Annotated in this window: 53 protein-coding genes and 1 riboswitch (1 of these 54 running past the window's edge); of the genes, 35 read left to right on the top strand and 18 right to left on the bottom strand. The window is 75.3% G+C overall.

The genetic code is table 11. The annotated features are described in order from the left end of the window. Together ACRYR8_RS01555 and ACRYR8_RS01550 are read right to left on the bottom strand one after the other, a co-directional pair. Positions 1 to 477, bottom strand: the 5' portion of a protein-coding gene (locus tag ACRYR8_RS01555; RefSeq protein ID WP_432482316.1) for a TolB-like translocation protein. 360 nt of this gene lie to the left of the window's left edge; the window shows 477 of its 837 coding nt (coding positions 1-477); its start codon is at positions 475 to 477; the stop codon falls past the left edge of the window. Positions 478 to 627: 150 nt separating this feature from the next. After that, positions 628 to 3213, bottom strand: a complete 2586-nt coding sequence (locus tag ACRYR8_RS01550; RefSeq protein ID WP_432482315.1) for an AMP-binding protein — start codon at positions 3211 to 3213, stop codon at positions 628 to 630. Positions 3214 to 3423: 210 nt separating this feature from the next. Here ACRYR8_RS01550 and holA point away from each other — a divergent pair, with 210 nt between their 5' ends. Beyond that, complete coding sequence (gene holA / locus ACRYR8_RS01545; protein WP_432482314.1) at positions 3424 to 4455, top strand: DNA polymerase III subunit delta; 1032 nt, start codon at positions 3424 to 3426, stop codon at positions 4453 to 4455. 99 nt (positions 4456 to 4554) lie between these two features. On the opposite strand, the gene rpsT is transcribed toward holA, so the two are convergent. Next, a complete protein-coding gene (gene rpsT / locus ACRYR8_RS01540; protein ID WP_432482313.1) occupies positions 4555 to 4815 on the bottom strand; it encodes a 30S ribosomal protein S20 in 261 nt (86 codons plus the stop codon). A 369-nt stretch (positions 4816 to 5184) separates the two neighbouring features. Here rpsT and ACRYR8_RS01535 point away from each other — a divergent pair, with 369 nt between their 5' ends. Beyond that, positions 5185 to 6390 carry a cation:proton antiporter domain-containing protein gene (locus ACRYR8_RS01535; protein WP_432482312.1) on the top strand — a complete coding sequence of 402 codons (1206 nt, stop codon included), beginning with the start codon at positions 5185 to 5187 and terminating at the stop codon, positions 6388 to 6390. A 32-nt stretch (positions 6391 to 6422) separates the two neighbouring features. Here the strand turns inward: ACRYR8_RS01535 and ACRYR8_RS01530 are convergent, their stop codons facing one another. Continuing rightward, entirely contained in the window at positions 6423 to 7379 is a 957-nt protein-coding gene (locus ACRYR8_RS01530; protein WP_432482311.1) for a DUF4349 domain-containing protein, read from the bottom strand. 173 nt (positions 7380 to 7552) lie between these two features. On the opposite strand from ACRYR8_RS01530, the gene lepA reads away from it, so the two are divergent. From lepA to ACRYR8_RS01515, 3 genes are read left to right on the top strand one after another with little or no spacing between them, the layout of a single operon-like run. Beyond that, positions 7553 to 9415 (top strand): translation elongation factor 4, encoded by a 1863-nt coding sequence (gene lepA / locus ACRYR8_RS01525; protein WP_432482355.1) that lies wholly within the window; start codon positions 7553 to 7555, stop codon positions 9413 to 9415. 3 nt (positions 9416 to 9418) lie between these two features. Further along, on the top strand, positions 9419 to 10087 hold the full coding sequence (locus tag ACRYR8_RS01520) for a DUF5701 family protein (protein WP_432482310.1): 669 nt from the start codon (positions 9419 to 9421) through the stop codon (positions 10085 to 10087). A gap of 24 nt (positions 10088 to 10111) precedes the next feature. Further along, a complete protein-coding gene (locus ACRYR8_RS01515; protein ID WP_432482309.1) occupies positions 10112 to 11164 on the top strand; it encodes an ATP-binding protein in 1053 nt (350 codons plus the stop codon). Here ACRYR8_RS01515 and ACRYR8_RS01510 read toward each other — a convergent pair. Next, positions 11161 to 12012, bottom strand: a complete 852-nt coding sequence (locus tag ACRYR8_RS01510) for an alpha/beta fold hydrolase (protein WP_432482308.1) — start codon at positions 12010 to 12012, stop codon at positions 11161 to 11163. The genes ACRYR8_RS01515 and ACRYR8_RS01510 overlap by 4 nt on opposite strands. Positions 12013 to 12253: 241 nt before the next feature. Here ACRYR8_RS01510 and ACRYR8_RS01505 point away from each other — a divergent pair, with 241 nt between their 5' ends. Continuing rightward, positions 12254 to 12457 carry a cold-shock protein gene (locus tag ACRYR8_RS01505; RefSeq protein ID WP_432482307.1) on the top strand — a complete coding sequence of 68 codons (204 nt, stop codon included), beginning with the start codon at positions 12254 to 12256 and terminating at the stop codon, positions 12455 to 12457. A gap of 86 nt (positions 12458 to 12543) precedes the next feature. On the opposite strand, the gene ACRYR8_RS01500 is transcribed toward ACRYR8_RS01505, so the two are convergent. Further along, positions 12544 to 13227, bottom strand: a complete 684-nt coding sequence (locus ACRYR8_RS01500) for a hypothetical protein (RefSeq protein ID WP_432482306.1) — start codon at positions 13225 to 13227, stop codon at positions 12544 to 12546. A 42-nt stretch (positions 13228 to 13269) separates the two neighbouring features. Next, complete coding sequence (locus ACRYR8_RS01495) at positions 13270 to 14067, bottom strand: DUF1206 domain-containing protein (RefSeq protein ID WP_432482305.1); 798 nt, start codon at positions 14065 to 14067, stop codon at positions 13270 to 13272. 82 nt (positions 14068 to 14149) lie between these two features. Here ACRYR8_RS01495 and hemW point away from each other — a divergent pair, with 82 nt between their 5' ends. Together hemW and ACRYR8_RS01485 are read left to right on the top strand one after the other, a co-directional pair. Beyond that, entirely contained in the window at positions 14150 to 15361 is a 1212-nt protein-coding gene (gene hemW / locus ACRYR8_RS01490; RefSeq protein WP_432482304.1) for a radical SAM family heme chaperone HemW, read from the top strand. A 41-nt stretch (positions 15362 to 15402) separates the two neighbouring features. Beyond that, a complete protein-coding gene (locus ACRYR8_RS01485) occupies positions 15403 to 16452 on the top strand; it encodes an LLM class F420-dependent oxidoreductase (RefSeq protein ID WP_432482303.1) in 1050 nt (349 codons plus the stop codon). A 4-nt stretch (positions 16453 to 16456) separates the two neighbouring features. Here ACRYR8_RS01485 and ACRYR8_RS01480 read toward each other — a convergent pair whose 3' ends face one another. Together ACRYR8_RS01480 and ACRYR8_RS01475 are read right to left on the bottom strand one after the other, a co-directional pair. Next, entirely contained in the window at positions 16457 to 17050 is a 594-nt protein-coding gene (locus ACRYR8_RS01480; RefSeq protein ID WP_432482302.1) for a DUF4870 domain-containing protein, read from the bottom strand. An 82-nt stretch (positions 17051 to 17132) separates the two neighbouring features. Further along, positions 17133 to 18014 carry a DUF3097 family protein gene (locus ACRYR8_RS01475; protein WP_432482301.1) on the bottom strand — a complete coding sequence of 294 codons (882 nt, stop codon included), beginning with the start codon at positions 18012 to 18014 and terminating at the stop codon, positions 17133 to 17135. Positions 18015 to 18146: 132 nt separating this feature from the next. Between ACRYR8_RS01475 and hrcA the strand changes: the two genes are divergently transcribed. The 3 genes from hrcA to ACRYR8_RS01460 are packed head-to-tail and all read left to right on the top strand — an operon-like array spanning position 18147 to position 20883. Then, entirely contained in the window at positions 18147 to 19190 is a 1044-nt protein-coding gene (hrcA, locus tag ACRYR8_RS01470) for a heat-inducible transcriptional repressor HrcA (protein ID WP_432482300.1), read from the top strand. Between the two features lie 39 nt (positions 19191 to 19229). Then, on the top strand, positions 19230 to 20348 hold the full coding sequence (dnaJ, locus tag ACRYR8_RS01465) for a molecular chaperone DnaJ (protein ID WP_432482299.1): 1119 nt from the start codon (positions 19230 to 19232) through the stop codon (positions 20346 to 20348). A 34-nt stretch (positions 20349 to 20382) separates the two neighbouring features. Then, positions 20383 to 20883, top strand: a complete 501-nt coding sequence (locus ACRYR8_RS01460) for a hypothetical protein (protein WP_432482298.1) — start codon at positions 20383 to 20385, stop codon at positions 20881 to 20883. A 78-nt stretch (positions 20884 to 20961) separates the two neighbouring features. Here ACRYR8_RS01460 and ACRYR8_RS01455 read toward each other — a convergent pair whose 3' ends face one another. Continuing rightward, entirely contained in the window at positions 20962 to 22140 is a 1179-nt protein-coding gene (locus ACRYR8_RS01455; RefSeq protein WP_432482297.1) for a Gmad2 immunoglobulin-like domain-containing protein, read from the bottom strand. Then, positions 22137 to 22736, bottom strand: coding sequence for an RNA polymerase sigma factor (locus tag ACRYR8_RS01450; protein ID WP_432482296.1), 600 nt, complete (start codon positions 22734 to 22736; stop codon positions 22137 to 22139). The genes ACRYR8_RS01455 and ACRYR8_RS01450 overlap by 4 nt, the downstream gene beginning before the upstream one ends. Before the next feature lie 132 nt (positions 22737 to 22868). Here ACRYR8_RS01450 and ACRYR8_RS01445 point away from each other — a divergent pair, with 132 nt between their 5' ends. Genes ACRYR8_RS01445 through ngg form a run of 3 tightly spaced genes read left to right on the top strand, consistent with a single transcriptional unit; the run spans position 22869 to position 26852 of the window. Further along, positions 22869 to 23231 (top strand): HIT domain-containing protein, encoded by a 363-nt coding sequence (locus ACRYR8_RS01445; RefSeq protein WP_432482295.1) that lies wholly within the window; start codon positions 22869 to 22871, stop codon positions 23229 to 23231. A 22-nt stretch (positions 23232 to 23253) separates the two neighbouring features. Continuing rightward, entirely contained in the window at positions 23254 to 25038 is a 1785-nt protein-coding gene (locus tag ACRYR8_RS01440; protein WP_432482294.1) for an N-acetylglutaminylglutamine amidotransferase, read from the top strand. A gap of 17 nt (positions 25039 to 25055) precedes the next feature. Further along, entirely contained in the window at positions 25056 to 26852 is a 1797-nt protein-coding gene (gene ngg, locus ACRYR8_RS01435) for an N-acetylglutaminylglutamine synthetase (protein WP_432482293.1), read from the top strand. Positions 26853 to 26893: 41 nt separating this feature from the next. Here the strand turns inward: ngg and ACRYR8_RS01430 are convergent, their stop codons facing one another. Beyond that, positions 26894 to 28129, bottom strand: a complete 1236-nt coding sequence (locus ACRYR8_RS01430; RefSeq protein WP_432482292.1) for a saccharopine dehydrogenase family protein — start codon at positions 28127 to 28129, stop codon at positions 26894 to 26896. Between the two features lie 83 nt (positions 28130 to 28212). Between ACRYR8_RS01430 and ACRYR8_RS01425 the strand changes: the two genes are divergently transcribed. From ACRYR8_RS01425 to ACRYR8_RS01410, 4 genes are all read left to right on the top strand, one after another. Then, a complete protein-coding gene (locus tag ACRYR8_RS01425) occupies positions 28213 to 28944 on the top strand; it encodes a glutamine amidotransferase (RefSeq protein ID WP_432482291.1) in 732 nt (243 codons plus the stop codon). A 199-nt stretch (positions 28945 to 29143) separates the two neighbouring features. Further along, complete coding sequence (locus tag ACRYR8_RS01420; RefSeq protein ID WP_432482354.1) at positions 29144 to 30310, top strand: osmoprotectant NAGGN system M42 family peptidase; 1167 nt, start codon at positions 29144 to 29146, stop codon at positions 30308 to 30310. A 140-nt stretch (positions 30311 to 30450) separates the two neighbouring features. Continuing rightward, complete coding sequence (gene pabB, locus ACRYR8_RS01415) at positions 30451 to 32652, top strand: aminodeoxychorismate synthase component I (protein ID WP_432482290.1); 2202 nt, start codon at positions 30451 to 30453, stop codon at positions 32650 to 32652. Beyond that, positions 32649 to 33839 (top strand): 4-hydroxybenzoate 3-monooxygenase, encoded by a 1191-nt coding sequence (locus ACRYR8_RS01410; protein ID WP_432482289.1) that lies wholly within the window; start codon positions 32649 to 32651, stop codon positions 33837 to 33839. The genes pabB and ACRYR8_RS01410 overlap by 4 nt, the downstream gene beginning before the upstream one ends. A gap of 19 nt (positions 33840 to 33858) precedes the next feature. Here the strand turns inward: ACRYR8_RS01410 and ACRYR8_RS01405 are convergent, their stop codons facing one another. Then, a complete protein-coding gene (locus ACRYR8_RS01405) occupies positions 33859 to 34743 on the bottom strand; it encodes an aminotransferase class IV (protein ID WP_432482288.1) in 885 nt (294 codons plus the stop codon). 132 nt (positions 34744 to 34875) lie between these two features. On the opposite strand from ACRYR8_RS01405, the gene ACRYR8_RS01400 reads away from it, so the two are divergent. From ACRYR8_RS01400 to ACRYR8_RS01380, 5 genes are read left to right on the top strand one after another with little or no spacing between them, the layout of a single operon-like run. Further along, positions 34876 to 35937: a PhoH family protein gene (locus tag ACRYR8_RS01400; RefSeq protein WP_432482287.1), complete on the top strand. Its 1062-nt coding sequence runs from the start codon at positions 34876 to 34878 to the stop codon at positions 35935 to 35937. A 7-nt stretch (positions 35938 to 35944) separates the two neighbouring features. After that, positions 35945 to 36475, top strand: coding sequence for an rRNA maturation RNase YbeY (gene ybeY / locus ACRYR8_RS01395; RefSeq protein WP_432482286.1), 531 nt, complete (start codon positions 35945 to 35947; stop codon positions 36473 to 36475). Between the two features lie 8 nt (positions 36476 to 36483). Further along, positions 36484 to 37815, top strand: coding sequence for a hemolysin family protein (locus ACRYR8_RS01390; RefSeq protein ID WP_432482285.1), 1332 nt, complete (start codon positions 36484 to 36486; stop codon positions 37813 to 37815). Then, on the top strand, positions 37808 to 38761 hold the full coding sequence (gene era / locus ACRYR8_RS01385; RefSeq protein WP_432482284.1) for a GTPase Era: 954 nt from the start codon (positions 37808 to 37810) through the stop codon (positions 38759 to 38761). The genes ACRYR8_RS01390 and era overlap by 8 nt, the downstream gene beginning before the upstream one ends. Positions 38762 to 38797: 36 nt before the next feature. Continuing rightward, the gene (locus tag ACRYR8_RS01380) at positions 38798 to 39673 is read left to right on the top strand and encodes an MBL fold metallo-hydrolase (RefSeq protein WP_432482283.1); all 876 of its coding nucleotides are present in this window, start codon (positions 38798 to 38800) and stop codon (positions 39671 to 39673) included. Positions 39674 to 39707: 34 nt separating this feature from the next. Here ACRYR8_RS01380 and ACRYR8_RS01375 read toward each other — a convergent pair whose 3' ends face one another. Together ACRYR8_RS01375 and ACRYR8_RS01370 are read right to left on the bottom strand one after the other, a co-directional pair. Continuing rightward, the gene (locus ACRYR8_RS01375; RefSeq protein ID WP_432482282.1) at positions 39708 to 40277 is read right to left on the bottom strand and encodes a hypothetical protein; all 570 of its coding nucleotides are present in this window, start codon (positions 40275 to 40277) and stop codon (positions 39708 to 39710) included. Between the two features lie 7 nt (positions 40278 to 40284). After that, on the bottom strand, positions 40285 to 40893 hold the full coding sequence (locus ACRYR8_RS01370) for a CDP-alcohol phosphatidyltransferase family protein (protein ID WP_432482281.1): 609 nt from the start codon (positions 40891 to 40893) through the stop codon (positions 40285 to 40287). 107 nt (positions 40894 to 41000) lie between these two features. Beyond that, positions 41001 to 41108, top strand: a riboswitch (SAM riboswitch). A gap of 28 nt (positions 41109 to 41136) precedes the next feature. Here ACRYR8_RS01370 and ACRYR8_RS01365 point away from each other — a divergent pair. The 4 genes from ACRYR8_RS01365 to ACRYR8_RS01350 all read left to right on the top strand — a co-directional run bounded on the left by ACRYR8_RS01365 (position 41137) and on the right by ACRYR8_RS01350 (position 44509). Then, a complete protein-coding gene (locus ACRYR8_RS01365; protein WP_432482280.1) occupies positions 41137 to 41949 on the top strand; it encodes an ABC transporter ATP-binding protein in 813 nt (270 codons plus the stop codon). Between the two features lie 116 nt (positions 41950 to 42065). Next, positions 42066 to 43094 (top strand): aliphatic sulfonate ABC transporter substrate-binding protein, encoded by a 1029-nt coding sequence (locus ACRYR8_RS01360; protein ID WP_432482279.1) that lies wholly within the window; start codon positions 42066 to 42068, stop codon positions 43092 to 43094. Beyond that, a complete protein-coding gene (locus tag ACRYR8_RS01355) occupies positions 43091 to 43894 on the top strand; it encodes an ABC transporter permease (RefSeq protein ID WP_432482278.1) in 804 nt (267 codons plus the stop codon). The genes ACRYR8_RS01360 and ACRYR8_RS01355 overlap by 4 nt, the downstream gene beginning before the upstream one ends. A gap of 63 nt (positions 43895 to 43957) precedes the next feature. Further along, positions 43958 to 44509, top strand: a complete 552-nt coding sequence (locus ACRYR8_RS01350; protein ID WP_432482277.1) for a GNAT family N-acetyltransferase — start codon at positions 43958 to 43960, stop codon at positions 44507 to 44509. 83 nt (positions 44510 to 44592) lie between these two features. On the opposite strand, the gene ACRYR8_RS01345 is transcribed toward ACRYR8_RS01350, so the two are convergent. Together ACRYR8_RS01345 and ACRYR8_RS01340 are read right to left on the bottom strand one after the other, a co-directional pair. Further along, positions 44593 to 45531: an aldo/keto reductase gene (locus ACRYR8_RS01345; RefSeq protein WP_432482276.1), complete on the bottom strand. Its 939-nt coding sequence runs from the start codon at positions 45529 to 45531 to the stop codon at positions 44593 to 44595. Beyond that, positions 45528 to 46388: an aldo/keto reductase gene (locus ACRYR8_RS01340; protein WP_432482275.1), complete on the bottom strand. Its 861-nt coding sequence runs from the start codon at positions 46386 to 46388 to the stop codon at positions 45528 to 45530. The genes ACRYR8_RS01345 and ACRYR8_RS01340 overlap by 4 nt, the downstream gene beginning before the upstream one ends. 75 nt (positions 46389 to 46463) lie before the next feature. On the opposite strand from ACRYR8_RS01340, the gene ACRYR8_RS01335 reads away from it, so the two are divergent. Continuing rightward, positions 46464 to 47369: a LysR family transcriptional regulator gene (locus ACRYR8_RS01335; protein ID WP_432482274.1), complete on the top strand. Its 906-nt coding sequence runs from the start codon at positions 46464 to 46466 to the stop codon at positions 47367 to 47369. 169 nt (positions 47370 to 47538) lie between these two features. Beyond that, positions 47539 to 48315, top strand: a complete 777-nt coding sequence (locus tag ACRYR8_RS01330; RefSeq protein WP_432482273.1) for a carbonic anhydrase — start codon at positions 47539 to 47541, stop codon at positions 48313 to 48315. A gap of 229 nt (positions 48316 to 48544) precedes the next feature. On the opposite strand, the gene ACRYR8_RS01325 is transcribed toward ACRYR8_RS01330, so the two are convergent. After that, positions 48545 to 49762 (bottom strand): ROK family protein, encoded by a 1218-nt coding sequence (locus ACRYR8_RS01325; RefSeq protein WP_432482353.1) that lies wholly within the window; start codon positions 49760 to 49762, stop codon positions 48545 to 48547. Between the two features lie 81 nt (positions 49763 to 49843). On the opposite strand from ACRYR8_RS01325, the gene ACRYR8_RS01320 reads away from it, so the two are divergent. The 6 genes from ACRYR8_RS01320 (at position 49844) to leuA (ending at position 56996) form a co-directional block, all read left to right on the top strand. Beyond that, complete coding sequence (locus ACRYR8_RS01320) at positions 49844 to 51529, top strand: glycoside hydrolase family 13 protein (RefSeq protein WP_432482271.1); 1686 nt, start codon at positions 49844 to 49846, stop codon at positions 51527 to 51529. Positions 51530 to 51627: 98 nt separating this feature from the next. Continuing rightward, positions 51628 to 52917 carry an ABC transporter substrate-binding protein gene (locus ACRYR8_RS01315; RefSeq protein ID WP_432482270.1) on the top strand — a complete coding sequence of 430 codons (1290 nt, stop codon included), beginning with the start codon at positions 51628 to 51630 and terminating at the stop codon, positions 52915 to 52917. A gap of 27 nt (positions 52918 to 52944) precedes the next feature. Beyond that, positions 52945 to 53889, top strand: a complete 945-nt coding sequence (locus ACRYR8_RS01310; RefSeq protein WP_432482269.1) for a carbohydrate ABC transporter permease — start codon at positions 52945 to 52947, stop codon at positions 53887 to 53889. Beyond that, positions 53889 to 54788, top strand: coding sequence for a carbohydrate ABC transporter permease (locus tag ACRYR8_RS01305; protein WP_432482268.1), 900 nt, complete (start codon positions 53889 to 53891; stop codon positions 54786 to 54788). The genes ACRYR8_RS01310 and ACRYR8_RS01305 overlap by 1 nt, the downstream gene beginning before the upstream one ends. Positions 54789 to 54851: 63 nt before the next feature. Next, positions 54852 to 55019 (top strand): hypothetical protein, encoded by a 168-nt coding sequence (locus tag ACRYR8_RS01300; protein ID WP_432482267.1) that lies wholly within the window; start codon positions 54852 to 54854, stop codon positions 55017 to 55019. Positions 55020 to 55259: 240 nt separating this feature from the next. Then, complete coding sequence (gene leuA, locus ACRYR8_RS01295; RefSeq protein ID WP_432482266.1) at positions 55260 to 56996, top strand: 2-isopropylmalate synthase; 1737 nt, start codon at positions 55260 to 55262, stop codon at positions 56994 to 56996. The last annotated feature ends 5 nt before the right edge of the window (positions 56997 to 57001 follow it).

Here is a 57001-nt window from a genome sequence, read left to right as displayed (position 1 = left end):
CGGGTTCCAGGACGGGTTGGCCTCGACCGTGCCGGGGGTGCCGGGGGTGAGGTTGCGCAGCACCGCACCGGTGCTGGGGCTGATGACCACGACGTCCCCGTCGCGCTCGACGGCGAGCTGCTTGCCGTCCGGGGACCAGGACGCCCCCTCCGCCCGAGGGCCGATCAGCCGCGGCGGGTAGCAGTTGACGGTGTCCACGACGTACAGGCCCTCGCTCTCGCCGCTCGCGCCGGAGATCGCCAGGTAGCGCCCGGAAGCCGAGAACGCCATCGCCGAGCGCGCGGTCCCGTCCGGGACGATGTTGTAGGGCGTCCACTCGTCCATGGGCACACCCGACAGGCACGGAGCGGCGAGACCGGTGCCGTCCCAGCCGTAGGCCTTCTCCCCGTTGGCGCCCGGGTGCTGGGCGGAGGCCGGACCGGCGCCGGCGATCAGCGCGATCAGTGCGCAGGCAGCAGTGGTCAAACGTCGCTTCATGGTTCCCCCCAGGTGAACGGTTGCCAGCGCCCCCCGCCGCAACCCGTGTACTCACCGTAACGAGCGAGAATGGTGTGCGGCAACCGGTTTGGGCCGAACGGGTGACACGAGCACTCCCCGTGCACCGGTCGGGGCGCCTGGCGGCTCCGTTCAGGCGGTCGCGCCCGGTTCCGCGCGCCGTCCGCCGTCGAGGGCGCCCAGCTCCTGGGCGAGCAGGGACGCGATCCGCCCCACCAGCGGCTCGGTGAGGATCGTGATGTGCTCACCGGGCAGCTCGTGCCGGACCCACTCGCCGGTCAGGTGCCGGTCCCACTGCCGGCGGGCCCCGGCGTCCTCGTCGTCCTGCGCGACGACGACCACGGCCCGCCCCGCGTACGGGGTCGTGCGGTAGCGGCGCTGCAGCACGGCGCCCTGCCGGTGGAAGCGCCCGTAGTGGCCCCCGCCGCGGGAGGGCACGACGCCGGTGGCCAGCAGGCCCGCCACCGACTTGACCCGCTGCACCAGCCCCTCGTCCGGGGTGAAGACCCGCGGCACGAGGTCGGGGTCCGGGGGGAAGGAGTCCAGGATCGCCAGCAGCTCGACCTCCTCGCCCGCGCGGGTCAGCTGCTGGGCGATCTCCAGGGCCACCAGCCCGCCCATGGAGTGGCCGGCCAGCCGGTAGGGGCCGTGCGGCTGCACCCCTCGCAGGGTGCGGACGTGCCGGGCGGCCAGGCGCGGGATCGACCAGTCGGGAAGGCCCGGGTTCTCCATCCCGTTGGCCTGCAGGCCGTACACGGTCGTGCCGGGCAGGCGCACCGCCAGCGGCCGCAGCCCCATCGCCACGCCCCCGGCCCCGGCGACCACGAACAGCGGGGTGCCGCTGCCGTCGGTCCGCAGCGGGACGAGGGTGGGCGAGGAGCGCCGGCGGTCGCCGCGCAGCGCCGTCGAGAGCTGGGCCGGGGTCGGGTTGGCGGCGATGAGCGCGGTCGACAGCTGCGAGGCGGGCGTCCCCAGTTCCTCCTCGATCGCGGCCATGAGGGCCTGGGCCGCGAGCGAGTCGCCGCCCGCGGCGAAGAAGTCGGTGTCGATGCCCAGCGACGACATCTCCAGCACGCGCTCGAACAGGCCCACTACCACGGCGTCGAAGTCGTTGCGCGGGCCCTTCGTCCCGACGACGTCGGGCACCTCCGGCAGCGCGGAGCGGTCGAGCTTGCCGCGCTCGGTGCGGGGGAGCGCGTCCAGGAACACCACCTGCTCGGGCACCATGTGCGAGGGCAGGTTCGCCCCCACGAGCGCCCGGATCCCGGCCGCGTGCAGCGTCGCGCCGGGTTCCGGGACGACGTGCGCGACGAGCGACATCCGCCCGGTGCGGGCGGAGGCGCGCCCGACCACCACGGCCTCGCGGATGTCCGGCTGGGCGAACAGCAGGGCGTCGACCTCGCCGGGTTCCACGAGCAGCCCGCGCACCTTGACGCTGTGGTCGGTGCGGCCCAGCAGGCGCAGGGTCCCGTCGTCGCTGAGCGTGCCGACGTCGCTGGTGCGGAAGGTGCGACTGCCGTCCGGGTTGTCGCGGAAGGCCTCGGCCGTGCGCTCGGGCGCTCCCCAGTAGCTGTTGCCGAGCCAGCGGCCGGTCACGACGACGCGTCCGGTGCCCCGGTCGTGCAGCCGGCCGTGCTCGTCCTCGATGCTGAAGCGGAGCCCGGGCACCGCCCGGCCGACCGGCGTCGCACCGGTCGGCAGCGGGTCGTCGGCCTCGATGCGGTGCTCGGCCATCAGCCACGTCTCCGTGGAGCCGTAGCGGTTGCGCAGCGAGCACCCCGGGCCGACGGCGCGCCGGATCGCGGCGAGCTCAGCGCCGTGCACCGTCTCGCCCGCCAGCGTCAGCGACCGCAGCCCCTCGATGGTCTCGCCGGGGCGCACGGCGGCCAGCAGCCCCCGCAGGATGGCCGGCGAGGCGAGCAGCACGGTGGCGCCGACCTCCCGCATCCAGCCGTGCAGTTCCGCGACCGAGCGGCTGCGCGGGTCGAACAGCTCCTGCCGCGCACCGGTGAGCAGGCACGAGAGCGTCACGCCGATGCCCGCGCTGAACGCCATCGGCAGCAGGTGCACGACCACGTCGCCGGCGCCGTAGCAGTCGGAGGCGACCGTGTTGACCCAGGCGTCGTGCAGGATCGAGCGGTGGTCGCAGGCGACGCCCTTGGGGGCGCCGGTCGAGCCGGAGGTGTAGACGATGACGGCGGTGTCGCCGGGGCCGGCGGGCGAGTCCAGCAGCGACTCGGCGGCCCGGGACGGGTCGGGCAGCGGCGTGCCGGTCCCCTCGGGGTCGAGCACCGTGTCCGCCAGGAGCCGGGCGGTCTCGGCGTGCGCGGCGTCCGTCACGCAGATCGTGGCCCCGGCCGCCTCGACGTAGTGCCGCAGGCGTGCCGCGGGCGTCGTCGGGTCGAGCACCACGAGCGGTGCTCCCGAGGCGACGACCCCCACCACGCCCGCCAGCGCGCCCACGTCGTGGCCGCGCAGCAGCGCCACCGGCCGTCCGTGCGCTCCGGCGGCCAGCACGGCCTCGCGGACCAGCGCGGCCCGCTGCAGCAGTTCCCGCCCGGTGAGGCGCTCCCGGCCGTCACCGGCCACGACCTCGTCCTCCAGCGCCAGCGCGACCTCGACGATCCGCGGCACGATCCACCGGGCCTGTGGTTCCTCGCTCAGCGCCCGCAGTCCCGACGCCACCCCCCCGGTGACGTTCGACGTTGCTGTTCTCACGATGTGAGCCCCTCCCCCTGGTGCTGGGAGCCAACGTAGCGGCTGGGCACCGCGCGAGGGCCCGGGGAGCGGTCCCTGCCGGGGGTACGCGGCCCGTACGGTGGCGCCCCCTCACGCAGGGTCGTGCCGTTCTGACGCGACGCGGTCGGGTCGTCGGCGCACCGGACCGCCCCGCCCCGTCGCGTCGGCGGCGGGTGGCAGGCTGTCGCCGTGCCCAGCAGGACCCCACCCGCCCGCGCCGCGAAGAGCTCGAGGAAGCCGCCGTCCGCGGCGCTGCAGCCGCACGACCTGGAGCCCGCACCGGTGGTGCTGCTGACCGGCTCCGAGGACCACCTGGCCGACCGGGCCCTGACGGCGCTGCTGACGCGGCTGCGCGAGCGCGACCCGTCCTTCGAGCGCACGGACGTCGCCGCCGCCGGCTACCAGAAGGGCCAGCTGACCACCTGGACCTCCCCGTCGCTGTTCGGCGAGCAGTCCCTCGTGCTCGCCGAGGGTGTGGACGCGGCGACCGAGGCGTTCGTCGAGGACGTGCTGGAGTACCTGTCCGCGCCCGCCGAGCACGTCGTGCTGGTGCTCCGCCACCGCGGCGGCAACCGCGCGCGCAAGGTGCTGGAGGTCGCCCGCACCGCCCCCGGTGCGGTGGAGGTGCCGTGCCAGCCGCTCAAGCGCGACCAGGACAAGGTGGACCTGGTGCTGGCCGACGCCCGCCGCGCGCGCCGGCGCATCGAGGTGGAGGCCGCCCGCGCCCTGGTCGCCGCCCTCGGCGGGGACCTCGGTGAGCTGGTCGCCGGCCTGGACCAGCTGCTGACCGACACCGAGGGCACCGTCACCGAGGCCGACGTGCACCGCTACCACTCGGGCCGGCGCGAGGCCACGGGCTTCGAGGTGGCCGACGCGGCCGTGGCGGGTGACGCGGGCCGGGCGCTGGTGCTGGCGCGGCACGCGGAGGCGACCGGTGTGCCGGCCGTCGTGGTGGTCGCGGCGCTGGCCGCGCGGTTGCGGCAGCTGGCGAAGGTCGCGGCCACGCGCGGGCGCGGCGCCGACGTCGCACGCGACCTGGGGATGGCGCCGTGGCTGGTGGACAAGGCGCGACGGGAGGTGCAGGGCCTGTCCGCCGAGGGGATGGCCGAGGCGATCCTCGCCGTCGCGGCCGCCGACCACGCCGTCAAGGGCGGGGGGCAGGACGGTGCGTTCGCCCTCGAGCGGGCCGTGCGCGTCACGGCCGCCGCCCGTGAGCGCTGAGGGCCGGCAGCGCCGGCCGCAGCGACGACCCCACCGGGGGCCGGGACGACGCAGGGCCGGCCCCCTGGCGGGGACCGGCCCTGACGGGTGAGCCTGGGCTCAGACCGTGGCGGCGGCCTTGGCGATCGCCGACTTGCGGTTGGCCGCCTGGTTCTTGTGGATCACGCCCTTGCTGGCGGCCTTGTCCAGCTTGCGGCTGGCGTGCTTCAGCGCGGCCTGCGCCTTCTCGGTGTCACCGGCGGCGGCGGCCTCGCGCACGGCGCGCACCGCGGTGCGCAGCTCGGACTTCACGGCCTTGTTGCGCAGGCGCGCCTTCTCGGCGGTGAGGATGCGCTTCTTCTGGGACTTGATGTTCGCCACGGGGCGTCCGTCTCCTTGCAGTCGGGCTGATCGGTGTCAGAGGGCGGCCGGGACACCTGGACTCCGGCGTGGGGGACCGGGGGTGAGGGTGATCGGCCGTGACCTCCGCACGAGGAGGCGAAGGCGTCGTCCAGGTTACCAGGGGAGCGGGCTCGAGCCGGACCGGCGCGGGACCCCGTGGGCGGGCGGACCCGTGCGGGGCGGCGCACCGGGCGCCCTCGCGGGTCCACGGCGAGGTCGAGCACGTGGTGGGGGAGCGGGCTCGGGTCGCGCGGGGCCGCCGCGTGCGGGAGCGTCCGTGCAGTCCGACCCGCCGGCGCCCCGCCGGCGACCCGCCGACGACCCGCCGCCCGAGGGGGGACGAGCCCGGTGCACCACCTCCACCTGACCTACGCCGTCCTGGGTGTCGGCGGCGTCCTGCTCGCGCTGGCCAGCCGTCGCGTGCGCCGCTGGCCGGTCAGCGAGCCCCTCGTGGCGCTCCTGCTCGGCGTGGCGCTGGGCCCCCACCTGCTGAGGGTGGTGGAGGTGCCCGCCGAGGACCGTGACCTCCTCCTGCTGGAGGGCTCGCGGCTGCTGCTGGCGTGGTCGGTGACGGCCGCGGCGCTGCGCTTCCCGGCGCACGAGCTGCGGGCGCTGGTGCGGCCGGTCCTGCTGCTGCTCGTCGTGGTCATGCCGCTGGCCGCGCTGGCCGGCGGGGCGGCGGCGCTGCTCACGGGCCTGCCGCTGGCGCTGGCGCTGCTCGTGGGGGCGTGCCTGTGCCCCACGGACCCGGTGCTGGCGGCGTCCGTCGTGTCGGGGGACCTGGCCGAGTCCTCGCTGCCGGCACGCCTGCGTCAGCTCCTGACGGTGGAGAGCGGCGCCAACGACGGCCTCGCCCTGCCGGTGGTCGTGCTCGCGCTGGCGGCGGTCCTGCCCGGCGAGACCCTCGGCGGCGCGGTGGCCACGCTGCTGCAGGAGGTGCTGGTCGGTGTGGCGGTGGGCGTGGCCGCGGGGTGGCTGGCCGGGGAGGGGCTGCGGCTGGCGACGCGGGACGGCGCCCTCGGGGAGGGCCCGAAGCTGGTGTTCACGCTGCTGCTGGCCGTGGCGGTGCTGGGGGTGACCCGGGTGCTGGGCGGTGACGGCGTGCTCGCCGCGTTCGTCGCGGGGCTGGCGTACAACCGGCTGGTGCCGGACAGCGACCGCAGCCCGCAGGACGCCGTCGACGAGGCCGTCAACCGCTACGCGGTGCTGCCGCTGTTCCTGCTGCTCGGTGCGGTGCTGCCGTGGGGCGGCTGGGCGGACCTGGGGCCGGGGGCGATCGCGTTCACCGTCCTGGTGCTGCTGGTGCGGCGCCTGCCGTTCGTGCTGGCCCTGGGTCGCCCGCTGGGGCTGCGGGGGCGCGACGCCGCGTTCGCCGGCTGGTTCGGCCCGATGGGGGTGAGTGCCGTCTTCTACCTGGCGCACAGCCTGCACCGGGGGGTGGAGGACCCGCGCCTCTTCGCCGCCGGCACCCTGGCCGTCGTCGCCAGCGTCGTGGCGTTCGGGGTGAGCGCGTCGCCGCTGACGCTGCTGTACGCGCGCCGCTCGCGGAGCTGAGCCGGCTCCGGGCCCCGTCGAGTCGAACCCGTTCACGCCTCGGGTGCGGCCGGGCGCGCGCGCCGGCGGTGCAGCACCAGCAGGACCGGGGCCAGCGCCGCGGCGGGCACCGCGAACGGCAGGACGGTGCCGAGGACGACGGCGGCGGCGCCCAGGACGCGCAGCAGCGCGTCCCAGCCGAGCGCGAGGCCGCCGGTGAAGCCGCCCGGGCCCGCGGCGGCCGCCACCTCGGCCGCGTCCTCGCTGAACGCGACCTCCACGGTGGCCAGCGAGACCTGGTCGGCCAGGGCCCGCTGCCGCGCCTGCAGGGCCTCCAGGTCCGCCTGGCGGCGGGCGATCTCGCCCTCCAGCGCCAGCACGTCCGGGATCGTGGTGGCCTGAGGCAGCCGGGCGCGGAAGGTGGCGAGCACCGCCCGGGCGGAGGTGACCCGGCTGTCCACGTCGGCGACCTCGGCGGTGACGTCGGTGGCGGTGGTGCTGCGCCCGGTCTGGCGGCCCAGGGCCGCGAGGTCGTCGAGCACCTGCGGCAGCCGCTCGCCGGGCACCCGCAGCGTCAGGCGTGCCCGGCCGGGGCCCTCCCCGCCACCGGTGCTGCCGGCCGTGACGAGCCCCCCGGCCGCGGCGGCGAGGTCGGCGGCGCGGTCCGCGGCCGCGGCGGCGTCCTGCACCGCGACGGTGAGCGTGGCGGTGGACACCACGGCCCGGCCCGCGGTCCCCGTCCCGGCCGGCAGGACGTCGGCGGGGACGGGGACCGCCTGCGCCGCCCCCGGCGCGTTCGCGCCACCCGCCCGGTCGCCGGTCCCCCCGCCGGCGGCGTCCTGAGCGACCTCCTGCGACGTGCCGCCGTCCGCGGCCGACGGGGAGCCGGCGCCCGTGCCGCTGCACGCGGCCAGGCCCAGCAGGGCGGCGAGCAGGGCCGCGGGCAGGAGCGCGGTCGCCGCCCGCGCGGGCCGCTCGGGGGGTCCGGGACGGGGTGACGTGCTGCGCATGACGGGCCTCCCGCGGGTGCGGTCGCCGTGACCGTGCGCCTGGGACGCGCCGCGCGGTTGCGCGGTTCCCGCTCCCGCCCGCGGGACCGCGGCAGCGCGGCGGCAGCGCGCCGCGTGCGACGATGGGGGCCCACGACCGTGCCGACGAGAGGTGCACCCCGCCCGTGTCCCCGATGGCCGCGAACGCCCCGGCTCCCGCCTCCACGCCGCCGGAGCTGCTGCGCAACTTCTGCATCATCGCCCACATCGACCACGGCAAGTCGACGCTGGCCGACCGCATGCTGCAGCTGACCGGGATCGTGGACGAGCGGGCCATGCGTGCGCAGTACCTGGACCGCATGGACATCGAGCGCGAGCGCGGCATCACCATCAAGTCGCAGGCCGTGCGCATGCCGTGGGGCCTGGGCGGCACCGACTACGCGCTGAACATGATCGACACCCCCGGCCACGTGGACTTCACCTACGAGGTCTCGCGCTCGCTGGCCGCGTGCGAGGGCGCGGTGCTGCTCGTGGACGCCGCGCAGGGCATCGAGGCGCAGACCCTGGCGAACCTGTACCTCGCCATGGAGAACGACCTCACGATCATCCCGGTGCTGAACAAGATCGACCTGCCGGCGGCGCAGCCGGAGAAGTTCGCCGAGGAGCTCGCAGGCCTCATCGGCTGCCAGCCCGAGGACTGCCTGCGGGTGTCCGGCAAGACGGGCGCGGGTGTCGAGGCGCTGCTGGACCAGATCGTGCAGCAGGTCCCCGCGCCGGTGGGTGACGCCGACGCCCCGGCCCGGGCGATGATCTTCGACTCCGTCTACGACACCTACCGCGGCGTGGTCACGTACGTGCGGGTGATCGACGGCCACCTGTCCCCGCGCGAGCGCATCGCGATGATGTCGACCAAGGCCACCCACGAGCTGCTCGAGATCGGCGTCTCCTCGCCCGAGCCGACGCCCTCGCAGGGCCTGGGGGTCGGCGAGGTGGGGTACCTCATCACCGGCGTGAAGGACGTGCGCCAGTCCAAGGTCGGCGACACCGTCACCAACGCGGCCAAGCCCTCCGGGCAGGCGCTGAGCGGGTACCGCGACCCCAAGCCGATGGTGTTCTCCGGGTTGTACCCGATCGACGGCTCGGACTACCCCCTGCTGCGCGAGGCGCTGGACAAGCTCAAGCTCAACGACGCCGCCCTGGTGTACGAGCCGGAGACGTCCGCGGCGCTGGGTTTCGGGTTCCGCATCGGTTTCCTCGGCCTGCTGCACCTGGAGATCGTGCGCGAGCGGCTGGAGCGCGAGTTCAACCTCGACCTCATCTCCACCGCGCCCAGCGTCGTCTACGAGGTGACGATGGAGGACAAGAAGGTCATCACCGTCACGAACCCCTCGGAGTTCCCCGAGGGGAAGGTGTCCGAGATCCGCGAGCCCGTCGTGCGGGCCACCGTGCTGGCGCCCAGCGAGTACATCGGCGCCATCATGGAGCTGTGCCAGCAGCGCCGCGGTGAGCTGCAGGGCATGGACTACCTGTCCGAGGACCGCGTGGAGATGCGCTACCGCCTGCCGCTGGCCGAGATCGTCTTCGACTTCTTCGACCAGCTGAAGTCGCGCACCCGCGGGTACGCCTCCCTGGACTACGACGTGGACGGTGACCAGGTCGCGGACCTCGTGAAGGTCGACGTGCTGCTGCAGGGTGAGCAGGTCGACGCCTTCAGCGCCATCGTGCACAAGGACAAGGCGTACGCCTACGGCGTGATGATGGCCGGCAAGCTCAAGGACCTCATCCCGCGCCAGCAGTTCGAGGTGCCGATCCAGGCCGCGGTCGGCGCGCGCATCATCGCGCGCGAGAACGTCCGCGCGATCCGCAAGGACGTCCTCGCCAAGTGCTACGGCGGTGACATCACCCGCAAGCGCAAGCTGCTGGAGAAGCAGAAGGAGGGGAAGAAGCGCATGAAGATGGTGGGCCGCGTGGAGGTCCCCCAGGAGGCGTTCATCGCCGCGCTGTCCTCCGACGCCGCCGGCGACAAGGCCAAGGACAAGGACAAGGCGAAGAAGTAGGCCGTGGACCTGGACCGTCAGGCGCAGAGGCTGGTGGACCTGGGCGTCCACGAGCTCGCGGGCCTGCCGGCCGCGGAACTCCTCGGCGCCGCCGGCCGGCTCGCCGAGGACGCCCCCGGGGTTCCCGAGGTCCTCGTCGTGCACCCCGGCGCGGTCCCGGTGGCCGCGCTGGTGCCCCTGCTGGAGCGCAGCGGGAGACCGGGGTTCGTCGTGGCGGACATGACGGACGTGGCGGAGTTCACCCCGATCGACGGCCTCGACGTGCCCGCCGGGCCGCTGTACGCGGTGCGGGACGCTCGGCGCGGCGACGAGTTGCGCAACCTCAGCCCCGACGAGGCGTTGCCGCTGCTGGACGAGGCCGGGCGCAGCCCCCTCACCCTCGGCGAGGGGGTCTGCTGGTTGCTGCAGGAACCGCAACGGCTGGAACCGAACCACTGCTTCATGGCGATCGGCTCGCGCAAGCGCGGGAGGCGCGGCCGGGACGCGCGCGTCCCGGCGCTGTGGATCAGCGGAGGCACCGGTCGTGACGGGCGCGAACGGCGCGGCGCGCCCAAGGCCGGCTGGTGCTGGGCGGGCAACCGCCACACGTGGCTGGGGTTCGCCTCCACCGCGGGGCGCCGGGGCCCCACCCCGACGGCGCAGCGCGGTGACGCTCCCGCCGTCCGGCGGTGAGCGGGAGCGTGCCAAGGTGGAGTGGTGACTGAGCGTGGTGGAGACGACACGTCGGTGGTCGTGGTGCGCCTGCTCGGCCTGCCGCTGCGCAGCCGTGCGCTCCTGAGCCGGCACCTGGAGGGCCTGCTGCGTGAACTCGCCCTGCTGCGGATCGGCGAGGAGCAGGGCCGGGCCGGCTCGCTGCCGCGGCGGCTGCTCGAGCTGGCCGCGGAACTGCAGACCACCTACGCCCCCTACCGGGCGCAGCGCGCCCAGGCCATGGACGACGCCCTGGCCGCCGGGCAGGAGTTCTTCGACGCGGTGTACACCACGACGACGCGCTCGGCGGAGTACGTGCAGCGCCTGTTCGACGGGCTGGAGGAGGCCGACGACTTCTGCCGCGCCGACAGGCACCTGCTGACGCTGCCCGCGCCCGAGGAGCTGGTGGCCCTGCGCCGCTGGATGTTCGGCGAGATCCTGCGCCAGCTCGCGGGGGGGACGGCCCGCCCCTGGCACGGACCCGTCCGCCGCGACGAGCCCGCCGACTACCCCGCTCCCGTCCGCGCCTCGGACACCGTGACCGCCACCGCCCCGGCGCCGGGCGGGACGGACGGCAGGCTGCTGGGCGAGCCCCTCGTGCTGGACTCCGCGGCCAGCGCGGTGTCCGCCGCCCGCCGCCACGTGCGCGGGGTGTTGCGCGACCTGGGCGCCGAGGCGCTGGAGGAGGCCGCCGAGCTCGGCGTCTCGGAACTGGTGACCAACGCCCTGCTGCACGCGCGCACGACCTTCACCGTCGCGGTGCGCGCCCTGCCGGACGGTCGCCTGCGGGTGGAGGTCACCGACTCCTCGCCCGTGCCGGTGCAGGTGCGCCGTTTCGGGGCCGCCGCCACCACCGGCCGGGGGCTGCAACTGCTGGAGGCGCTGTCCTCCGACTGGGGCGTCGACCTGCCGCCCGCGGACCCGGGCGCGGACCCGGGCGCGGTGGAACGCGGCAAGACGGTGTGGTTCGTCCCGCGGGAGGCGGTGCCCGGCGACGGCCTTCCACCGGGGGACTGGGACGCCGAGGTCGCCGCCCTCCTGCAGGACGGGGGGACCTAGCCCCCGGTGCGGGCACCGGCGCGCTGCAGCGCGCGCAGCACCGCCTCGGCGACGACGTCGGGCCGGTCCACGGGCACGAAGTGGCTCGCGTCCTGGACCCGGGTCAGGTTCGCGCCGGGCACCTCGCGCGCCAGGCGCTCGCCGTAGCGGGGTTTCATCTGGTGGTCCAGCTGCCCCCACACCACCTCCAGCGGCACGTCCAGGCGCGGCAGGAACGGCGCCACCGCCTGGGTGTAGACGGAGTCCAGCGATCGCAGGTGCCGTGCCAGGCGGTGACCGCCACCGGGTTCCAGCCACGGGGCGACGAAGCGGTCCACGGCCTGCCCCGCGCGGTCCTGGTGGGCGAACAGGGGGCGCAGGGCGGTGCGCAGCACCTTCTCCAGCGCGTTCGCGGGGAGGCGCTCCAGCACCGGCCAGGCGAGCTTGAGCGCCTTGATGCCGGGCACGGGCCAGCCGTCGTAGCAGACCCCGTCGATCACGGTCGCCGCCGCCACGCGCTGCGGGGCGGTGGTCGCCAGGATCTGCGTGACGCCGCCGCCGAGGTCGTGCCCGGCCACCACGGCGCGCTCCTCGCCGAGGGTGTCCAGCAGTTCCAGCAACCGCGCGGCCTGCGAGGACAGGTCCACCCCGGTGCCCTCCGGGGCGGGGGAGCCGCCGTAGCCGGCCATGTCCACGGCCACGACCCGCGCGTGCTCGTGCAGCCGTGGCACGACGTCCCACCACAGGGTGTGGTTGGTGGGGATGCCATGCACGAGCAGCACCAGGGGACCCGTGTCCCCGGCTCGCCACACGTGCAGTGGCTGACCCGGCAGGTCGACGGTCTCGGTGCGTCCGACGGGGAGTTCCACGGCACCAGGGTGGCCGCCCGCCCCCGGACGGGCATCTCGGGCGGACGCCCGGGCCGGGCGTGCGCCACGGGCGGGGAGGGGTTGCGCCGTGAGGCGGGGAGGGTGTTAGAGTCTGCTCAGTCGCTTTTCTCGTTGTGCTTCCAACACCCCGGGGATTGATTCCGAGGGTCGTGAAGCTTTCCAGCCCGGTCAGCACCTCGGTGGACGAGCTCGTTCAGAGCGTTACACCTGAGGAGGCCTCATGGCTCAGGGAACTGTCAAGTGGTTCAACGGCGAGAAGGGCTTCGGCTTCATCGCTCCCGAGGACGGCTCTGCTGACGTGTTCGTGCACTTCAGTGAGATCACGGGCAGCGGTTTCCGCAGCCTCGACGAGAACGACCGCGTCGAGTTCACCGTGACCCAGGGCGCCAAGGGCCCGCAGGCCAGCCAGGTCACGCGTCTCTGACCTGACCTGCCCGGCACGACCCCCGCACCCCACCGGGTGCGGGGGTCGTGCTGTTCCCGGTGGGGTCCCGCCGGCGGCGCCCGAGGTCAGTCCTCGAAACCCGCGCTGGCCGTCACCGTCCCCGGCGGCACCTCGGTGAACCCCCCGTCACGCACGTCGACGCGCGCGCCGGCCGGCAGCACCGGGGCCCCCGTCAGGACCCGCACGCCGAAACCCCCTGTCGCCCAGGGGGAGGTGAGCGCCGCGGGCAGCCGCTCCCACGCCAGCTGCGCGGCGTGCCCGACCTGCGCGGCGGCCTTCCCCGTGCTCATCGCCACGTCCGGGCACAGCCGGATCGTCAGTGCGCCCTGCACGGCGGGCGGTGCACCGGCCCCCTCGGGGTCGGGCAGGTCCAGCCCGCCGACCTGCAGGGGGCGCAGCAGCTCGGGGACCGCGTCGCGCGGGTGCGGGGCGAACGCCCGCACCGCCGCGTCGCCGCTGCGCGCCTCCACGTGCGCCAGGGCCACGGTGCGCTCCCACTTCACGCCCCGCGCCCGCCGGGTGATCTTGCGGATCCGCCGGCCGCGCCAGGCCGCGACCGCGTCGGCGAACTCCCCGCCGGGGGTGGTGGTGCGCTCGTCGGTCAGCAGCAGCACCACGGCGCGCGCCGCGGCCACGAGCACGTCGGTGTGCGCGGGGAGCGGGTCGCGCTCCACCCGGACCACCAGGGACAGGGACCAGGGCTCGTCCTCCCCGGGCGGGACCCCCGGGGTGCTCGTCGGGTGCGTCACGGCGCGCACGCTACCGCCGTCCCCCGCGGGGGCCGGGTGCGCTCACGCGCGGCGGCGGCGCCGGGCGGTGAGCAGCTCGAACACGGCGTACGCGGCCACGCCCAGCGCCACGACCGTCAGCAGCACCCTGCCGTACGGCTGTTGGGCGATCTCGTGGAACGCCGCGTCCAGGCCCCGCGACTTCGCCGTGTCCCCGCCCGCGGACAGCACCACCAGGACGCCGAGGACGCCGAACGCGACGCCGCGCGCCACCCAGCCCGTCACCCCCAGGGCCGTCAGGGCCGGCGACAGCGACCCCTCGACCTTGTCCTCGAACTTCTTCACCACCCCGCGCACGGCCAGGCCGATGCCGACGGCCACGATCGCCAGTCCGACCACCACGACGATCACCGGCCCACCCGGGGCCTCCAGCACCCGCTGGGTCAGCGTCTGCTGGCTCTGGCCGGAGGAGGAACCGCCGCCGAGCACGAAGCGGGCGCTCGAGAGGCCCAGCACCCCGGCCACCAGGGCCTTGGCGACCGCGCTGACGCGGCGCGAGGCCTTGTCGGCGGCCACCGCGGCCAGCACCTGCCAGGCGACCATCGCCGCGAAGCCCAGCGTCAGGAGCGTCAGCAGCACCTTCCCGAACGGCTGGGCCGCGACCCGCGACAGCGCACCGGAGGTGTCGGCGCTGGCGGGTGCGGTGCCGAAGGCGATCTGCAGCGCCAGCCACGCCACCAGCAGGTACACGACCCCCTCGGCGACCACGCCGGCCCGGCCGACCCGCTTCACGGTGCTCTCGTGGCGCTCGGCGAAGCGCTCCCCCTGGCGGGCGGTCCCCTTGACGTCGTTGCCGGACATGCGCACATGGTGGGACCGCGCGTCCGGCACCGCACCCCGGCGGACGTGCGGGGCGGTGCGCGCGCGGGGTGACACTGGGGGGGTGCCCAGCTCCCTGCCCGACGGCGAGGCCGTCCCGACCAACGGCGCGCTGCCGCCCACCGCCCTGGCCGGCGCGGCCGGCCGCACCTTCGGGGTGTACCTGCACGTGCCGTTCTGCGCGGTGCGGTGCGGGTACTGCGACTTCAACACCTACACCGCCACCGAGCTGGGCGGTGGCGGCTCGCAGACCGCCTACGCGGCCACCGCGGCCACCGAGGTCGAGTTGGCCGCCCGCGTCCTCGGCGCGGCCGCGCGCCCGGCCTCCACCGTCTTCTTCGGCGGTGGCACCCCCACGCTGCTGCCGGCGGCGGACCTGGCCGCGATGCTCGCCGCGGTGCGCGAGCGCTTCGGCCTCGAGCCGGGTGCGGAGGTCACCACCGAGGCCAACCCGGACTCCGTCACCCCGCAGGCGCTGGCGACCCTGGCCGCGGCCGGCTTCACCCGCGTCTCCTTCGGCGTGCAGTCCGCCGTCCCGCACGTGCTGGCCGTGCTGGACCGCACCCACGACCCGCGCCGCGTCCCCGAGGCGGTGCGCTGGGCGCGCGAGGCGGGCCTCGACGTCAGCCTGGACCTCATCTACGGCACGCCCGGCGAGTCCGCCGACGACCTGCGCCGCAGCCTGGACGAGGCGCTGGGGTGCGAGCCGGACCACGTCTCGGCGTACGCGCTCATCGTCGAGGAGGGCACCAGGCTGGCCGCGCGGATCCGCCGCGGCGAGGTGCCGGTGCCCGAGGACGACGACGAGGCCGAGAAGTACGAGCTCGTCGACGACGCCCTGGGTGCCGCCGGGTTCTCCTGGTACGAGGTGAGCAACTGGGCCAGGAAGCCGGAGTTCGAGTGCCGTCACAACCTGGCGTACTGGCGCGGCGGCGACTGGTGGGGGATCGGGCCCGGCGCGCACAGCCACGTCGGCGGGGTGCGCTGGTGGAACGTCAAGCACCCCACCGCGTACGCCGGGCGCCTGGGGCGGGGCGAGAGCCCCGCCCACGCCCGCGAGGTGCTCTCGCCCGGGGACCGGCTCACCGAGGACGTGCTGCTGCGCTCACGGCTGGCGGAGGGTTTCGACCCGGTGTGGTGGGGACCGGCCGCGGTCGGTGCCGCACCGCACCTGGCCGCCGACGGGTTGCTCGAACCGCTCGGGAGCGGGCGGTGGTCGCTGACCCGCCGCGGCCGGCTGCTGGCCGACACCGTGGTGCGCGCACTGCTGGGCTGAACCCCCGTCCCCACCGCCCGGGTGTGGGTTAGGTTCGCGACGTGCGCCTGGGAGTGAACCTCGGCTACCTGACCGGCGGCGACGCGGCGGGTGCCGCCGCCGACGCCCTCGCGCTCGTGCGCGCGGCGGAGGAGGCGGGCTGCGACAGCGCCTGGGTGGCCGAGGCGTACGGTTCCGACGCCGTGAGCGTGCTGGGCTGGCTGGCCGCGCAGACCTCGCGCATCGCGCTCGGCTCGGCGGTGCTGCAGGTGCCGGCCCGCGCGCCGGCCGCCACGGCGATGGCCGCGGCCACCCTGGACGTGCTGTCCGGCGGGCGGTTCCGCCTGGGGCTGGGCGTTTCCGGCCCGCAGGTCTCCGAGGGCTGGTACGGGCAGCGGTTCACCGCTCCGCTGGCGCGCACCCGCGAGCACGTGGAGGTCGTGCGCCGCGTGCTCTCGCGCCGGCCCGTCCGGTTCGAGGGCGAGCACGTGCACCTGCCGCTGCCGGACGGCCCGGGCGTGCCGCTGCACCTGATGCTGCCCGAGCCCCGCCCGGGCCTGCCCGTCTACCTGGCGGCCGTCGGCCCGCGCAACGTGGAGCTCGCGGGGGAGGTCGCCGACGGGTGGCTGCCGGTGTTCCTGGCCCCGGACGCGTGCGAGGCGCAGTTCGCGCACCTGGCCGCCGGCCGCGCCCGCCGCACCGGCTCGCCGGTGCAGGACTTCGACGTGTGCGCCTCGGTCCCGGTGCTGCTGACCGACGCGACCGGTGAGGCCCGCCTGGCGGCGGAGGCGCCGGTGCGCCGGCACGTGGCCCTCTACCTGGGCGGCATGGGCTCGCGCAGCCAGAACTTCTACGCCGACCTCGCCCGGCGGCTGGGGTTCTCCGACGCCGTGGACGAGGTCGCGGAGCTCTTCACCGCGGGCCGGCACCGCGAGGCCGCCGCGGCGGTGCCGGCGGGTTTCCTGGAGGCCACCTGCCTCGTGGGGCCGGCGGCGGGCCTGCGCGCGCGCCTGGACGACTACGCGCGCGCCGGCGTCACCACCCTGGCGCTGGTGCCGCAGGCGCCCGCGCTCGCCGACCGGGTGGCGGCGGTGCGGGCGCTCGCGGGGTGACGGCTCAGCGCACCAGGCGCAGGACCAGCGGGTAGCGGTACGCGCGGCCCGAGTTCGCCGCGACCGCCGCGATCACGGCCAGGACCGTCGCCACGAGCGCGGGCAACCCCAGCAGCGCGAACGACAGGCCCAGGGTGGGCAGGGCGAGGAGCGCGGCGACCACGCCCAGGACGATCTCGTAGAGCACGAACGAGATGCTCATGTTCAGCGCCTCGGCGGTGTGCTCGCGCACGAACCGGCTGCGGTCCTTGAAGACCAGGAACAGCACCAGTGGCGCGACCACCGGCAGGCCGATCCACAGCAGCAGCGTCCCCACGTGCGCGAGCACGCTCCAGGTGCGCTCGTCCTGCACCGACACCGGCGGCTTCTGCTGCCACTGCGGCGGCCGGCCGGGGCCCTGCGGGGGCGGCCACGGCTGACCGTGCTGCTGCGCCGCCTCCTGCTCGGGCTGCCAGCCCGGGCGCCACCCGGGCGTCCAGCCGGGCTGCTGCTCCCCGCCGGCGCCGGGGGCGTGCGGGTCCTTCGTGAAGTCCGGGCGGGACGACTGGTGCGGGTCGCTCACGGTGGCCTCCTGGGCGTCGCCGGGGTTCGGGTTCACGTCGATCCTCCCGCGCGGGCGGGCCGGGTGTCGTCCTCCCGCGGGGTGGACCCGGGTGCGACGAGGGGAGGAGACGGGCGCCTCAGCGGTCCGCCGCGTCCGCCGTGACGAAGTCCACCAGCTCCTCCACCCGGCCCAGCAACGCCGGCTCCAGGTCGGCGTAGGTGCGCACCGTGCCCAGGATCCGCTTCCAGCCGTGCGCGACGTCGGCCTGCGTGGCGTGCGGCCAGCCCAGCTCGGCGAGGATCCCGTGCTTCCAGGAGGTGCCGCGCGGCACGACCGGCCAGCGCTCCCAGCCGAGGCGCTCGGGGCGCACGGCCTGCCAGACGTCGACGAACGGGTGGCCCACGACGAGCACGTGCGGGTTCTTCGAGACCGCGGCCACGATGCGCGACTCCTTGCTGCCGGGCACGAGGTGGTCCACCAGCACGCCGATGCGCCGCCCCGGGCGGGGGCCGAAGGAGCGCACCGCGGCGTCGAGGTCGTCGACGCCGTCGAGCAGCTCCACGACCACGCCCTCCACGCGCAGGTCGTCGCCCCAGACCTTCTCCACCAGCTCGGCGTCGTGCCGGCCCTCCACCAGGATGCGGGAGGCGCGCGCAGTGCGGGCCGCGGCGCCGGCGACGGCCACCGACCCGCTGGCGGTGCGGGTGGGCGCAGCGGGGGCGGCGGGCCCCCTGGGCGCCACCAGCCGCACGGGCTGCCCGTCCACCCAGAAGCCCGGGCCCAGCGGGAAGGTGCGGGTGCGCCCCCTGGCGTCCTCCAGGACGACGACGTGCACGCCGCCGCTCTTCTCCACGCGCACCACCGCGCCCACCCAGCCGGTCTCCACGTCCTCGACGACGAGGCCGCGCGCGGCGGGCTCCTCGCGGTGCGTCGGGCGCCGCGGGTGCGGGTCCGTGGACAGCACGTCGCGGCCGTAGCGGTCGGCGGGGCGGGGTGCGGACCGGGCGTTCGGGCTCACCCGCGGCACGCTAACGAGCGGTGCGGGCGGCGCGGTGGAGGCGCGCTGACCGGGTCCGCTGGCCTAGACTTGGCACTCGGATCCGGCGAGTGCCAGTGGGGTGCCCGCGGAGGACGGGGAGCGGAGGTGGGTGTGAGCGACGACCGCAGGCTCGCGGTGCTGCGCGCCATCGTCGAGGACTACGTCTCGACCCACGAGCCCGTGGGGTCCAAGGCGCTGGTCGAGCGGCACCGCCTCGGCGTGTCCCCGGCCACCATCCGCAACGACATGGCGGTGCTGGAGGAGGAGGGGTACATCGCCCAGCCGCACACCAGCGCCGGGCGCATCCCCACCGACAAGGGCTACCGCCTGTTCGTGGACCGCCTCGCCAACCTCAAGCCCATGTCGCCGGCCGAGCGCCGCGCCATCCAGGCCTTCCTCGACGGCGCCGTCGACCTCGACGACGTCGTGGACCGCACCGTGCGGCTGCTGGCGCAGATCACCCGCCAGGCCGCCGTCGTGCAGTACCCGTCGCTGTCGCGGGCGGCGGTGCGGCACGTGGAGGTGGTGCCCGTCGGCGGGCGCAGCGCGCTGCTGGTGCTCATCACCGACACCGGCCGCGTCGAGCAGCGCGTCGTCGACGTGCGCTCGGCCACGGACGTGGAGTCGCTGCCGGAGGTCCTGGCGGTGCTGCGCGACCGCGTCAACGCCGCCGTCGCCGGCAAGCGGCTGAAGCAGGCGCGCGAGGAGCTCACCGCCGTCGTCCAGGCCAGCCCGCCGGGCCACATGGCGGTGACCGCCGAGGTCGTCGCCGCGCTCGGCGACTGCCTGAGCGCCGGGCTGGAGGAGCGCGTCGTCATCGCCGGCACCGCCAACCTCGTCCGATCGGGCGCCGCCGACCTCGCCGCCTCCCTCGGCAGCGTGCTGGAGGCGCTGGAGGAGCACGTGGTGCTGCTGCGGCTGGTGCAGGAGATGGCCGAGGAGGGCGGCGGCGACCGCGGCGCGCTCACCGTGCGCATCGGCGCGGAGAACCTCCACCTCGGTCTGCCGGAGACCTCCGTGGTGACCAGCGGTTACGGCGAGGGGGAGGTCCTGGCCCGCCTCGGCGTGCTCGGTCCGACCCGCATGGACTACCCCACGACGATGGCGGCGGTGCGGGCGGTCTCCCGCTACGTGTCGCGCATCCTGTCCCAGTGACCCACCCGACCACCCCCCGACGGGAGACCTGAGCACCTCGTGAGCGACTACTACGACGTCCTCGGCGTCAGCAGGGACGCCTCGGCGGAGGACATCAAGCGCGCCTACCGCAAGCTGGCGCGCAAGCTCCACCCCGACGTCACCTCCGACCCCGACGCCGGGGACAGGTTCAAGGAGGTCTCCCAGGCCTACGAGACGCTCTCCAACCCGGACAAGCGCGCCCAGTACGACCGCGGCGGCGCACCCGGCGGGGCCGGCGGCTTCGGCCAGGGCTTCGGCTTCTCCGACATCATGGACGCGTTCTTCGGGCAGAGCGGGGCCGCCGGCGGCCGCGGCCCGGTCAGCCGCACCCAGCGCGGCCAGGACGCCCTCATCCGCGTGGACGTGGACCTGGCCGAGGCCGCCTTCGGCGGCGAGCGGCAGATCCAGGTCGACACCGCGGTGCTGTGCCCCACCTGCAAGGGGACCTGCTGCCAGCCGGGCACCCAACCGGAGACGTGCGACATCTGCGGCGGGCAGGGCTCGGTGCAGCGCGTGGTGCGCTCCCTGCTGGGGCAGGTCATGACCAGCCAGCCGTGCCCGACGTGCCACGGCTTCGGCACGGTGCTGCCCTCGCCGTGCCTGGAGTGCAGCGGGGAGGGGCGGGTGCGCGCCCGACGGCCGCTGACCATCCGCATCCCCGCCGGGGTGGACACCGGCACCCGCATCCAGCTCGCCGCCCAGGGCGAGGTCGGCACCGCCGGCGGCCCGCCCGGTGACCTGTACGTGGAGATCCACGAGCGCCCGCACCCGGTCTTCACCCGCCGCGGCGACGACCTGCTGTGCACGCTGGAGGTCCCCATGACGGCCGCCGCGCTGGGTGCCTCCATCCCGCTGGAGACCCTCGACGGCACCGAGGAGGTCGAGGTGCGCCCCGGTGCGCAGGGCGGGGAGGTCGTCACCCTGAAGCAGAAGGGCGCCGAGCACCTGCGTTCGGCGGGCCGCGGGGACCTCCTCGTCACCCTGGAGGTCACCACCCCGCGCGACCTCGACGATGAGCAGGAGGAGCTGCTGCGCCGCCTGGCGGAGGTGCGCGGCGAGGTGCGCCCCGCCGGCAAGCTGTCCCCCGCCCACCACGGCGTGTTCTCCAAGCTGCGCGAGCGCTTCGGCGGGCGCTGACGCCCGGTGCGCGTCCCTGCGGCAGGCTGGGGGCGTGCACGGGAAGGTCTTCGCCGGATCGGTCGTCCTGCACGCGGCCGCGGTCGTCGCGGCCGCGCTCGTGCTGCCCGAGCGGGTGCCCACCCGCTTCGGCGGCGGCGGTGGGGCCGACGAGTGGAGCAGCCGCGCGGAGGCGGTCGCCTCCTCCGCGCTGGCCGGCACCCTGGTGGCCGGGCTCTTCGCGGGGCTGGCGGCCTGGGTGCCGCGGCTGCCGCTGGAGGTGGTCAACGTGCCGAACGCCGCCTTCTGGAAGTCACCCGAGCACGAGGGGGAGCTGCGGCGCCGGCTCCGCGAGGACCTGCTGGGCATCGGCACGACCACGGTGCTGCTGCTCACCGCGGTGCAGGGCGCGCTGGTGCAGGCGGCGCTGTCGGGCACCGGCCGGCTGCCGTGGTGGTTCTTCGCCGTCCTCGGCGCCTGGCTCGCCGGCGTCCTCGGCTGGGTGCTCTCCCTCGCCCTCACCCGCTACCGGGTGCCCCGGGGCCCCGGCGGCTGAGCGCCGGCCGGTCACGGCCCCGAGGGGTGCGGTGAGGATTCCCCCGAGGGCCCTCACCGCACCGGATCGAGGGGAGCCTCAGCGCACGGTGAAGCTCTTGGTGTCGCCCGCCGGCTGGGCACCGGCCGCGCCGCCGGACTCGTCGGGACGCTCCACCAGGACGGTGTACTCGCCCGCGGGCAGCGGGATCGTCACCGAGAACTCCGCGAAGGTCCCGTTCGCGCCGGCCTGCACCGGTCCGCGGGCCACCTCCGCGCCGGAGGCGTCGGTGACGGTGTAGAGCAGCGTGCCCTCGAACGCGCTGCCCACGCCCTCCACGACGACCTGCCCAGGGGTCCCGGTGCCCACCGACGTGATCCACGCCGGTGCCTGCACGGCCTCCTGCGGCGCCCGCGAGACCGTCTCGGGCACCGCGTAGCCGAACACCAGCGGTTCGGCTGCGCCGTCCACGCGGATCTCGACGGGCAGGTCCTCACCGGCGGCGGCGGTGACGGTGTGGACGAGCTGCTGCACCGCGGCCGTGACGTCCCCGGCCTCGACGTCCCCGGCGGCGGCCGACGCGGCGATGTCCACGACGAGGCGGCCGTCCTGCGCGCTCACCGTCGCGGAGTCGTCCGGGCCCCAGGGGGAGGCGTAGTCCGGGTCCGAGGGCTGCCCGCCCAGCATGGCGCGCAGCGCGTTCGTCGGGTCGTCGGCCGCGTCCCCGGCGCGCACGTACTCGCGGAACAGCAGCTGCTGCTCCCCGCCCAGCCAGTACACCGGCACGGTCGTCGAGCCCGAGGGCAGCGCCCGGCCGGTGGGGGCGGTGGTCCCGGTGGTGGCCGCGGTGGTGGTCCCGGTGGTGGACCGCGGCTCCTCGGTGGCCCGCTCCTGGCCGGTGCCGGTGGCGGTGCCCCCCGCGTCCGGTTCGGAGCTGGCCGGGGTGGGCGCGCCGCTGCGCTCGGTCGCCGACGTGGGGGCGGAGGCGACGGTGCGCACCGACTCCCCGTCGCCGCGGGTCAGCGCGAAGGCGCTGCCACCGACGACGACGACCGCGGCGGCGGTCGCCACGGCGGCCCAGGCGCGGGTGGAGCGGCGGCGGGAGGTCGTGCTCATGCGGATCTCCTGGAGGCGGTCGGTGGGCTGCACGGTGTCGGCGCGCGCGGCGAGGGCGTCCCGCAGGGCGCGCGCGGTGGGGTCGGTGGCCGCGTCGGGCAGCGGCCCGGCGCTCACCGGGTCGTCGGGGTCCGGCGCGGGGCCGGGGTGGCGGTGGTTCACGGCGTCTCCTCCTGAGCGCGCAGACCGGCGCGCAGCGCCGCCAGCCCGCGGTGCGCGTGCGTCTTGACGGCCCCGCGGCTGATGCCCAGGGCTTCGGCGATGTCCTGCTCGGACAGGTCCGCGGAGTAGCGCAGGACGAGGACCTCCCGCTGGCGCACCGGCAGGGCGTCCAGCGCGGCCAGCACGAGGCGGTGCTCGGCCGAGCGCACCGCCCGCTCCTCCGGGCCCTCCGGCGCCGGGTCGGGCAGCGGGCGCTTGCGGTCGGCCACGGCCCGGTGGCGCAGCACGTCGCGGGCGCCGTTCACCACCGCCTGGCGCAGGTACGCCACGGCGGCGGCGCGGTCGTCCAGCCGTCGCCAGCGCCGGTGCAGCGCCACGAACGCCTCCTGCACCACCTCCTCGGCGGTGGAGGTCTCCCCGGTGAACTCCGCGGCCAGCGCCACCAGGCGCCGCCAGTGCGCGGTGTACAGGACGGTCACGGCCGTGTCCGCGTCCCAGGTGCGGGGGTCCTCGGGGTCCGCGGCGCCGCCGCCGGGGTGCTCGCCGGAGCCCGGGCGCACGTCGCCGGGCCCCCGGCCGACCTGCCGGTCAGCCACGGCGCGCCGCGCTCTGAGCATCTCCACACCAGTACGACGAGCGACGAGCGGTCACGGTTGACATCCAACCGGACCCGGTCGCGGTGGCGGGGGAGGCGGGCGGCCGGTGGGCGGCCCGGGTACCGTGCCGCCATGAGCGGCAGACGGAACGGCAGCGCCCCCGCCGACCTCTTCCTGCGCATCGTCGCGGGGGAGCTGCCGGCGACGGTCGTGCACTCCGACGAGCTCGTCGTCGCCTTCGAGGACGCCGACCCGCAGGCTCCCGTGCACGTCCTGGTCGTCCCGCGCGAGCGCCACGAGACCGTCGCCGACCTCGCCGCGGCGGCCCCCGCGACGCTCGCGCGCCTGGTCCAGGTGGCCCAGCGGGTGGCCGACGAGCGCTGCGGCGGGCACTACCGGCTCGTGTTCAACAGCGGCGAGGACGTGGGTCAGTCGGTGCCCCACGTGCACGGCCACGTCCTGGGCGGCCGGCCCTTCACTTGGCCGCCCGGCTAGTCAGAGGGTTGGATGGGGTCCCATGTGCGGCTTGTGCGGTGAGATCACGTTCGACGGTCGGCCTGCGGACATCGGGGCGGTCCAGCGGATGTCGCAGCCGCTGGCGTCCCGCGGGCCGGACGGCGAGGGCTACTGGGCGCAGGGCCGGGTGGCCTTCGGGCACCGGCGGCTGTCGATCATCGACCTGTCGGTGTGCGGCTCGCAGCCCATGGTGGACCCCGACCTGGGCCTGCACGCGGTCTTCAACGGCTGCATCTACAACTACAGGGAGCTGCGCGAGGAGCTGATCGGTCACGGGTACCGGTTCAGCTCGACCTCGGACACCGAGGTCATCCTCAAGGGGTACCACCGGTGGGGCACCGACGTGGTGGACCACCTCAAGGGCATGTTCGCCGTCGTCCTGCACGAGCGGGACTCCGGCCGCGTGGTCCTCATGCGCGACCGCCTCGGCATCAAGCCGCTCTACCTGGCGGAGACGCCGGGGCGGCTGCGCTTCGCCTCCTCGCTGCCGGCGCTGCTGGCCGCCGGGGACGTGGACACCACCATCGACCCCGTCGCGCTGCACCACTACCTCTCCTGGCACGCCGTGGTGCCCGCTCCGCTGACGATCCTCAAGGGCGTGCGCAAGCTGCCCCCCGCGACCGTCCGCGTGGTCGAGGCCGACGGCACCAGCCGCGAGCACCGCTACTGGAACGCCCAGCACGTGCGCCGCGAGCAGTTCACCGGCTTCTCCGGCGAGGACTGGGAGGACGCCGTCCTGGACTCCCTGCGCGCAGCGGTGCGCCGGCGCACCGTCGCCGACGTGCCCGTGGGGGTGCTGCTCTCCGGCGGCCTGGACTCCAGCCTCATCACCGGCCTGCTGGCCGAGGCGGGGCAGACCGACCTGGCGACCTACTCCATCGGCTTCGAGTCCGTCGGCGGCCGCGAGGGCGACGAGTTCGCCTACTCCGACGTCATCGCCGAGCGCTACGCGACGAACCACCACCGCATCCGCGTCACCGGCGACGAGCTCGTCGGGGCGCTGGGCCACGCCGTCGGCGCCATGCACGAGCCCATGGTGAGCCACGACGTCGTCGCGTTCGACCTGCTGAGCCAGCACGTGTCGCAGTCGATCCGGGTCGTGCAGTCCGGGCAGGGCGCCGACGAGGTCTTCGGCGGCTACCACTGGTACCCGCCGCTGGCCGGGCTCACCCCCGAGCAGGGCGTCGACGCCTACGCGAAGGCGTTCTTCGACCGCGACCACGCCCAGATGGCGCAGGTCCTGCAGCCGCAGTGGACGACCGGTTCCGACGTCTCGCGCGACTTCGTCCGCCGGCACTTCACCCGCCCCGGCGCCGAGACCGCCGTGGACGCCGCGCTGCGCCTGGACACCGAGGTCATGCTCGTCGACGACCCCGTCAAGCGCGTGGACAACACCACGATGGCCTGGGGCCTGGAGGCCCGCGTGCCGTTCCTGGACCACGAGCTGGTGGAGCTGGCGGCGGCGATCCCGCCGGAGCTGCACCTGTCCGAGGACGGCAAGGGCGTGCTCAAGCGCGTGGGCCGCAAGGTCATCCCCCGCGAGGTCATCGACCGGCCCAAGGGCTACTTCCCCGTCCCGGCGATCACCCACCTGCAGGGCAAGGTGCTGGGCCTGGTGAAGGACGCGCTGACCAGCGAGGCCGCCCGCAGGCGCGGCCTGTTCCGCCCCGAGTACGTCTCCGAGCTCGTGCGCGACCCCAACGCCGAGCTCACCCCGCTGCGCGGCAACAAGCTGTGGCAGCTGGGCCTGCTGGAGCTGTGGCTGCAGCAGCACGGGATCGACTGAACCGCCGGGGGAGGACGATGAGCACCGTGGGAACCCGCCGCCGGGCGAACGTGGCCGGGCTCAGGCACCGGGGTCTGGACGCACCCGCCATCTCCAGCCGCAACTGGCAGCGGCCGCCGAGCCACTTCACGCGCGGCATGGCCAGCGACGTCGTGCTCGACATGGGGTGGGGCCGGCTCGTCTTCGGCCACACGTTCGCCGACCAGCGCGACGTCGTCGACGCCCTGCGCGCCGAGGAGACCGGTGAGCGCGACATCGCCATGTACGTGCGCGAACCGCAGGTCCTGGTGGGCCTGGCGCCGCACGAGCTGTTCATGGACCCCTCGATCACGTTCCGGCTGCAGCTGTCGCGCTACCGGGCACCGCGCGACCGCAACCCCGACGTGTTCGTGCGCATGGTCCGCGAGCGCTCCGAGCTGGACGACGTCAACCGCCTCTACGCCGCGAACGGCATGGTGACGTCCGACCCGGACGTCATGTGGGCCAACCACCGCACGCGCACCTTCACGTACCTGGTCGCGGAGGACACCCGCACCCGCCAGATCGTCGGCACCGTCACCGGCGTCGACCACGTCCTCGCCTTCGGCGACCCGGACGAGGGCGCCAGCCTGTGGTGCCTGGCCGCCGACCCCCAAGCCGCCCCGCGCGGTGTCGGTGAGGCGCTCGTGCGGACCCTCGCCGAGCGCTACGTCGCCCGCGGGCGCGCCATCCTCGACCTGTCCGTGCTGCACGACAACGACGGCGCCATCGCCCTGTACCGGAGGCTGGGTTTCCGGCCGGCGCCGCCCGTGGTCGTCAAGCGCAAGAACCCCATCAACCGGCCGTTGTTCTCCCCGCAGCCGGACCAGCTGGGGGAGCTGAACCCGTACGCGCGCATCATCGCCGACGAGGCCCTGCGCCGCGGGGTGCGGGTGGAGGTCACCGACGCGCCCAGCGGGGAGATGCGGCTGACGTTCGGGGGGCGCTCGCTGCTGACGCGCGAGTCGCTGTCGGAACTGACCAGCGCCGTCGCGATGAGCCGGTGCGACGACAAGCGCGTCACCCGCCGGTTGCTGGCCGCCACCGGTGTGCGGGTGCCGCGGGCGGTGGAACTGGCCTCCGACCCGCTGGCGGACGAGGCCGGCCTGGCCGCCGCCGAGCGCCTCATCGCCGAGACCGGTCCCGTCGTGGTGAAACCCGCCCGCGGTGAGCAGGGCAAGGGCATCACCGTGGGCGTCGCCGGCGGTGAGGCCCTGCGCCGCGCGGTCGCCGAGGCCGCGGCGAACTGCCCGGACGTGCTGGTGGAGGAGTTCGTCGCCGGGCAGGACCTGCGCATCGTCGTCATCGACCACGAGGTCGTCGCCGCCGCGGTGCGTCGCCCCGCCGCCGTCATCGGCACCGGCGGCGACGACGTCCGGACCCTGGTGGCCAAGCAGAGCCGGCGCCGTGCCGCCGCCACCGGCGGCGAGTCCAGCATCCCGCTGGACGCCACCACCGAGGCCGTCGTGCACGAGGCCGGGTACGCCCTCGACGACGTCCTGCCGCGCGGGGAGCGCCTGGAGGTGCGCCGCACGGCGAACCTGCACACCGGCGGGACCATCGAGGACGTCACCGACGACCTGCACCCCGACCTGCTGGACGCGGCGGTGGCCGCCAGCCGCGCCATCGGCATCCCCGTCACCGGCCTGGACCTGCTGGTGCCGGACGTGTCCGGTCCCGAGCACGTCGTCATCGAGGCCAACGAGCGCCCCGGGTTGGCGAACCACCAGCCGCGGCCGACGGCGCAGCGGTTCCTGGACCTGCTCTTCCCGGAGACGCGGCGGGCGCAGGGCTGAGCTCCGCGCGGGACCACCACGTGCCGGCCGGGCGGTACCGGTCAGCGGCTGCTCCGCTCGGTGCCCACGGTGAAGCCCCGGGCGCGCAGGCGCTCGGCGAGGACCGTGCCGATCCCGGTGGCGGGGGTGAGGACCCCCGCGGCGTCGGGCAGTCGGTCCCCGTCGAGGGCGAGGGCCAGCGCGCTCTCGCCGAGCATCACGGCGGTGGCCGCGTACCCGGGGTCGCCCTGCGCGGCGACGGTCGTGCGGTAGCGGCGGCCGCCGGCGGTGCGGGCGTCCAGCTCCAGCCGGAACCTCCCGGTGCGCCGGGTCCGCTCGCCCGGGCCGCTGCCGGGCGCGGGCAGCAGGCGGTCGACCACGGGCCGGGCGCGGCGCAGCGACAGCGCGCCGGCGACGGCGCCCAGAGCGCCCGTCACCGCGAACGCGCCCACCGGGGCCGCCCGGCCGGTGAACGCCACCACCTCCCGGTACCGCATCCGCGGCCCGTAGGCGTGATCGAGCAGCGCGTTGCTGCGGCGCACGACGCGAGTGTTGAACGGGGCCATCACGAACGGCGCGGTCCAGACGCCGTCCGCGCTGCGGCGGGTGGGACGGAACACGTCGCGCTGCTCGCCCAGGTCGGGTTCGGCGTCGCGGTCCGGGCTGAGGGCGTACGGGTCGGCCAGCAGCCGCCGGGCCGCGGGGTCGCTGCGGGCGGTGTCCATCTGCAGGCGCAGGGAGTCGACGGTGCCGCCGCTGACGCCGCCGCGCAGCGAGCGCACCTCCAGCACGGCGTCGGTGAGCGGGCCGGCGCCGTCGGAGGTGGCGCGCTCGTGCGCCAGCAGCACCGCCAGGTCGGAGGGGACGGAGTCGAAACCGCACGAGTGCACGACCCGCGCGCCGGTGGTGGCGGCGGTCCCGTCGAACCCGTCGATGCTGCGGCGCACGAACAGCACCTCACCGGTCAGGTCCGCGTAGTGGGTGCCGGCCCGGGCGCAGGCCTCCACCAGCGGCTGCCCGTGCCGCAGGTAGGGGCCGACGGTGGAGACCACGACGCGGGCCGCCCCGGCCAGTTCGCGCAGGGACGCCGGGTCGCCGGAATCGGCCACGAGCAGCGGCCACCCTGCGGCACCCGCCCCCAGCCCGTCGCGCACCTGTTCCAGGCGCTGCGGTGAGCGACCCGCGAGGCCGGTGCGGGTGCCCGCCGGGGCGTGGCGCGCCAGGTGCGCGGCCACGAGGCGGCCGGCGAAACCGGTCGCTCCGAACACGACGACGTCCAGGTCGCGGTCCCGGTGCACCCGGCCCACCGTAGCCACCCCGCTCCCCGCCGCCACCCGTCCTGCGGCGGGGACCCGGTGCGGGGGAGGGCTACCGTGCGCGGGTGAGACCGTTCCTCCTGCTCGCCACCCGCGAGCACGACGGCGTCGCCGACGCCGAGCACGCCGCCGTCCTGCGCTACGGCGGGCTGGAACCCGGCGAGCTCGTCCGGGTCCGCCTGGAGCGCGAGCCGATGCCCGAGGTGGACCTCGGCGCCTTCTCCGGCGTCGTCGTCGGCGGCAGCCCGTTCTGCACCAGCGACCCCGAGGACGGGAAACCGCCGACCCAGCGCCGGGTGGAGCGCGAGCTGGCCGCGCTGCTGGACCGCGTGGTCGCCGCCGACGTGCCGTTCCTGGGTGCCTGTTACGGCATCGGCACGCTGGGCGTCCACCAGGGCGGCGTGGTCGACCGGACCTTCGGCGAGCCGATCGGCGTGACCCCGGTCAGCCTCACGCGGGCCGGGCGTGCCGACCCGGTGTTCGGCGCCCTGCCCGACGTGTTCGACGCCTTCGTCGGGCACAAGGAGGCGCTGCGCGTGCCGCCGCCGCACGCGGTGGTCCTGGCCACCTCACCCGCGTGCCCGGTGCAGGCGTTCCGCGTCGGGGAGCACCAGTACGCCACGCAGTTCCACCCCGAGCTCGACGTGGAGGGGATCGTGCAGCGCGTCACGGTCTACCGGGGGTCCGGGTACTTCCCGCCCGGGGAGCTGGACGCCGTGGTCGCCCGGCTGCGCGCCGCGCGCGTCGACGTCGCCTCGCGGGTCCTGCAGCGCTTCGTGGAGCGCTACCGCAGCTGAAGCGCGGCGGCGCGACCCGGTGGGCGGTGGGGCCACCCGGCCCCCCGGCCTCGCGCGGCCCACCGCGCCGCCGCCAACGCGCCCGGCTGTGACGCGCGGACCCGCAGACGGCAGTATCGCCCCCGTGAGCAGCACCGACCGTCCCCACCAGCACACCGCCCCGGCCCCCACCACCGCGTCCGACTCCTCGGCGGGAACCGTGGACGCGCCGATCGACGTGGACTACCTCACGACCACGCTCATGGAGCTGCTGCGCATCCCCAGCCCCTCCGGCCGCACCGACGCGGTCATGCAGGTCGTGGGGCAGCACATCGAGAGCCTGGGGCTGCCGGTCGACCTGACCCGCCGCGGCATCCTGCGCGCCACCCTCCGGGGCCGCACCGACGCGGCGCGCCGCGCCGTCGTGGTGCACGCCGACACCATCGGGCTGATGGTCAAGCGGGTGAAGGACAACGGCCGCCTGGAGGTCGTGCCCGTCGGCAGCCACAGCGCCCGGTTCTCCGAGGGCGCGCACGTGACGATCTTCACCGACGACTTCGACAAGGTGTACACGGGCACCGTCCTGCCGCTGAAGAGTTCCGGTCACACCTTCGGCGACGAGATCGACACCCAGGGTGTCGGCTGGCAGTTCGTCGAGGTGCGCATCGACGAGCCGGTGGCGTCGGACTCCGACGTGCGGGCCCTGGGCGTCGAGGTCGGCGACTTCGTCGCCCTGGACGCCGCTCCCCAGATCACCCGTGGCGGCTACGTGAAGTCGCGCCACCTGGACGACAAGGCGGGCCTGGCCGTGTGCCTGACCGCCCTGAAGGCGCTGCGCGACGCCGACCTGCCGCTGGCCGTCACCGCCCAGTTCCTCGTGACGATCGGTGAGGAGGTCGGTTTCGGCGCCACCCACGGCCTGGCGCCCGAGCTGGCCGAACTGGTCGCCGTGGACAACGCGGTCGTCGCCGAGGGGCAGAGCTCGCGCGAGGAGACGGTCAGCATCGGCATGCTCGACATGACCGGCCCCTTCGACTACCACCTCTCCCGGCGGCTGCACTCCCTGGCCCGCTCCCACGGCATCCCGGCGGTGCGCGACGTCTACCGCCACTACCGCTCCGACGCCGCTCCCGCGCTGGAGGCCGGGATGGAGGCGCGCGCCGCCCTGCTGGGCTTCGGGCTGGAGTCCAGCCACGGCCACGAGCGCACGCACATGGACGGCCTGGTGGCGCTGACGCGGCTGCTGGTGGTCTACCTGCAGAGCGGGCTCACGTTCGCCGAGTGGGACCGCACCGAGCACGGCGACCTCGCCGACTTCCCCTCCGACAGCGTGCAGCCGGCACAGCTGGAGCCGGTGGACCGCACGGTGGTCGTCGACCGTCAGTGACTCGTTCACCACGTGGTGTGGGGGTGTTCACGTCGCACCACGTGCAGCAGCAGGGCGTGTGGCTCTCCGTGACCAGCCTGGCCTAGGGTCGCGCAAGGCGCCGGGGGGGCGTCGTGCGCAACCAGGGGGGAGGGACGCCGGTGCGGGTCCTGCTCGTGGACAACCACGACTCGTACACCTACAACGTGTTCCAGCTCATCGCCGGGGTCACCGGCACCGAGCCGCTCGTGCTCACCAACGACGCCCTCGCGCCGGCGGACCTCGACCTCGGCGGTGTGGACGCCGTCGTGCTGTCGCCCGGCCCCGGGCACCCGGGCCGCGAACGCGACTTCGGGTCGTGCGCGGAGGTCCTGGCCCGCGCCGAGGTGCCCGTGCTCGGGATCTGCCTCGGTCACCAGGGCATCGGCCTCGCGGCCGGCGCGCCCGTCGTGCCCGCCCCGGAGCCGCGGCACGGCCACGTCGACCGGATCCACCACGACGGCACCGGGCTCTTCGAGGGCCTGCCCCAGGACTTCGCCGCCGTGCGCTATCACTCGCTGTGCGTGCAGGAGCCCCTGCCGGCGCAGCTGGTCGCCACCGCCTGGTCCGAGGACGGGGTCGTGATGGGGCTGCGCCACACCGGGCGGCCCTTCCAGGGGGTGCAGTTCCACCCCGAGTCGATCGAGAGCGAGCACGGCGCGGCGATCGTGCGGAACTTCCTGCGCACCGCCCGCGCCGCGACCGCCGTGCGGACCGTGCCCTCGGCACCGCCCGCTGCCCCCGCCGCCACCGCGCCCGCTGCTCCCGCGGCGGAGCGGGCCGGCGCGCGCAGCACGTACCGGCTGCTGACGCGGGTGCTCCAGCGCCCCGTGGACACCGAGGCGGCGTTCGTGCGCCTGAACGCCCGCAGCGGGCGGGCCTACTGGCTGGACAGCGCGCGCACCGGACCCGGCACCGGGCGCTTCTCCTTCCTCGGCGACGCCGAGGGACCGGACGCCGAGCAGGTCACCTACCGCGTCGGGGACGGCGCCGTGACGGTGCGCGACCGGCGCGGGGAGCGCCGCGTGCCCGGCACGGTCTTCGAGCACCTGGAGCGCGAGACCGCCCGCCGCCGCATCGACCCCGCCGACCGCCCCCGGGACCTGCCGTTCGACTTCGCCGGCGGCTTCGTCGGCTACCTCGGTTACGAGCTGCGCGCCGACTGCGGTTCGCCGACGCAGCGGCGTGCCGCGTCCCCCGACTCCGCGTGGGTGTTCGCCGACCGCTTCGTGGCCGTCGACCACGAGCTGGGCCGCACCCACCTGGTGGCCCTCGCGCCCGTCGACGGCGGCGAGCCGGCCCTGGCGGCCGCCGAGCGCTGGCTGACGGGCACCGCCGGCGCTCTCGCCGACGTCCCCGCCGCCGGCCAGGTCCGGGCCGAGGCCGCACCCGCGCTGCCCGAGGAGGTGCTCGCGCCGCTGCTGGACCGCACCCGCGCGCAGTACGAGGCGGCCGTGGCCAGGAGCCAGGAGGCGCTGCGCGCGGGGGAGAGCTACGAGGTGTGCCTGACCGCGCAGGCGCGCGTGCCGGCCGCCGTCGGCGGGCTGGAGGCCTACCGCCGGTTGCGCCGGGTCAACCCCGCCCCCTACGCCGCGTACCTGCGCTTCGACGACCTCGAGGTGGCCTGCGCCTCCCCGGAGCGCTTCCTGACGATCGACCGCGACCGCTGGGCCGAGGCGCGACCCATCAAGGGCACCGCCCCGCGCGGGCGCACCCCGGAGGCGGACGAGGAGCTGCGTCGCGGGCTGCGCACCAGCGCCAAGACCCGCGCCGAGAACCTCATGATCGTCGACCTGCTGCGCAACGACCTCGGCCGCGTGTGCGAGGTCGGCTCGGTGAGCGTCCCGGCGCTCATGGCCACCGAGACGTACGCGACGGTCCACCAGCTCGTCTCCACGATCCGCGGGCGGTTGCGCGCGGACACGTCCCCGGTCGGCGCCGTGCGGGCCTGCTTCCCCGGCGGGTCGATGACGGGTGCGCCGAAGCTGCGCACCATGGAGATCATCGACGACCTGGAGCAGCGCCCGCGCGGCGTCTACTCCGGCGCCATCGGGTACTTCTCGCTCACCGGCGCGGTCGACCTCAACATCGTCATCCGGACCCTGGTCCTCGAGGGCGGGCAGTGGACGGTCGGCGCCGGCGGCGCGATCGTGCTCGACTCCGACCCGGGGGAGGAGTACGAGGAGGCCCTGCTCAAGGCCGGTGCCTCGCTGCGCGCGGTGCTCGGCGCGACCGCCCCCGCACCGCGCTCGGCACCGCCGGAGGAGGCCGGGGCGGCCGCCGGCACGCCCGCCGGCACGCCCGCCGCAGCGGTGCGGCGGTGAGCGCCGTGCGCGACGTCGACGTCGTGGTCGTCGGCGCGGGGCCCGCCGGGCTGCTGGTCTCCCACCTGCTGCGCCGGCAGGGCCTGGACGTGGTGGTGCTGGAGCGGCGCAGCCGTGCCCACGTCGAGGCCCGCGTGCGCGCCGGGCTGCTGGAGAACGGCACGGTCGAGGTGCTGCGCAAGGCGGGGCTGGCCGGTCGCCTGGACGCCGACGCCCTCGTGCACGACGGGCTGGAGCTGCGGGTGGACGGCGTCGCGCACCGGCTGCCGTTCCGGGAGCTGACCGGCCAGCCGGTGTTCGTGTACGGCCAGCAGCTGGTGGTGCGCGACCTGCTGGCGGCCGCCGACGCCGACGGCGCCGACGTGCGCTTCGAGGCCGCCGACGTGCAGCTGTCCGGGCTGACGTCACCGGCGCCGGTGGTGCGGGCGAGCACCCCGCAGGGTCCGGTCGCCTTCCGCTGCCGCGCGGTCGCCGGCTGCGACGGCTACCACGGCGTGGCGCGGCGCTCGGTGCCCGAGGGGGTGTTCCGCACGTTCACCCGCGAGCACCCGTACTCGTGGTTCGGCGCGCTGGCGCACACCCCGCCGGTCTCCGAGGAGCTCGTCTACACGATCTCCGAGCGGGGCTTCGCGCTGCTGAGCATGCGCTCGCCGTCGGTCAGCCGCGTGTACCTGCAGGTGCCCCGCGGCACCCGGCCGCAGGACGTGAGCGACGAGCGGCTGTGGGGCGAGCTGCAGCAGCGGCTGGGGGAGGAGGCGCCCCTGACGCCCGGCCCGGTCCTGGAACGGGTGCTGGTGGACCTGCGCAGCGTGGTCGTCGAGCCGATGCAGCACGGTCGGCTCCTCCTGGCCGGCGACGCCGCGCACATCGTCCCGCCCAGCGCCGCCAAGGGGCTGAACATGGCGGTGGAGGACGCCGAGGCGCTGGCCGAGGCGCTGGTCGCCGACCTGCGCGACGGCGAGCCGGAGGCGCTGGAGACCTACTCGCGGCGCCGGCTGCCGGGGGTGTGGCAGGCGCAGGCGTTCTCGGACGCGACCACCACGCTGTTCCACACCCCGGCCGGGCCGGACCCGGACGCCGCCGCGCTGGCGGACCGGCTGCGGCGGGCGGCGCTGCAGCGGGTCCTGGACTCGCCGACGGCGGCGCGGGACTTCGCCGAGCACTACGTCGGGCTCGCGCGGCGCTGAGCCCCGCGGCTGGACGGGCTCAGAAGCCCGCCCAGCCGCGCACGCGGGCCGTCAGGGCGGGGTCGCGGTGCAGCTCGGCGCCGTCCAGGGCGAGCAGCTCGGCCACGCCGCGGACGCTGGAGGTCAGCCACACCGCGTCCGCCGCCAGCAGGTCCCCGACGGTCCCGGCCACCTCGCGGGCGCCGACGCCCTCGGCGGCCGCCGCGGCGAACACCGCCCGCTGCACGGTGCCCGGCAGGACGCCGGTCCCCTCGACCGGGGGCGTGCGCAGCTCCCCGCCCGCCGACCACACCAGCGAGGCCGTCGGCGACTCCAGCAGCAGGCCGCGCGCGTCCACCAGCACCGCGTCGTCGGCGCCGCGGCGGGCCGCCTCGCGCAGGGCCGCGGAGTTCACGGCGTACGACAGGCACTTGACCCCGCCCAGCAGCCACGGCGCCGAGGCGTGCACGCGCGCGTCCACCCCCGTGGGCAGGGTCACGGCCCGCACCCCCTCGGCGCGCGCGCGCAGCAGCGCGGGCCCCACCGGCGACAGCGTGCCCACGCCCGTGGCCGTGCCCGTGCCGGGCACACCGCGGGTCACGACCAGCTTCAGCACCGCCTCCGCGCCCGCCGGCACCGCGTCCACGAGGCCGGCGACCAGGGCCAGCCACGCCCCGCGGTCGGGCGCGGGCAGGTCCATCGCGGCGCAGGACGCGGCCAGCCGCTCCAGGTGCGCGTCCAGGTGCTGCACGTGGGCGGCGGCGCCGGGGCGCCCCACCACCCGCAGCGTCTCGAAGCACCCGTCGCCGCGGCCGAGGCCCAGGTCGTCGGCGCGCACCGCCGGCGCGTCCGCGGGCACCTCGCCCCGTCCCAGCACCGCCACCCGCGCGCGCACCGGCGCACCGCCCGTCGTCGTCGTGCTCACGCCGCGAGTGTGGACCACCGGGCCGCGGGCGCCGCGGGGTCCCGGCACCGGCGGGCGGTGTCCGGGCCGGTGGCTACGATTGGCACCGACACCAGCTCCCCACCACGGAGGCGAACGGCCCCAGGGCCGACCATGGCCAGCAACGACACCACCCCCGCCGAGGGCGTGCCCGGCGTCGAGCCGGCGACCGCCCGCCACGTCGTCGTCGTGCCCCCCGAGGTCTCGATGGTCTCCCTCCTGGGCCCGCGCGACGAGCTGCTGCGCGTGCTGGAGCGGGCCTTCACCCGTACCGACCTCCACGTGCGCGGCAACGAGATCGCCGTCACCGGGTCCGCCGGCGAGGTCGCCCTCGTCGAGCGACTGGTCGACCAGATGCTCGCCGTGCTCGCCGCCGGCCAGCCGCTCTCGGCGGACGCGGTGGAGCGCTCCGTGGCGATGCTGCGCGCCCAGGCCGCCGGCACCGGCAGCGAGCGCCCCGCGGACGTGCTGACGCTGAACATCCTGTCCACCCGCGGGCGCACCATCCGCCCCAAGACGGTGAACCAGAAGCACTACGTCGACGCCATCGACGACCACACCGTCGTCTTCGGCATCGGCCCGGCCGGCACCGGCAAGACGTACCTGGCGATGGCCAAGGCCGTCCAGGCGCTGCAGGCCAAGCAGGTCAACCGGATCGTGCTGACGCGTCCGGCCGTGGAGGCCGGTGAGCGGCTGGGGTTCCTGCCGGGCACGCTGACGGACAAGATCGACCCGTACCTGCGGCCGCTGTACGACGCGCTGCACGACATGCTCGACCCGGACTCGATCCCCCGGCTGATGGCGGCGGGCACGATCGAGGTCGCGCCGCTGGCGTACATGCGCGGGCGCACCCTCAACGACGCCTTCATCATCCTCGACGAGGCGCAGAACACCTCGCCCGAGCAGATGAAGATGTTCCTGACCCGCCTGGGGTTCAACTCCAAGATCGTCGTCACCGGTGACGTGACGCAGGTGGACCTGCCCAGCGGCACCGAGTCCGGCCTGCGCGTGGTGCAGGACATCCTCGAGGGCATCGAGGACGTGCACTTCTCCCGCCTGACCAGCACCGACGTCGTCCGGCACCGCCTGGTCTCGGAGATCGTCGACGCGTACGGCCGCTGGGAGGACGCCCGGCCCGCCCGGTCGCCGCAGCCCCAGCAGCGCGGGCGCCGGTGAGCCGCGCGTGAGCATCGACGTCGTCGACGAGAGCAGCTTCGCCGAGGGCCGCGGCGTGGACACCGTGGAGGTGGCCTCGCTGGCCCGCCACGTGCTGGACGAGATGCGGGTGCACCCGCTGGCCGACCTGTCGGTGCTCATGGTGGACGCCGAGGCCATGTCCCGCCTGCACGAGCAGTGGATGGACGAGCCCGGTCCCACCGACGTCATGTCCTTCCCGATGGACCAGCTGCGCCCGGGCCGCGAGGGGCAGACCTCCGAGCCGGGCCTGCTCGGGGACGTCGTGGTCTGCCCGGAGGTCGCCGCGGCGCAGGCCGCCGCCTCCGGGCACGCCACCGCCGACGAGGTCCTGCTGCTGGTGACGCACGGCATCCTGCACCTGCTCGGCTACGACCACGCCGAGCCGGAGGAGGAGCGCGAGATGTTCACCCTGCAGCGCCGGCTCGTCCTGGGCTTCCTGGCGCGCATCGGCCGGCCCGGCGACCCCACGCCCACGGTGGGGCACCGGGCGCTGCCCGGCTCCGGGCCGCAGGGCTGAGGGCCGCCGTGGGAGCCCCCGCCGTCCCGCTGCTGCTGCTGGCGCTGGTCCTCGTCGTCGCCGCGGGGCTGGTGGCCGCGGCCGAGTCGGCGTTCGCCGGCACGTCCCGTCGCCGCGCCCGCGAGCTGGAGGCCGACGGCCGGCGCGGCGCCGGCGCGCTGCTGCGCGTGCTCGAGTCGGCCGCGCCGGTGCTCACCGTCTGCACGCTGGTGCGCGTCGTGTTCGAGACCCTGGCGGCGGTGTGCGTCACCGTGGTCGTGGCCAGCTGGTCCGACCACTGGTGGCTGGTCCTGCTCGCCGCGGGCCTGGGCATGTCGGCGCTGGACTTCGTGCTCGTCGGGGTGGGCCCGCGCACCCTGGGCCGGTTGCACGCCGAGGCCGTCGGCCTGCTGGCGGCGCCCGTGCTCGCCCCGCTCAGCCGCCTCCTGGGTCCGCTCGCGCACGGCCTGGTGCTGCTGGGCAACGCCGTCACGCCCGGCCGCGGCACCCCCCACGGCCCCTTCGCCTCCGAGGCGGAGCTGCGCGAGTTCGTGGAGCTGGCGGGGGAGACCGCCGTCATCGAGGCGGGCGAGCACCGCATGATCCACTCGGTGTTCGAGCTGGGCGACACCCGCGTGCGCGAGGTGATGGTGCCGCGCACCGACGTCGTGTCGCTGCGCCGGGGCACCGGCCTGCACGAGGCGGAGGACCTGCTGCTGCGCTCGGGCTTCTCCCGCGCGCCCGTGGTCGGCGAGGACGCCGACGAGGTGCTGGGGGTGGTCTACCTCAAGGACGTCGCCCGCCGCTTCCACGACGACCCCGCCGCGGCGCGGCGCACGGCCGTGGAGGACGTCGCACGCCCGGCGGCGTTCGTGCCCGACAGCCTCCCGGTGGACGACCTCCTCAAGCGCATGCAGCGCGAGACCACCCACGTGGCGGTCGTCGTCGACGAGTACGGCGGCACGGCGGGGCTGGTGACCATCGAGGACGCCATCGAGGAGATCGTCGGCGACATCGCCGACGAGTACGACCGCGGCGCCCCGGACGTCGAACCGCTCGGCGACGGCGGCTACCGGGTCTCGGCCCGCCTGGCCGTCGACGAGGTCGGCGAGCTGTTCGGCATCGAGATCGACGACGAGGAGGTCGACACCGTCGGCGGTCTGCTCGCCAAGACCCTCGGGGAGGTCGTCGTGCCCGGCTCGGCGGCGCAGGTGCACGGCCTGCACCTGGAGGCCGAGCGCCGCGGCGGCCGGCGCAACCAGGTGCGCACCGTCCTGGTGCACCGGGCCGAGGCGCCCGACGGCGAGGGGGACGAGCAGGACGTGGAGCTGGTGAGCGGTGCGGGAGGTCGGCGTGAGTGAGCAGCGCGAGGGGCAGGACGACGGGCAGGGGGGCGCGGGGCGCGCGCTCGAGCACCGTTCCGGGTTCGCGTGCCTGGTGGGACGGCCCAACGCCGGCAAGTCCACGCTGACCAACGCCCTCGTCGGGCAGAAGGTCGCCATCACCTCCAACCGCCCGCAGACCACGCGGCACGCGGTGCGGGGGATCGTGCACCGCCCCGACGCCCAGCTGGTCCTGGTGGACACCCCCGGTCTGCACCGGCCCCGCACCCTCCTCGGGCAGCGCCTGAACGACCTGGTGCACGAGACGCTCGCCGAGGTCGACGTCGTGGCGCTGTGCGTGCCCGCCGACGAGCGCATCGGGCCGGGCGACCGGTTCATCGCCGAGGCCCTGGCCGCGGTGCCCCGCTCGGTGAAGGTCGCGCTGGTCACCAAGACCGACAAGGTGCGCCCCGAGCGGGTCGCCGAGCAGCTCCTGGCGGTCAGCGCGCTGGGCGACGAGCTGCTCGGCGGGTTCGCCGACGTCGTGCCCGCCTCCGCCACGACCGGCGAGCAGGTCGACGTGGTCGCCGACGTGCTCCTGTCGCACCTGCCCCCGGGGCCGCGCCTGTACCCCGACGGGGAGCTGACCGACGAGCCGGAGAACGTCATGGTCGCCGAGCTCGTGCGCGAGGCCGCGCTGGAGGGCGTGCGCGACGAGATGCCCCACTCCCTGGCCGTCGTGGTCGAGGAGACGAGCCGCCGCGAGAACGGCCTGCTGGAGATCCACGTGTGGCTGTACGTGGAGCGCGAGAGCCAGAAGGGGATCATCATCGGCCGCGGTGGTTCGCGCCTGAAGGACGTCGGCACCCGTGCCCGGCGCTCCATCGAGGCCCTGCTCGGCGAGCGGTGCCACCTCGACCTGCGGGTGAAGGTCGCCAAGGACTGGCAGCGCGACCCCAAGCAGCTGCAGCGCCTGGGCTTCTAGGGGCGTGCGCGCCGTGCCCGCGGGGGGACCGGACCGGTGAGCGGCGCGAGGCTGCGCTGGCTGGGGCACTCCACCGCCGTGCTCGACGCGGTGGGCGTGCGGGTGGTCACCGACCCGGTGCTGCGCCCCGGTCTGGCGCACCTGCGCCGGCGCCCGCCGCTGCCGGACCCGGAGCACTCCGCCGACCCGGCCCTGGTGCTGGTCTCGCACCTGCACCACGACCACCTGGACCTGCCCTCCTTGCGGCGGCTGCGCCCGCGCTGGGTGGTGGCCCCGCCCGGTGCCGCCGCGTGGCTGCAGCACCGGCTGCGCGGCACCGGCAGCGCGGTGGTGGAGACCGGGGTGGGCCGGCGGCTGGACCTGCCCGGCCCGTCGGGCACGATCGCGGTGACGGCGCTGCCCGCCCACCACGACGGCGGGCGCACCCTGGGGCGGGTGACCGGCGCGCCCGTGGACTCGCTGGCGGTCGGTCACCTGGTGCGGCTGCCCCGGGTGTTCCCCGATCGCGAGCGGGCCGACGGCGGGCCGGACCTGCTGCTGTGGGCGCTGGGCGACACCGGTCCCTTCGACGGCCTGGCCGCTGCCGTGCTGGCCGCCGCCGGGCGGCGCCCGGACGTGGCCCTGGTGCCGGTGGGCGGGTGGTGGCGCACGCTGGGCCCGCACCACCTGGACCCGGAGGAGGCGGCCGCGGAGGTGAACGCGGTGGGCCCGGCCGTGGCGGTGCCGGTGCACTGGGGCACGCTCGCGCCGCTGGGCCTGGCCCGGGCCATGGGGGACCGGTGGACCGCCCCCGGGCGGCGGTTCGCGCGGGCGGTCGCGGCCGGTGGCGCCTCCACGGCGGTGCTGCTGACGCCCGGCGGTGCGCTCGACCTGGACGGCGCGGGGGTGGCGCGGCCGCCCGCGGCCCGCTGACCGGCGGGTGGGCCGGCAGCGCCGGCCGGTGCGTTCACGTCGCCGCCAGCGCGGGCAGGCCCAGGGCGAGGAACCGTGCCGAGCGCCCGAGGAGGCAGCAGACGGTGAACAGGGGCACCGGGGTCCGGCGCAGGCCCGCCGCGATGCTCGTCACCGCCAGCGGGGGGACGCCCGTGGTCGCGCTCAGCAGCACGACCGGGCCCGCCCAGCGGCCCGAGTCCAGCGCTGCCAGGCAGCGTTCGCCCCAGCGGCGCACCGCCCGGCCGGCGCGCGCCCACCACGCCGTGCGCGGTGGCGGGGCTCCTGCACCGGGGGGTTCGGCGCCCGCGGGTGCCCCGCCGGTGCGCACCCGGCTGCGCGGGTGGTGCAGCAGGCCCACCAGCCGGTGGGCGCCGTGGCGCGCGGCGACCATCAGCGCCACCTTGCCGAGCGTCTGGCCCAGAGCCACGCCGAGGACCACGGGGACGGCCGTGCGCGGCCTGCCGACGGCGGCGGCGAGCACCACCGCCTCGGCGTTGACGACCGGCAGGACGGCCGAGACGGCTCCCACGGCGATCGCGGCGAGGACCTCCAGCGCGGCACCGGTGCCGCTCAGGTCCTCCACGGGCGCGTCACCGCGGAGCCCGGCTCAGACGGGCCACCCGGACGGCCGAGAGGCACTTGACGGTCAGCACGGCCACGGCGAGCGCCGTCGCGGGACCCTCGAGGCCCAGGACGAGGCAGGCCACCACGCCGGAGGTGTTCAGCGCCTTCGCCGGCTTCGACCAGTTCCACAGCCAGACCCGCCGGTCGACGAGGTGGAAGTGGTTGGGGCTGACCAGCGGCCAGCGCAGGAAGGCCAGCGACAGCAGGCAGTCCACGACCATGAACTGCAGCAGGAAGACCGCTGCGGGCACGGCGATCGAAGGGTGCCAGCCGAGGTAGGTCGTCAGCAGCACGGCGGTGCAGGCGCGGTCGCCGAGGATGTCCAGCACCGCCCCCTGGCGCGTCTCCTGGTCCATCAGGCGGGCCACGGCGCCGTCGAGCACGTCGCCCACCCAGTACACCAGGTACGCCACCAGCAGCAGCACCGCCGAACCGGTGGCGGCCGCTGCGCACCCGAGCGCCACCGCGACCGCGGTGCGCACCGCGGTGATCGCGTTCGCGGCCGTCGTCCACGGTTCCGCGACGCCCGGCGCCGCGGTGCGGGGGGCGGGGTGGGGGACTGTCCGGGGGAGCATGGCTCCCTCACCGTAGTGGCGCAGTCGCGCCCCGGGGTGGATTCGCCCGTCCCCCTCTCGGGGGCCGCCCGTTTTGACAGGTGCGGGGAGCCTCGCGTTTGATGTCGCCACCATCCAGAGCGGCCGAGAGACCTGGCTCGACGACGCCGCAGCAACCTCCTTCAGCTCCCTGGCCGGAGCCGCGGGTGCGGTGCTCACGCCAGGAACGATGGAGGAGCAGTGTCGGCCGTACCCACGCGCCCCGTGCCACGTCCCGTCCCGGCGGCCCCCGCTGCCGAGCGCGTGGAGGCCGCCGGCGTCTCCCTGCGCGGGGTCGGGCGCTCGTTCAGCACCGCCGGCGGGACGCACGACGTCCTGGCCGGCGTGGACGTGGACGTGGCGCCCGGCAGCACCGTCGCCCTGCTGGGCGCCTCCGGCAGCGGCAAGTCCACGCTCCTGCGCCTGGTGGCCGGGCTGGACGACCCCACGGCCGGCACCGTCGAGGTCGGTGGTGAGGCGGTGCGCGGCGTGGGCACGCGCACCGCTGTCGTCTTCCAGGAACCGCGCCTGCTGCCGTGGCGGGACCTGGCCGGCAACGTGGCCCTCGGGCTGCCGCTGGGCACCTCCCGGGCGGAGGGGCGCGCGCAGGTGCTGCACTGGCTGGAGACCGTGGGCCTGGCGGGGTTCGCCGGTCACCGCCCGCGCCGCGTCTCCGGGGGCATGGCTCAGCGCGCCGCCCTGGCACGGGCCCTGGTGCGCCGCCCCGGGGTCCTGCTGCTGGACGAGCCGTTCGCCGCGCTGGACGCCCTGACCCGCCTGAAGATGCAGGACCTCCTGGACGACGTGCAGCGCGGTACCGGCGCCACCGTCCTGTTCGTCACCCACGACGTCGACGAGGCGCTGCACCTGGCCGACCGGGTGCTGGTCCTGGGCACGAGCGAGGACCGCACCGGCGCCCACGTCGTGCGCGACCTGGCCGTGGGCCCGCCGCGCCCGCGCGACCGCGGCGACGCCGAGCTGGCTCACCTGCGCGTGGAGCTGCTCGAGCTGCTGGGCGTGCCGCGCACGCACGCCTGACCGGTCCGCCGGTCCTGCCGGAACCCCGCGAGCCCGGGGCACGGCACCACTGAACCCCCGCAGAACACCTCCGTCCCCGCGCCCGTCCGCGGGCGACCCTGCCCCTGGAGCGACCCTTGTCCCACTTCCCCCGTCCCCTCGCGCGCCGCACCGCCCTCGGCGCCCTCCTCGGCGGCGTCGCCCTCGGCGCGGCCGGCTGCGTGCAGGGCGAGTCCTCCTCCGGCACCACCGCGGCTGCCGGGAGCGGTGGTGGCGACACCGTCCGGCTGGACTACGCGTACTACAACCCGCTGAGCCTGGTGGTGCGCCAGCAGCGGATCCTGGAGGACGCGGGGCTGACCGTGCAGTGGGAGCAGTCGCTGGGCAGCAACAAGGCGAACGAGTTCCTGCGCAACGACAACCTCGACCTGGCCTCCACCGCCGGTTCCGCCGTGCTGCAGGCCCGTTCCAACGGCCTGGCCGTCAAGACCGTCGACGTCTACTCCCAGCCGGAGTGGACCGCCCTGGTCGTCGGGCCCGACTCGACGGTGAGCGACGTGGCGGGCCTGCGCGGCAAGCGGATCGCCGCCACCAGCGGCACCGACCCGTACTTCTTCCTGCGCCAGGCCCTGGACCAGGCGGGGCTGGCTGCCTCCGACGTGGAGATCGTCAACCTGCAGCACCCGGACGGCCGCGCCGCCCTGGAGCGCGGTGACGTGGACGCCTGGGCGGGCCTGGACCCGAACATGGCCGCCACGCAGCTGCAGAACGGCTCGCGGCTGCTGTACCGGAACGTGGACTTCAACACCTACGGCGTGCTCAACGCCCGCGAGGAGTTCATCGAGAACTCCCCGGAACTGGTCCAGCAGGTCGTCGACGCCTACGAGCAGGCGCGTGCGTGGGCGCTGGCGAACCCGGAGGACCTCGTGGCGCTGTACGCCGAGCAGGCCCAGCTGGACCCGCAGGTCGCCTCGCTGGTGCTCACCGAGCGCACCGGCCTGGACATCGACCCGGTGCCCGGCGATGCGCAGCGCACCGTGCTGGAGGGCGTCGTCCCGCTGATGGCGGCCAACGCCGACGTCCGCTCGGAGGAGGAGGCGCTCACGGCCCTCGACGGGCTGTTCGCGCCGCAGTTCGCCGAGCAGGCGGCGGGGTCGTCCTCGTGAGCGTGAGCACGCCGCAGCGGCCGGTGGCGGTGGACGCGCCCGCCCGCCGTGCGGGGTCGGCGCGCTGGCTGCTGGGGGCCCTGGTGCCGCTGGTGCTGCTGGTGGCGTGGCAGCTGTCCTCGACCCTGGGCGTGTTCACGCGCGTGCAGCTGCCGCCGCCGGCGGAGGTGCTGCGCGCCGCGGTGGACATGTGGCGTGCCGGGGACCTGCAGCTGAACATCGCCATCAGCACCCAGCGCGTCCTGCTGGGCTTCCTGTGGGGCGCGGGCCTGGGTGTGCTGCTCGGTGGGCTGACCGGTCTGCTGCGCTCGGTGTCGGCGCTGCTGGCCCCGACGATCGGGGCGCTGCGGGCGGTGCCGTCGCTGGCGTGGGTGCCGCTGCTGGGCTTGTGGATCGGGATCGGCGAGACGCCGAAGATCGTGCTGATCGCGATCGGCGCGTTCTTCCCCGTCTACACCACCGTGCACTCGGCGCTCAGCCACCTGGACCCCGCGCTGGTGGAGGTGGGCCGCGCCTACGGCCGCAGCGGGGTGCGGCTGTTCACGGAGATCCTGCTGCCGGCCACCGCGCCGTCGCTGCTGTCGGGGCTGCGCCTGGCGCTGGCGCAGAGCTGGCTGTTCCTGGTGGCGGCCGAGATCATCTCCTCCTCGATCGGCTTGGGGTACCAGCTGACCAACGGGCAGAGCGTCGGGCGGACCGACCAGATGCTGCTGGCGATCATCCTGCTGGCGGTGCTGGGCAAGCTCTCCGACGTGCTGCTGGGTCTGGTGGAGCAGCGGGTCAAGCGCAACCGCAGCTGAGGGTCCGGGGCCGTTCGCGGGAAACCGCTGGACGGCCCCCCGTCGTCGCGGTTGCCTCAGGGGGTGGCCGACACGTGGAACCTGCCCGAGCACCCGCGACTGCGCGACGGCGACGTGCTGCTGCGCCGGCACACCGCGGCCGACCTCGACGCGATCGTCGAGCAGGCCCGCGACGCGGACTCCGTGCGGTTCACGACGGTGCCCACCCCGTACGGCCGCGCGGACGCGGAGGGTTTCGTCGCCGGGCTCGGCGCCGCGTGGGAGCGCGGCGAGGTGGCCGGGTGGGCGGTCGAGACCGGCGGGCGCTTCGCCGGGAGCGTCGACCTGCGGTGGCGGGAGGCCGGGTGGGCCGAGATCGGTTTCGGATTGGCCCCCTGGGCGCGCGGGCGTGGTGTGATGACGTGCGCGGTCCGGCTGGCCCTGGCGTGGGGTTTCAGCGATCTGGGCCTGGCCGGTGTGCACTGGCAGGCCGTCGTCGGCAACAACGCCTCGTGGCGGGTCGCCGAGAAGTGCGGGTTCCGGCGCGAGGGGGAGGTCCGCGGGCTCCTGGTCCACCGCGGTGAGCGCCTCGACGGCTGGATCGGGTCGCTGCTGGCGGGGGAGCTGGCGCGCTGACGGTCCCGGTGCGGGTGCGACCGCCGGCGCCGGCCGCCGGTTCGCGCGGGGCTCCGCGCGAACCGGCGGCCGGCGGCCCGCGCTCAGGGGACGGTGTACCCGGCGGCGCGGAACAGCTCGTACCACTCCGCGCGGGTGAGCGGCAGGTCCGAGCCCCGAGCCGCCGCTGCGACCCGCTCGGGGTTCGTCGTGCCCAGCACCACCTGCATGCCCGCGGGGTGGCGCGTGATCCACGCGGTCGCGATCGCCAGCGGCGGCACGTCGTACTGCGCCGCGAGGCGGTCGATCACCGCGTTGAGCTCGGGGAACTCCGGGTTGCCGAGGAACACCCCGGTGAAGAACCCGGCCTGGAACGGCGACCACGCCTGCACCGTGATGTCGTTCAGACGGCAGTAGTCCAAGGTCCCGGCGTCTCGGGAGATCGACTGGTCCAGGTCCTGCATGTTCGACGCCACCCCCTGCGCCACGAGCGGCGCGTGGGTGATGGACAGCTGCAGCTGGTTCGCCACCAGCGGCTGGCGCACCGAGCGCTTGAGCAGCTCCACCTGGCCCGGGGTGTGGTTCGAGACACCGAACGCACGGACCTTCCCGGCCTCGTGCAGCTCGTCGAAGGCGCGCGCCACCTCGTCGGGCTCGACGAGGGCGTCGGGGCGGTGCAGCAGCAGCACGTCGATGCGGTCGGTGCGCAGCGCCTCCAGGGAGCCGTTCACCGATTCGACGATGTGCTCGTACGAGAAGTCGAAGTACGGCCCGTCGGGCACGATGCCGCACTTGGTCTGGACGGTCACCGCGTCGCGCTCGGACGGGCTCATCGGCACGGCGTCGGCCCAGCGCCGCTCGCAGCGGTGCAGCTCGCGGCCGTAGACGTCGGCGTGGTCGATGAACGTGATGCCCGCGTCGCGGGCCGTGGACCACAGGGTGCGGACGTCCTCGTCGCTCATGTCGGCGATGCGCATGAGGCCCAGGACGACGTTGGGGACCTGCAGGCCGCTGGTGCCCAGGGGGACGGTCTTCACGCTCATGCCTCCGACAGCTCGGCGACCTGGTCCGCGCTGAGCGTCAGCTCGGCGGCGCGGGCGGAGTCGGTGGTGCTCTGCGGGCGGGACGAGCCCGGGATGGGGATGACCACCGGGGCCAGGGCGAGCTCCCAGGCCAGCGCCACCTGCTGCACGCTCACGCCGTGGGCGTCGGCGACGCGCTGGAACGCCGCGTGCCGGCTGCCGAGCTCGCCGGCGTCCTTGATGCCGCCCAGCGGGCTCCACGGCAGGAACGCGACGCCGAGCCGTGCGCAGTGCTGCAGCTCGCCGAGGCTGGAGCGGAACGCGGGGGAGAACTGGTTCTGCACCGAGGCGAGCCGGCCGTCGAGGACCTCGTTCGCCTCGTCGATCTGCGCGACGCTCGCGTTGGAGACGCCCGCCATCTGGATCACGCCCTCGTCGAGCAGGTCGCGCAGCGCGCCGACCGATTCCGCGTAGGGCACCTCGGGGTCGGGGCGGTGGAACTGGTAGAGGCCGATCGCCTCGACGCCCAGGCGCTGCGCGGAGGCCTTGGCGGCCTCCCGCAGGTGCTCGGGGCGGCCGTCCTGGTACCACGACCCGTCACCGGGGCGCAGGCTGCCGCCCTTGGTGGCGACGAGCACCTGCGAGGGGTCCCCGCCCCAGCTCCTCAGCGCGCGGGCGACGAGCTCCTCGTTGTGGCCGACCTCGCCCGCGTCGCGGTGGTAGGCGTCGGCGGTGTCGATGAGGGTGACGCCGGCGTCGAGCGCGGCGTGGATCGTGGCGAGGGCGCGGTCCTCGTCGGGCCGACCCTCGATGGACATGGGCATCGCACCGAGGCCGATGGCCGAGACGGTGCGGGATCCGAGGCTGCGCTGCTCCATGGAGCAGACGTTAGGGAGCACCCGGGGAGAAGTCCAACGACTGCCGGTTCTCGGATCCAGAAGTAGTATTTCTGAGTGGATCTCCGGCAGATGCAGTACGTCGTCACGCTCGCCGACGAGCGGCAGTTCACCCGGGCCGCGGCCCTCACCGGCGTCTCGCAGTCCGGGTTGTCCGCCGCCATCCGCGGCCTGGAGGATGAGCTGGGCACCGCCCTGTTCGCCCGCACGTCGCGACGCGTGGAGCCGACCGACGCCGGGCGAGCGCTGCTGCCCTTCGCCCGGTCGATGCTCGAGCAGGCGGCCGCCGCACGCGACGCCGTCGTGCGGGCGACCCGGGAGTTGTCCGGGACGCTGCAGGTGGGGGCCGAGCAGTGCCTGGGGCTCGTCGACGTCTCCGGTCTGCTCGAGAGGTTCCACCGCCGCTACCCGCAGGTGGAGATCCGGTTCGACCAGGCGGGTTCGCACGCGCTGCTGGACCGGGTGCGCGCCGGGGACCTCGACGTCGCCTTCGTCGCCACCACCGAGCACCTGGGGGCGCTTCCGGCCACGGTCCTCGGCAGCGAGCCCCTGGTCCTGGTGTGCCCGCCGGAACACCCCCTGGCGGGGCGGTCGCGGCTCGCCTGGGAGGACCTCGCCGACGTCGAGTTCATCGACTTCTCGCAGTCCTGGGGCGCGCGCCCGCTGAACGACGGCGCCTGCGCGGCCCACGGCGTCCGCCGTCGGGTGCGGTTCACCGTCAACGACGTCCACACCCTGCTCGACCTCGTCGACCGGGGGCTCGGCGCGGCGATGGTTCCGCGGCACGTGGCGGCCAAGCCCCAGGCGTCGCGGTTGCGCGTCGTGCCGTTGCCGGAGGAGGCGCCGGAGCGGGTGGTCTCGGTGGTCAGCACCCCGCGCGAGCGCGGCGCCTCGGCGGCACCCCACCTGCTGGAACTCCTGGCGGGCGGGCGGGGCGGTCCCGGGCGTCGCGGCGCCGCCTGAGGTGCCGGTCGCCGCGGTGCCGGCGCGGGTCGTGGTGGCAGATATTCGCTGGGTGGCGCGGGGTGACGCCGGTAGCGTTCCGGCCGCACGTTCCGGGGGGACGTGCGCACCGCGCGGCGGGGGGTCGCGCGGAACCACCGGGGGGAAACCGATGAGAACTCGAGGAACCGTGCTGCCTGAGAACGCGCGCCCGACCACGGACCGGGAGCCCGAACCGGGCGGCGGGACGGCCACCACGAGGCGCGGCCTGTTCCGCTGGGGGGCGGTGCTGGGCGGAGGGGCGCTGGCGACCGCCTGCGGGACGGACGGTGCGCCGGTGGTGCCGGGCGCCGTGCGCGAACGCCCGGAGGAGATCGCGGACCCGGACGTGGCGCTGGAACTGCTGCGGGAGGGGAATGCCCGCTTCGCGGGGGCCCGCGAGCAGCACCCCGCCCGCGCGGAGGAACGCCGCCTGCGGGTCGCCGAGGGGCAGCACCCGTTCGCGGTCGTGCTGTCCTGCTCGGATTCCCGCGTGCCGCCGGAACTGGTGTTCGACCAGGGCCTGGGGGACCTGTTCGTGGTGCGCACCGCCGGGCAGGTCGTCGCACCGCCCGTCCTCGGCAGCATCCAGTACGGCGTCGAGCACCTGCACGTCCCGCTGCTCGTGGTCCTCGGCCACGAGGGGTGCGGTGCGGTGAGCGCCACGCTGGAGGCGGTCGAGAAGGGTTCCGGGCCCTCCGGGACCGCGATCGACTCCCTCGTCGACGCGATCCGCCCGTCCGTGGAGCGGGCGCCGGCCGGGGCCGGCGGGGCGGACCGCCTCGCCGAGGCCGTCCGCCTCAACGTGGCCGACGGCGTCGCTGCCCTCTCCGCGGACCCGCTGCTCGCCGGGGCCGTGCAGGCCGGGCACCTGCGTGTAGTGGGCGCCACCTACGACCTGCACGACGGCGAGGTCGCGTTCCTCTGACCCGTTCGCGGGCCGTCCCGTCCCGCGGGGCGGCCCGCGGGACGGGCGTGCGCGCACCCGGCCCGCGGGGCACCGGACCTGACGCACCTGCGCTGGCCGGCGACGGCCGTGACGGTGTTCCGGGTGCTGTGCGGCCAGGTCGTGCTCGTGCGCACCTGGAGGCTCGCCGGCGTCGACCTCGACGTCGCCACCCGCGCGGACGACCCCGGCCTGCCGCTCGTGCTCCCGCTCAACCGGCCGGATGCAGTTCCAGAGCCCGTGCGCGCACCTCCTGCACCGCGCGGTCCACGGCGCCCAGGACGACGACGTCGGGCCCGAGTTCCGAGGCGAGCACGTCGGGCAGGGGGGCGTCGAGGAACCTGGGCAGTTCCCGGCGCACCACCTCCAGCAGGGGGCCGGCGGAGGCGGCGACCGCACCGGCCAGCACGACCCGCTCGGCGTCCAGCAGGCCGGCCAGGGTCGCCACGACGCGCGTGAGCCGCCGCCCCGCGGCGCGCACGGCGGCCAGCGCTTCGCGCTCACCCTCGGCCGCCGCAGCGAGGAGCTGCTCGGGTTCGCCGGCGACACCGCGCGCACGGGCGAGGTCGCGGAGGGTGCGGCCGACGCCGTCGGCGGATCCCACGCCGGTCACGAGGTCGAGGTAGCGCATCTCCCCGGCGCCGCCGCGGGCGCCGCGCAGCAGCCGTCCGTCCTCGACGACCCCGGCGCCGAACCGCTCACCGGCCAGCAGGGTGACGTGGTGCCGCGCACCGCGGCCGTGGCCGCGGTGCTGCTCGGCGAGCGCGGCGAGGTTGGCGTCGTTGTCGGTCAGCGTCCGCCAGCCGAGCCGGTCGTGCAGGTGTGCCGAGATCCCGGGGTTGGTGAACCGCCAGTACGGGTTGCCGGAGAACGCGGTGAGCCCGTCGGGACCGACGGGGGCGGGGACCCCGACCGCAGCGGCCAGCACCTCGCCCGGTTCGGCGCCGGCGTCCCGCAGCGCGGCCAGGGCGGTGCCCTCCAGCGCGGCCAGGCGCACCGCCACGTCGGTGCGCTCGAAGTCGTGGTCCACGGTCGCCGAGGCGCGGCCCAGGGGAGTGCCCCGCAGGTCCGCCACTGTCGCGGACAGGCGGCGCACCCCCGCGTCGACGCCGACGACGACGCCGGCCCGTGCGCGGAACGCGTAGCGGCGCGCGGGACGGCCCTTGACGTAGCCGTCGGAGGCGCGCGCGTTCTCCAGCTCGTGCAACCACCCGCGGTCGATGAGCTCCTCGCACACGTCGTGCACGGTGGCGCGCGACAGGCCCGTCGCGGCGATGAGGTCCGAGCCGGTCAGCGCTGCGGGGCCGCTCCCCGGCTCCCCGCGGCCTTCCCCGCCGTGCCCGCCGGCGTCCCAGGCGTGCTCGAGCACGGCTCGCAGGTTGTCCTCGCGCAGCCGGCGCACCGCCGCCGCTGCCGGACGCGTCAGCACCAACGCTTGACCTCCTCTCCTCGTCCGGTTCTACTTTAGTGGCCGCTTAGATTTACTGACTGGATCAAAGGAGACCCCGGCGTGACCGACCTGCTCGAACCCGCCACGGCCCCGACGGCCACCCCCGACGGTGCCGCCGGGGACGCCACCTGGTGGCGCCAGGCCGTCGTCTACCAGGTCTACCCGCGCAGCTTCGCCGACTCGAACGGCGACGGGACCGGCGACCTGCCGGGCCTGACCGCGCGCGTCCCGCACCTGGCGCGCCTCGGCGTGGACGCCGTGTGGCTGAGCCCCTTCTACCCCTCCGAGCTCGCCGACGGCGGCTACGACGTCGCCGACCACCGCGACGTGGACCCGCGCATCGGCACCCTGGAGCAGTTCGACGAGCTCGTCGCGGCCCTGCACGGCGCCGGCATCAAGCTGATCGTCGACATCGTCCCCAACCACTCCTCCGACCGGCACCCCTGGTTCCGGCAGGCGCTGGCCGCCGCCCCCGGCTCCCCGGAGCGCGAGCGGTACGTCTTCCGGCGCGGCCGCGGCGAGCACGGTGAGCTGCCGCCCAGCGACTGGACCGCAGCCTTCGGCGGCTCCGCGTGGGAGCACGTCGGCGACGGCGAGTGGTACCTGCACCTGTTCGCCCCCGAGCAGCCCGACTGGAACTGGGCGAACCCCGAGGTGCGCGAGGACCACCTGAGCACCCTGCGCTTCTGGGCCGACCGCGGTGTGGACGGCTTCCGCATCGACGTCGCCCACGCGCTCACCAAGGACATGAGCCTGCCGCTGCCCACCGCCGCCGAGCTCGCCGCCGACGACCTGCCCGACGGCGCGCACCGCCTGTTCGACCGCGAGGAGGTCCACGAGGTCTACCGCGAGTGGCGGCGGCTGTTCGACTCCTACGACCCGCCCCGCACAGCCGTGGCCGAGGCGTGGGTGCCCGCCCACCGCCGCTCCCGGTACGCCTCCCCGGACGGGCTCGGCCAGGCGTTCAACTTCGACCTGCTGCGCTCGGCCTTCGACGCGCGCTCCTTCCGCGCCGTCGTCGAGGAGAACCTGGCCCTGGCGGCCCGGGCGGGCAGTTCCTCGACATGGGTGCTGTCCAACCACGACGTCGTGCGCCACGCCACCCGTTACGCGCTGCCCGACGGTGCCGACGAGGAGGCCTGGCTGCTCAGCGGTGGCACCGAGCCGCCCGCCGACCACGGGCGCGGCCTGCGCCGCGCCCGGGCCGCCACCGCCTTCGTGCTCGCCCTGCCCGGCAGCACCTACCTGTACCAGGGGGAGGAGCTGGGGCTGCCCGAGGTCGCCGACCTTCCCGCCGGCGCCCTGCAGGACCCCACCTGGGTGCGCTCCGGAGGCACCCGCAAGGGCCGCGACGGCTGCCGCGTGCCGTTGCCGTGGGAGGCGTCGGGCACCTCCTTCGGTTTCGGCCCGGGCCCGGCGCACCTGCCCCAGCCGGGCTGGTACGCCGGCTTCGCCGCCGACGTCCAGGACGGCGACCCCGCCTCCACGCTGGAGTTCTACCGCCGCGCGCTGGCCCGGCGTGCGCGGCTGCGGTGCGCGGAGGACCTGGAGTGGGTCGAGGGCACGCCCGAGGGTGTCGTCGCCTTCCGCCGCCCCGGGGGCTGGACCTGCGCGACGAACTTCGGCACCGATCCGGTGCCGCTGCCGGCCGGGCAGGTCGTGTTGTCCAGCGGGCCGATCGGGGAGACGCTGCTGGGAGGCGAGACCACGGTGTGGCTCGAGGACGAGGCAGGCGCCGCCCGCTGACCCGGCGGGCGGACCGGGCCGTGCGGGGCGGACCTCGCGTGGCCCCGCACCACCCGCGGGCGACGGTGCCCGCGGCAGCCACGAGGAGGGACGACGACGTGCCACCCACCCCGAGGACCCCCGCGGCGCTCAGCCGGCGCTCGCTGCTCGCCGCCGGGACCGGTGCTCTCGCGCTCGGCGCCGCCGGCTGCGGCTCCGGCGCCGGGACGACCGGCCGCGAGGAGATCCGCTTCTTCCAGAACAAACCCGAGGTCATCGGTTACTTCGGTGACCTCGTCGCGGAGTTCAATGCCTCGCAGGGCGCTGTCCGCGCCGTGCACGACTCCTCGCAGACGGCGCTGGTGCCGCAGTTCGTGCGCAACGAGCCACCGGACCTGGCGGCGTGGAACTACACCCTCGAGGTCGGCAACTACGTGTCCACGGGTGTGCTGACGGACCTGTCGGACCTGCCCGAGGCGCGGCGCGTCGACCCCAAGTACCAGGTGCTGGTGGACCAGTTCGCCACCAACGAGGGCGAGACCAACGTGCTGCCCTACTCCGTCGCCTCGGCGGGCGTCATCTACAACGTGCGCCTGTTCGAGGAGAACGGTGTGTCGGTGCCCCGCACGTGGAGCGAGCTGATCACGGCGTGCGAGACGTTCCGTGCCGCCGGCGTCACCCCGCTCTACAGCACCTTCCAGGAGGTGTGGACGATCCAGCAGGGTCTGTTCGACTACTGCACCGGCAGCGCCCTGGACGTCGCCGGGTTCTTCGCCGACCTGCGCGCCCTGGGGCCCGACGCCGGTCCTGAGGAGGCCGTCTCCTTCTCCAGCGTCTTCGCCGAGCCGGTCGAGAAGATGCTGCAGTTCGCCTCCTACTCCAACCCCGACGCCGCCAGCAGGGCCTACGCCGACGGCAACCTGGCCTTCGGTCGCGGTGAGGCGGCCATGTACCTGCAGGGCCCGTGGGCGCTGGGGGAGATCGAGAAGGTGGACCCCACCCTCCCGGTCGGCACCTTCCCGCTGCCGATGACCGAGCAGCCCGGTGAGGCGGCCGCCCGCGTCAACCTCGACCTGGCGCTGTGGATCCCGGACGCCTCCCCGCACCAGGCCGCGGCCCGGCGGTTCCTGCAGTGGCTGATGAGCCCGGAGGTCATCGCCCGCTACAACGCCGACAACCTCGCCACCTCGCCCGTGCTGGGCGCCGCCCCGCTGCAGGACCCGCGCCTGGTCGGCCTGCAGCCCGCGCTGGACGACGGGCGCATCTACCAGGGGGCCAACACGTACATCCCGCTGACGATCCCGGTCGGCAACTACCTGCAGGAGGCCGTGCGCTCCGGTGACGGGGCGAGGCTGCTGCGCCGCATCGACGAGGACTGGGCGCGGCTGGCGACCCGGTCCGCCGCCTGAACCCCGCCGCAGACCGAAGGAGATCTCGTGGCCACCACCTCGCCCCACCGGTCCCGGGCGCGGGCCCGCGCCGCACGCGCGGACCTCGCCGTCACCCGCTCCCGCCCCCCGCGCCGCCGCGTCGACGCCGTGTCCTACTTGTTCCTGCTCCCGGCGCTGGCCCTGTTCACCGTGTTCATCACCGTGCCCGCCCTGGCCGGTGCGGTGATCAGCCTCACCGACTACGTCGGCTACGGCGAGTGGGAGTTCATCGGCCTCGCCAACTACGCCGTGCTCTTCACCGACCCCAACGTGCTGCGCGCCTACGGCTTCACCCTGGGCTTCTCGGTCGTCACGGTCGTCCTGGTGAACGTCGTGGCGCTCGCGCTGGCCCTCGGGCTCAGCGCGAAGATCAAGATGAAGACGGCGCTGCGCGGGGTGTTCTTCATCCCCATGGTCGTCTCCGGCATCGTCATCGCCTTCGTCTTCAACCACCTCCTGTCCACCTCGCTGCCCGCGCTGGGTGGTGCGCTGGGCATCGGGTGGCTGCAGGAGAGCATCCTGGCCAACCCCGACCTGGCCTGGGTGGGCGTCGTGCTCGTGACGGCCTGGCAGGCCGTGCCCAGCGCGCTGATCATCTACCTGGCGGGGCTGCTGGCCGTGCCGGAGGAGGTGTACGAGGCCGCCGCCCTGGACGGCGCCTCCGCCTGGCGCCGGTTCGCCTCGATCACCCTGCCGCTGGTCGCCGGGTACGTCGTCATCAACACCGTCCTGGGGTTCAAGAACTTCCTGAACGCCTACGACATCATCGTCGGCCTCACCGACGGTGGTCCCGGGACCTCGACCCGCAGCGTCGCGATGACGATCTTCACCGGCTTCACCAACGGCGACTACGCCTACCAGATGGCCAACGCCGTGGTCTTCTTCGTCCTCGCCGTCGCCATCTCCGTCCTGCAGCTGCAGATCATCCGCCGCCGAGGAGTGTCGCTCTGATGGTCACCGCCGACCCCGCCACCGTCTCCGCCGTCTCCCGCGGCCCCCGCCGGCGCACGCCCGGCACGTCCGGGACCCGGCGTCGCCGGGGCGGCTGGGGGCTGACCGCGCTGCTGGCCGTGGCCTCCCTCGCCGTCCTCGTGCCGCTGTACTTCGCGGTCGTCATGGCCTTCAAGACCCCCGAGCAGGCCGTCGCCGGCACCGGGTTCGCGCCGCCGTGGCCGCTGAACTGGGGCAGCTTCGCCGACGCGTGGACTCTGACGGGCTTCCCCAGGGCGTTCGCCGTCTCCGTCCTCATCAGCGTCGTGAGCGTCGCCGGCTGCCTGCTGCTGGCGTCCTGGGCCTCCTACGCCATCGTCCGCAACTGGGACCGCCGGCTGTTCCGGTACTCGTACTTCTACCTGCTGGCCGCGATGTTCATCCCGTTCCCCGTGGTGGCCCTGCCGCAGGTCAAGCTCACCGCGGTGCTCGGGCTGGACAACCCCGGCGGCGTGGCGCTGCTGCACGTGCTGTTCCAGTTGTCCTTCAGCGTGCTGCTGTACTCGGCGTTCCTGCGATCCATCCCGCTGGAGCTGGAGGAGAGCGCCCGCATGGACGGTGCGAGCACCTGGCAGGTGTTCTGGCGGGTGGTCTTCCCGCTGCTGGCGCCCATGAACGCCACCGTGGGCATCTTCGCCTTCCTGGCCAGCTGGAACGACTTCATGATGCCCTCGCTGATCACCGCCGACCAGACGCTGCAGACCATCCCCGTCGTGCAGAAGATCTTCCAGCTGGCGTTCTCCACGGACTACAACGTGGCCTTCGCCTCCTACCTCATGGCCATGGCGCCGACGATCCTGGTGTACGTGTTCGCCCAGCGGTGGGTCATGAGCGGGGTCACCCGCGGCGCGATCAAGTGAGGCCCGCGGACCGGCGGGACGCCTCGGGGTGCCGGGGGCGGGGGGCCGGTGCAGTGTGGAGGCATGAGCGAACCGAGCACCGAGCCCATCGACCCCGACGGCGACCCGGGTGAGCTGAACCCCCGCGACCTGCGCGGCGTGGAGACCGGCGACGGCGCCGCCCAGGACCCCGGCGCGCAGGACGACCCCGACGGGGACCCGCAGCAGCTCAACCCGCGCGACGGGAGCTGACGGGAGCGTGCCCCGCGGCCGCGGGCACCCCCTCGGCTGCGCGGTGCCCCACCGGCACCTCGTCCCCGCCCCCGCGTGGACGAGGTGCCGGTGGGGCGCGTACGGTGCTGCCGTGGCTCGCTGGGAGACCCTCCTCCTTCGCCGCCGCGGCGGGGCCAGCTAGGCCGGTCTCCCCGTCGCGGGACCTCGTCGTGCGCGCCGGCCGAGCACACCCCGGTCCCGCGTAGAGGAGCTAGAGCTGTGGAGAACACCCAGAAGCCGTCGCCGATGCCGTACGGCAAGTACCGACCCTTCCACGAGCAGATCACCGTCGACCTGCCCGACCGGACGTGGCCGACCAAGCGGATCACGAAGGCCCCCCGCTGGTGCGCGGTCGACCTGCGCGACGGCAACCAGGCGCTCATCGACCCCATGAACTCCGAGCGCAAGCTGCGGCTCTTCCACCTGCTGGTGGAGATGGGCTACAAGGAGATCGAGGTCGGCTTCCCCTCGGCCAGCCAGACCGACTTCGACTTCGTGCGCACCCTGATCGAGCAGGACCTCATCCCCGCCGACGTGCGCATCCAGGTCCTGACCCAGGCCCGCGAGCACCTCATCGAGCGGACCTACGAGTCCCTGCGCGGGGCGCGGCAGGCGATCGTGCACCTGTACAACTCCACCTCGGTGCTGCAGCGGCGCGTGGTCTTCGGCATGGACGAGGACGGCATCGTCGACCTGGCCCTGCAGGGCGCGCGGCTGTGCCGCAAGTACGAGGAGACGATCCCGGGCACGACCGTCTACTACGAGTACTCGCCGGAGTCCTACACCGGCACCGAGCTGGAGTTCGCCCGGCGCATCTGCGACGCCGTCGTCGAGGTCTTCGAGCCCACCCCCGAGCGCAAGGTGATCGTCAACCTGCCGGCGACGGTGGAGATGGCGACCCCCAACGTGTACGCCGACTCCATCGAGTGGATGTCGCGGAACCTGGCGCAGCGCGAGAACGTGATCCTGTCGCTGCACCCGCACAACGACCGCGGCACGGGCGTCGCCGCCGCCGAGCTGGGCTACCTCGCCGGCGCCGACCGCATCGAGGGCTGCCTGTTCGGCAACGGTGAGCGCACCGGCAACGTCGACCTGGTGACCCTGGGCATGAACATGTTCAGCCAGGGCGTCGACCCGCAGATCGACTTCTCCGACATCGACCGCATCCGCCGGACCGTGGAGCACTGCAACCAGCTGCCGGTGGGCGAGCGCGTCCCCTACGGCGGCGACCTGGTCTTCACGGCCTTCTCCGGCTCCCACCAGGACGCCATCAAGAAGGGCCTGGAGGCGATGGAGCGCGACGCGGCCGCCGCCGGCCGGGGCGTCGACGAGATCGACTGGGCGGTGCCGTACCTGCCCATCGACCCCAAGGACGTCGGGCGCAGCTACGAGGCCGTGATCCGGGTGAACTCCCAGTCCGGCAAGGGCGGCGTGGCGTACCTGCTCAAGAGCGAGCACCAGCTGGACCTGCCGCGCCGACTGCAGGTCGAGTTCAGCCGCGTCGTGCAGGAGCGCACCGACGCCGCGGGCGGGGAGGTCTCGGCCGCGGAGATCTTCACCATCTTCTCCGACGAGTACCTGCCCTCGCCCTCGGGCACGCCCGACTGGGGGCGCTTCGCGCTGCGAGCGACCCGGTCGGTGGCCGAGGTCGACGGCGCGGACGCGCTGGAGGTCGACCTCCTGGACGGCGGCGCCGTGACCACGGTCGCCGGGACCGGCAACGGCCCCATCGCGGCGTTCTGCGCCGCGCTGTCCGCCCTGGAGGCCCAGCCGGTGGACGTGCGCGTCCTCGACTACGCCGAGCACGCCCTGTCGGCCGGTGGCGACGCCCGCGCCGCGGCGTACGTCGAGTGCGCCGTGGGCGACCGCGTCCTGTGGGGCGTGGGCATCGACGCGAACATCACGACGGCCTCGCTGAAGGCCGTCGTCTCGGCCGTCAACCGCGCGCTGCGCTGACGCCC

The organism is Kineococcus esterisolvens (assembly GCF_050871405.1).
GTDB lineage: Bacteria > Actinomycetota > Actinomycetes > Actinomycetales > Kineococcaceae > Kineococcus.
Note: the sequence above shows the minus strand (reverse complement) of the source record. Positions and strands in the feature narration are given on the sequence as shown.

What these genes read in the sequence shown, in the direction of transcription:
- ACRYR8_RS01530 (WP_432482311.1), bottom strand. Translation starts at nt 7,379, where the DNA reads ATGCGCAGCACGTCACCCCGTCCCGGACCCCCCGAGCGGCCCGCGCGG.
- lepA (WP_432482355.1), top strand. Translation starts at nt 7,553, where the DNA reads ATGGCCGCGAACGCCCCGGCTCCCGCCTCCACGCCGCCGGAGCTGCTG.
- ACRYR8_RS01370 (WP_432482281.1), bottom strand. Translation starts at nt 40,893, where the DNA reads ATGCTCCCCCGGACAGTCCCCCACCCCGCCCCCCGCACCGCGGCGCCG.
- ACRYR8_RS01345 (WP_432482276.1), bottom strand. Translation starts at nt 45,531, where the DNA reads ATGAGCGTGAAGACCGTCCCCCTGGGCACCAGCGGCCTGCAGGTCCCC.
- ngg (WP_432482293.1), top strand. Translation starts at nt 25,056, where the DNA reads ATGAGCACCGTGGGAACCCGCCGCCGGGCGAACGTGGCCGGGCTCAGG.
- ACRYR8_RS01400 (WP_432482287.1), top strand. Translation starts at nt 34,876, where the DNA reads ATGGCCAGCAACGACACCACCCCCGCCGAGGGCGTGCCCGGCGTCGAG.
- ACRYR8_RS01440 (WP_432482294.1), top strand. Translation starts at nt 23,254, where the DNA reads ATGTGCGGCTTGTGCGGTGAGATCACGTTCGACGGTCGGCCTGCGGAC.
- ACRYR8_RS01445 (WP_432482295.1), top strand. Translation starts at nt 22,869, where the DNA reads ATGAGCGGCAGACGGAACGGCAGCGCCCCCGCCGACCTCTTCCTGCGC.
- ACRYR8_RS01505 (WP_432482307.1), top strand. Translation starts at nt 12,254, where the DNA reads ATGGCTCAGGGAACTGTCAAGTGGTTCAACGGCGAGAAGGGCTTCGGC.
- ACRYR8_RS01300 (WP_432482267.1), top strand. Translation starts at nt 54,852, where the DNA reads ATGAGCGAACCGAGCACCGAGCCCATCGACCCCGACGGCGACCCGGGT.
- ACRYR8_RS01340 (WP_432482275.1), bottom strand. Translation starts at nt 46,388, where the DNA reads ATGGAGCAGCGCAGCCTCGGATCCCGCACCGTCTCGGCCATCGGCCTC.
- ACRYR8_RS01305 (WP_432482268.1), top strand. Translation starts at nt 53,889, where the DNA reads ATGGTCACCGCCGACCCCGCCACCGTCTCCGCCGTCTCCCGCGGCCCC.
- ACRYR8_RS01495 (WP_432482305.1), bottom strand. Translation starts at nt 14,067, where the DNA reads ATGTCCGGCAACGACGTCAAGGGGACCGCCCGCCAGGGGGAGCGCTTC.